Raw genomic sequence first — 57,671 nt, forward strand, 5'->3', positions numbered from 1 at the left:
AGCGACTCAATGTTCGCAGGCGGCGACATCGCCGCAATGAATCAGAAATGCGGCCAGGCCGGAATCGGGCCACCCCAACCCGAGTCAATCTGACGCAGCCCTCGCCACAACTTTTGCCCCTCTTACCAGACCACCTGCTAACGCATTGATTTACAGAAGAAAAATATTTCCATCCGGGTCAACCCACTGTCGTATTGGACCGCGCATTTATCGGATATGTGGCCAATTTCAGGATCAGGCATCGCAACGGCATGCACGAAATGTCTCGACGGATTGAATATGAAGGTCGCGCCCCATCATGGCATCGCGAACGAGTTTCCTATGCGGCGGCCCTCAAGGTCAGCGCAAGTGCTGACACTCCTTTGGCTGCTTTGTGTGCCCAGCCGCTAGTGCGGCCACAGCCATGTTGATGGGCGTACCGACGTTGCCGATCCTCTGGTCGAGCCCCGAAGCCAAGCCAGCAAAGGCGTTGACCGTCTAGATTCTTGTTCGTTTCTGTGGCGTAACTGTGGGGTGGTCGGAAGAGTTCTCCTTCTGTGCCCCGAGCATTCTGATTGTGTTTTTGGGCACGTTTCGCGAACGCGACTTGGAGACGATCGCCCGGGTGGCTTCGGCCTGAAAATCGGGGTGATGGTGACCATAGGTCTCGATCAGCATTTCCACTGTCATGCCGAGAAAGCCAGCGGCCGCCCACCGGTCGGTACCTTGCTGCATCAGCCAGGTCGCGGCTGTGTGGCGAAAGACGTGCGGCGTGATGTCAGTGCGGAACACGCGCCGCATGCTACCGTCAGGTGCTGCAACGTAGTCATACCCGCCAAGCCCGGCCGCCTCGACCACCGAGCGGAAGGCCTTCCTGATCGACTTCACTGGTTTGCCGTTCCACTCTACGACGTAGTCGTGGGCGATCATGCGGCCGATGCTTGCGCTCTTCCCGCGGCCCTTGGTCTTGATCTCCAACGGCGTTACCGCCCAGCGACGCATATGTGCAAGCAGCCGCTCGGGCAACCTGACCGGTGGTTGTCGCTTTTTCGTCTCGCGGCCGCGGGCGGCGCAGCGGTAGAAAATGCCATATTCGAGGTCGATATATCCGGCGCCCTCTGTTGGCCGGATGGCCGCTCCGCAGATCGCGGCCGACCGGGTACCGGTGTATAGTGCAACCAGGATGAATCGCGCGACGTGACGTGCGGTGCGGCGATCGCTTGGTTTACCCTTCCATGACTGGCACATGCGCCATGCAGCGCGAAGTAGGGCGGCTGCTTCGCCGCGTGTCAGCCAACGGTAGCGCGGTACAGGCTTCGCTGGCAGCACGATCGCAGGTGCGGACGTTACATAGCCCTCACGGTGATAGTTGTTCAGCGCCGCGCGCAGATCCTCCAACTGACGTCTGGCAGCGGCGCCATTGCCGTGCACCTTGGCGTAGGCGCGACAGACCTTGCCATTGATGTCGCCGATTTTCGTGTTGCCGAACCACCTTAGCACAACGATCAGCCGTTCGGCGGTTTCCTTTGGCTTGGCGTGTGAGGGCGCGACGTCAGTAAGATAGACGCTAACGGCGTCGGCTACCGGGACGGCGGCCGGATCACGGCCGCACTCGCGGGCCGGCCGGTATTTCTCGACGATGTGTTGGGCGAGCCGTTTCTCAGCGAGTTCGCGGTCGCCAGTGCTACCGCAAGCGCTGATGAAGGTTGTCCCATCGCGGATGAACCAGCCAGCTCCGTTGCGCAGGCTGCCGTCCGCCCTTCTGCTTTCGGCGCGCCAGACCAGGCGCGCCCCTTTCGGCGTCCGCGGCATAGCTCCCTCATCTTAGCGATTGCTGCCAAAGTCACGTATTCCTTGCCTGCGATCAGCTCTGTCTGAAGGCGGCCAGCATCTCGTTCTTTTCGCAAACCTGCCGCGCCCATAGAGCCATCCGGAAAGGCGATCTCGGCAGCAACGTTTAGGCGCAGCGGCATATTGTCATCCAACTGCTCTGGAATGCTCATTGCATGCCTCTCGTTTGACGCCGGATAACAAACTCGGCGTCATCGCTTAGTGTTTGAGCCTCTGAGATGATCCGGCACTGGCCAGACAGTTGCTCGACGTGGCCGAAATTATTCACCCAGTGAGCGCAGGATCCATTGGTATCAAGTATCTAAAGCATATCCGGCATTGTCCCGAAGTCATTGGTATCATCAGCTTGAAAAGTACGCGCCTAAGAGCCGTATGTGAACGGCACTAGACCTCTTATGCGGTGATTAGGACACTCTGGCGCAAAAACGGCGGTGTATAGGTCAGGAAGAACTTATGAAAATTGCGCTGCCGTTCGATTCTGAGACCGTTTGAACCCGTCTGGAACGATGGTGAAACGATCTCCTTGCCTGACGTTGGATTCGGCATCGTTCTGCCTCAGGCTGGCCAACGTTCTGACCAGAGTTGATTTTCAAAAATTGGTCAGTAGCCGGCCAAGATGCGAGGCAGCAAAATACCCGCCTTCGAACGTCGTCATTCCGGGCGGGCCTGCCAGACCGGATAAAGGTCGACCCGGCAGCTTTTGCAGGCCGCGCCCTTGCCAAGAGCGTCCGACGACGGAAAGCCGCGCTTATGAATGCAGGGCTGGTCCCAGGTGGGGTGGCGCCGGATCAAAGCGTTGCGCCCTCTTGAGGAAGCGCGGACCCATAAAAGTGAGAGTGTGGATTGGGTTTTCCACGACGGGTTGAAAGCTGGAGAGAGTCCTCCAGCGCCTGTCGCGGAGAAATCACGATGTCCAATCACCATCACCGACGCGGAGCCGCTGCCGGCCGGGCGAACCTCTATGGCGAGATAACCGACAAGATCATCTCGGAGTTGGAGGCGGGTCGGCTTCCTTGGGTTCAGCCATGGGGGAGCGCGGCAGCCAAGGCGCCGCTTTCGCTCCCCCGCAACGCAAGTACCAGCAAAGCATATAGCGGCATCAATGTGCTTATCCTCTGGGGCGCGGTCGTCGAGCGGGGCTATATGGCCCAAAGCTGGCTGACTTTCCGTCAGGCCCTCGCGCTCGGTGGAAACGTTCGAAAGGGCGAGCACGGCACAACCGTCGTGTACGCAGATCGCTTTGTTCCTGACGATGAGAAGAAACGCGCCCGAGATACTGGCGAAGATGCCAGGGCGGTTCCATTCCTCAAGAGGTTCACTGTGTTCAATGCCGAGCAATGTGAGGGTTTGCCGGCAGACCTCGCAGTGTCCCCGCCACCAGACCCGGCCCTGATCGAGCCACGCGTCGAGGCGCTGATCAAGGCCACAGGCATCGAATTCCGCATCGGCGGCGATCGAGCCTATTACTTGCCAACCCAGGACAGGGTTCAAGTACCGCCGCCTCAAGCCTTCTTCGAGCCTATCAACTGGCACCGCACGGCGCTGCATGAACTTGGCCATGCCACTGGCCATCCCTCACGTCTTGCTCGCGACTTTTCCGGCTCCTTTGGAACGAGAAAGTATGCGTTCGAGGAACTGGTGGCAGAGATCAGCGCCGCCTTCTCGTGCGCTGCTTTGGGTATCGTTCCGACCGTGCGGCATGCCGACTATATCGGATCCTGGCTGGACGTGCTGAGGGAGGACAATCGGGCTGTCGTGCGCGCCGCCAGCCTGGCCGGCAAGGCGGCCGACTGGCTCCTCGGCCATCTGCCAGATGAAATCACGCTGCCCATCAACGTGGATGCCGATCAGAACAGGAGGGCAGCCTGATGTCGCGGCGCGATATATCCGAACTGGCATCCTGTCTCGGCCAAGAGGCCGAGGCAGTGTCCCGACGCTATCTTTCCAATGGTCGTCCCGTGGGTCGGTCTTGGGTGGTTGGCGATGCTCGCAATACCTCGGGGCACTCCATGTTTGTCCGCCTCAAGGGACCGGATTTCGGCAAGGGCGCGGCGGGCAGGTGGACCGAATATGTTGCGGCGAGGGTTATGTTGCGTCCCCGCGATTTCGCGCTGTCCCACAGACGATCGACGGCTTTTACGCGACATAATATCAGCACGCCGCGGGAGGTCTCGTGATGCCCCGCGACGCTTCCGAACTGGCGCGCCGCCTCGCCCGCGATGCCGAGGCGGTCTGCCGCCATTACCTGTCCAACGGGCGGCGCCAGGGCCGCTACTGGATAGTGGGCGACGTTCGCAACACGCCCGGCCGGTCGATGTTCGTCCGGCTCAGCGGGCCGGAATCCGGTCCCGGCGCCGCCGGGCATTGGACCGATGCCGCCTCCGCCGAATATGGCGATCTCCTCGACGTGATCCGTGAGAGCTGCGGTTTCGTTGACTTTCGCGATGTCGCAGAGGAGGCACGACGCTTTCTCAGTCTACCGCGCGCCGTAGCGCGCCGCAGCCCAAGACCGGTTCGCTACCCCTTTCCCGCCGGATCGCCGGAAGCGGCGCGGCGGCTCTTCGCCATGTCGCAGCCGATCCGCCGGACGCTCGTCGAGACCTACCTGTGCAATCGCGGCATCAAGACTGTCCACGATGTGGAAGCGCTGCGCTTCCATCCGCGCTGCTACTATCGCGCTGACAGGCATTCGCCGACTGAGACCTGGCCGGCGATGATCGCCGCCGTCACCGATCTCGACGGCCGCATCACCGGGGCGCATCGGACCTGGCTCGATCCCAACGGCTTCGATGTCGTCCGGCTCGGCAAGGCTCCAATCGACACCCAAAGGAAGGCGATGGGTGGTCTCCTCGGCCATGCCGTTCGCTTCGGTGCGCCGTGCGAGGTTATGGCGGCCGGCGAAGGCATCGAGACGATGCTGTCGCTGCGCTGTGCGCTACCGGCTATGCCGATGGCTGCCGCGCTCTCGGCCAACCACCTTGCCGCCCTTCTGCTCCCGCCGGCGTTGCGTCGGCTCTACATCGCTCGCGACGCCGATGCGGCGGGTGACATGGCGCTCGCGGCATTGACCGAACGTGCTGAAGCAGCGGGCATCGAAACGCTTGCCCTGTCTCCGCAGAGGGGCGACTTCAATGAGGACCTACGTGCATTCGGCCTCGGCGCGCTCCGGGCGGCACTGCGCATGCAGCTCACGCCGCAGGATGTCGTTCGCGTGATGCGCCAGGGAACGGCCAGGATGGTGTGACAGATGGCGGTTTTGGACTATCCTGGTCGATCCGGCGGGGCCCATGCCCGACAGAACAGCGGCGACCTTCTCGGGGTGGAAATCTGACTTTTGGTACCCGCGACGCAACACCGGCTTTGACCCCAGAAGCGGAAGCTCGCTTGTGCCGGGTCAATTCACGGCCATTACCCTTCCGTCCCCTTCCGTCGGATGATTTGAAGGGCAAGCCATGACCCGACTCGGACACTTGTTCCGCTCCGGCCCAATGGCAGCTCGTGACTCCAAAAAGTGCATGCTCCTGGCGAGGCGGCGCCGTCAGATATGTTTGCGGGAACCCCCCATAATAATGGCGCCGGCCTTCTTCGCCCCGCCGACCTGGCGGCCCCTCGAAACCTCTAGCGCGACAGGCACAGGGCTTTCGTCCGCCTATTCGGGTAGCGCCGCCTTGGCGTAGCCCTGCCGGATGCGTTCGGCGTCGGCCGGATTGCCGAAGGGCAGCCGCCCCACGTGCTCTGAAAAGCGATAGCTCGGGTTTATCTCTTTTAGCTCTGCGCTCACGCGCCGTGCTTCATCGACTTCGCCGAGGTGGCCAAGGGCGGCAATCAGGAGCCCCCGCGACAGATCGGTCTTGGGCGACAGGCGGATACGCTCGCGAAATGCCTCGACCGCTTTCTGGTACTGCCCGGCCAGCAGGTAAGCCGAGCCGATAAAGTGCCAGGTCAAATGCCCCTGCAGCGGATCGAGGCGCAGCGCGTGCTCAAGATCCGGAATCGCCCCCAGCGGCGCGCCGTTGTAGATGTTGCCCGCCCCGCGCATGCCGAAGGCCAGTGCGAAGTTGGGATTGAGAGCAAGCGTCTTCTCCACCTCTTCGCGATGTCCGGCCGGATCCTTCTCCCAAAACTTCACCAGCGCGGCCATGTAATGCGCATAGGGGAGGTTGGGGTCCTTCTCGAGCGCGAGCCGACTGTAATGGGCAGAAAGTTCCTTGCTGTCGGTGCGCCCGCTCCAGTGGTTCTGGAAGTCGTGGTTGTAAGCGTGAGCCAGGCCGGCATACGGTTCGGCATAGTCGGGGTCGAGCTCAATTGCCTGGGTGAACAGGGCGACCGCGCGCTCGAATGTCTCCTTTGTCTTTTCAGGGCCGAACAATACCTCGCGCCCGCGCAGGAAAAGATCATGCGCCTGGATGCTTCTCGTTGGTATATGGGCGATGCGCGCCGACTCGGCCGGCGTCAGCGCAACCCTGAGGGCTTCGACTATGTGGTGCGTCACCTCGTCCTGCAGCGCAAAGATATCGGTCATGTCGCGGTCGTAGCGGTCCGCCCATAGGTGGGTCCCGGTCCGTGCATCGATCAGCTGGGCATTGATCCTGACGTGGTTGCCGGCCCGGCGGATCGAGCCCTCCAGCACCGCAGTCACGCCGAGCTCGCGCCCGACCGTCCGGATATCGATGTTCTTGCCTTTGTAGGTGAAGCTGGAGTTGCGGGCGATGACCGAGAGGCCGGCGACCTTCGACAGGTCGGTTATGATGTCTTCGCTGATGCCGTCGGCGAAGTAGTCCTGCTCGGTGTCGCCGCTCATATTGGCGAACGGCAGGACGGCGATCGACTGCTTTGCCGCCGTTGACCCTGCCAGCCGGCTCGTCGAGGGTTCCGACGTCGCGATCGCCTTGGCGCCGGCGGCACCGACCACTAGCGAGTAAACTCGGATCGGCTCGGCTATGTTCTTGAGCTGCGTGCTTCCGAGATCGGCGACCGAGAGGTCGAGCCTTGCTTTGACCTGGCGATAGGCATCTTCGGACAGGCAGATGGCCCCCGGCGCCGCAACCCCCTCCAGACGCGAAGCGATGTTGACACCATCGCCCATCAGGTCGCCGTCGCTTTCCTCGACAACGTCTCCCAGATGGATGCCGATCCGGAACTCGATGCGACGGTCCTGCGACACTCCAGCATTGCGCTCGACCATGCCGTTCTGAACCTCGATAGCGCAGCGCACGGCATCCACCACGCTGCGAAATTCGACCAATGCCCCATCGCCCGTGCGCTTGATCACGCGCCCGTTGTGCACGGCGATCGTCGGATCGATCAAGTCGCTGCGCAGTGCCCGCAACCTCGCCAAGGTGCGATCTTCGTCTTCGCTGGCGAGCCGACTATATCCGACCACGTCTGCGGCTAGGATTGCGGCTAGCTTGCGATTCTCGCCCATAGCGCCCTCCGCGGCTATCGAGATTAGCACAACGAACCGTTCAGCGCCTCCCATTCAATGGGTACGATCCAGGCGAAGGAGAGTAGCTTTCAATCGCCGGCCGAAGATGACCGTCTTGGGCTCAAGACGCTACCTTCGTGGCAACACTGGCAAAGGTCCCGAAGTGGCGCGACTTGCTCATTCTGATGAGCGATCGCATCCACCACTCAGAGCAGGAGCTCTCGGCGGAAGGACGCCAGACACCTCTGACTCACAACGATTTCAGAAAGGCCATGAGATCCTTGTCCTCCTTTCCATGAGCGACCGGGTCGTGGCTGACCGACTTCGCAAATAGCTACGGCGTTGGCTTTCACCGCGAGGTATATTTCGGCATAGATGTTGGTAGTGCTGATCGAGACATGGCCGAGCCACGCGCGGGTGGTATTGAGGTCAACGTCAACGAGAACCAGACCGTCGTATGCCGGATCACATGCGGGGTTATCGCTCTGTCAGCCAGGCCCGGCAGCCCGGCTGCGTAACACCCGATAAGGCGATAGACTCCGAAGCGAGTAAAAGGCGTTCCGAGCCTACTGACAAATACGGCATCATCGGTCGCGCGACCGATGATCTCGTCGGTCAGAACTCGTTCGGTTTCCGACCACAGGCGACACTGGCGCGTCTTGCCGCCCTTCCCATGCAGAGTGGCAAGATCGTGGCCGCCATGCATGCGCCCGATTGCAGATCATGCACCTTAGCTCCGGCGTCATCGACAAATAGACCTTTGTGCCATCCAGATCGGAATGATCGCAGGACGTCGCCCGCTTCATGACCCTCGCGGCCTGACGGGAGCAGAGAGCGACAGGGGCGGCATGCCTCTGTCCTTGCGCTCATGGCGTTTGCTTCGTTTGGAAAGGACCGGCCCACGGCCTTCCAGAGGGCGATCGGGCGACAGCCGGTCCGGACCGGCAATGGCTTTGCCCGGCTATTTTCCGGCGGCCCTTCCCACCCCACGCGACGCGCCGCGTGGGGTCCCCGGCTTCGTGCCTTTCCATCGCGAAGCAAAATAGCCGGGCTTCGCCATCCTCCACTCGCGTTCCAGCCCTGCGCTGATGCTACGGGTGCAGGTCCAGACTGCCCGCCGCCTTCGTCGCCATGAAGGCCGCGATGGGCGCGACCGATCTGCCGAAGGAAGCCGCCATGAGCAACCAGCACGACACCGACTTCGAACCGCAACGGGCCTCATCGCCAATGGATCACGTCCTCCGGGAGCTCCAGCTCTACGGCTACCGTCCGTTCGAAGACGAACCAGATCCGCGACCGCTTCCGGAGGGCCAGGTCATTGCAGCCAGCATCGCCGACATTTTCGACGCCCTGGTAGTGGCGCTGTCCGACACGCGCCTCGAGCCCGACCTCGAGGAGCTGCTTTGGGGCACGGTAAACCTCTTCCATCGCGCAACCGATCGGGTCGAACGCGAACTCGATGACAACGAACTCTCCCAGCGGCGCCTGCAGCGCGAACAGGACGGCTCCGAGGTCAAATCCGTGGAGCTGGAAATCCTTACCGCGCAGGGGCAGACGTTTATCGAACGTCGCAACGCATTCGAGCTGATGCGCGACCAGGCCGCAGAGCACTTCGAGCGCCATATCCACTCGATTTGGCGTCCGCGCACCGGCTCCATGGCCAACCATCGCAACCTGACTGCCGCGATGATCGACAGCCGCGATTTCCTCGCCGCCAAGAAACACGCCGATAGTCAGGCCTTCTTGCCACCTGGCCCGAAGGTGGCCTTCACCGGCGGCCTCGACTTCAACGACTACCCTGTGATCTGGGCCAAGCTTGACCAGGCCCACGCCAAGTATCCGGACATGGTGCTGTTGCACGGCGGCGCGCCGAAGGGCGCTGAGTTGATCGCCGCGAAATGGGCCGACAATCGCAAGGTGCCTCAGATTGCCTTCAAACCCGACTGGACGAAGCACGCCAAGGCCGCACCATTCAAACGCAATGACGCGATGCTCAGTGTAATGCCGATTGGCGTCATTGTCTTTCCCGGCACCGGCATCCAGGACAATCTCGCAGACAAGGCCCGCAGGCTCGGTATCCCGGTTTGTCGATTTGGGTCGAGTGCCCCTTGAGCGCCGGCCCACTTTAGGATGCAGACCGACAGACCAACCTCTGCATATGATGCGGAGGGGGAGACTGCAGCCTGAAGTGATCGCGCACAAGCCGTCGCATCGGCGAGCAGGCCGCAAACGCTTAGCATGAGAATGCAGGCCCCGGAGGCATAGCTCTTTGCCGCAGTCTTTTATCATTTTGCAGCAAATTTGCAATTTTCGAGGAGTAACCTTATGCCTCAGTCCGATAGCTTCTACTCGACCACCGATCTCTCCCGAAAGCCCGGTGACATCATCGCCGAAGCACTCCGGCATCCGGTGACAATTACCCTGGGTAACAAGCCGCGCCTGGTATTGCTCAATATCGAAGATTACGAGCGGCTGCTGAGGCAATCCGATCATCGGATGCCTGGGACAATCGAGACAATGGTAGATGCCCTGTTCAGCGAGTTCGAAAGCGCCGTCGACACATATGCTCAGGATGACGAAGGTAGCCGGTCTTGAATTACGGCTTGATCCAAACCGGACAGAGGCGCTCCACTGACCGACCAGGCCGTGTCCGCACCAGCGACGAAGACGGATATGGTCTACTCTCAACTCCGCAGTGTTCTGAAGCGCCGACCTCCTGGCGCTGCACATGGTGAGCTTCGCAGTCTGCGGACGAACCACTGCGAAGCACAATTTACAGGCTGTCGCCCTCGCCCACTCCGTTCACTTCGGAATCCCCGGCGCGCCCTACCTGTCTTGCGTCGCGAGTGCTTTCCCAAGATGTGACAGAAGCTTTTCTCGCCGGTCTTTCGAAAGTTTGGCCAAGTTGTCGACCTTCCAGCGCACCGCTGGCAACTCTGCGGCTCCAGGCACTCCTAGCAGGTCCCAGTCGGGTTCGCCGGCCTTGAAGGAGAGGAGGAAACGGCGATGCTCGGCAGGCATCTTGCCAACGATCTCGGCAATTAGAGCTTCACGAGCATCGTACAACGCCTCCAGGGTCACAGGCTCTTCCGTCATGCCAGCAAACCCCGCGTCGAATTCCTGGCGCAGGTCTTTGCGCGTCGGCGCCAAAACTTCCGCCATCGGCCTATTGTGGCTCAGCATGTACACAATGAAGGCGCACCGGAGCTCATCAGATACGCCCTCGTTCGCAAGCAGGTCCCTGACATCGAACAAATCTCGCGGGTGTTGCCGATCCAGGGCGGCGACGATCTTGCCGGCATAGAGGTCCGGGAAGGACACGACAGGCACCTCGGCATAGCCGAATAGCTCTTCTACTCGGTCGCAAACCACCCGGGTTTCGGGAGAGTAGACGCAACCACGAATGACAGGCGTCACCTCGATCTTGATCTGCACGCCGTCGGAGGCAACCAGCACCTTTGTAACGGCGCGCCTTCGCTGTGCAGCGGCACGATCTGGGCGCGGCTACGCGGCACATTTTCCCCTATCTGAGCAGCAACCCGTCGCATGGCAGCGTCGATATTGGCGAGAGAAGTCGCACGGTCCTCGACCGGCAGATAGGTCAGATCGATATCGACCGAGAGGCGCGGAAGATCTCTGACGAAGAGATTGATGGCGGTACCACCCTTCAAGGCAAAAACAGCCTCCTCAGCGACGAGAGGCAGAGCTCGAACGAGGAGCGTGACTTGCCCCCGGTAAGCCTCAGACGCCGGCATCGAGTGTCTCCGGCACGGTGATCTGATATTTGCTTTCCAGCCGACCGCCGACGACGATCTGACGCTTGCCGCGACCAAGCTCGATACGCTTGAGATCGAGCTTGCCGAACCAAGGATGGGTATGCCGCTCAGCGAACCAGAGAAACAGCCTCTTCACCTTCACGCTGCGGCACGCTTCCAGTACTGCCTGAACCCGTTTCGGGCTCAGAGTGCGAACCGACTCCATCAGGACGTCCGCTTGTTGGAACGTCTCATGTGACGGGAGAAGGTCAAGCAGTTCGCAAAGGGCTCGTTCCGGCGCGGAGACATCGAGCTCCCATCCCCAATGTCCCCATGCGACACGCGTCCTTCCAGGTGCGTCGGCATCGAAGAGCTTGTCTGCCTTGTGCTCGACGAGCTGAGCGTCGGTCGGTATCCGCTCGACCCAACCAGGCATGCTGCCATAAGCATAGAGGTGGATTTCCGGTTTGCCCGAAAAGCGGAGGTAATGCGTCAGGCCCTGCAGCTCGAGTGCGCTACGACCGCCGACGTGTACGGATTTATTGAGGAGGCGCTGGAGCGAGATGATCACGCGCTGCCACGCTATGGCCTGCTCGACATTGCCGGTCGGACGCTGATAGACACCACGGACCACGCCTTCGAGCCAGCCCTGTGCCGCGTACTTTTCGCGCCATTGGCGACGGTAGCCATGAGCATCCAGCCAAGCGGTGTCGACCACTAGCCCCTCGGGCAGCAAGCGGTGAAGCTGGTTTATCTTTTGGTTTTTTTGACCTATCATCAGTAGGCCAAAATAGCACAATTCCAAACCGAACGGCAAGTTTGAATTATCATGTAGTTTACCTACCAAACGTAGGGAAAAAACGGCATCACGCAAACCAAAGGGATCTTGCGCCACGTGGAGCAAGATATGGGCAAGCTGTAGAGATTCACGCTTTACCCCAAACTTAAGCGCATACCCGGCGCCATGCGCGTCAGACAGCGCAGAAGTCACAAGGACTACCGCTTCAGCAAGCGTTCATCCTGCCGCTGCTGCGTGCTTTCATTGCTCGCCGGAAATCCTTCACCGAAGTTAGCCGCTTCCGGTAGGCCACGCCAATCGGCTGGCAAGTACGTGCCTATTCATCGTCGTTGGGCATCTCGGATAAATCACCAGCGAACACACACCACCTCGTGGTCAAAACGACAAGTAGGCACCTGTCGAACATTGCGTGATGGGCTGGGACCTCCTTAGAACGCGCGTCGGACGTTGACCGAAGGCGCAAGCCTCGAAACCGCAGCCGCCGGACACCTCACCATGAGACTGGAGCCTGTCACAGCTTGGTCCTGGCTTGTTCGGCGATGCGAGCGCGAGGGAAGGACGCAGGAAAGAGCGCGACGATCGGCTGGGAACCCGCTTGCCGGTTGGTGACGGTTACATTGAGCGCGCCATGGCGGATCACCCTGATCCTGGTCCAGTAAGCGCACCGCGGTCTCATCGATGGGTGTATCTGGCCGAAGGACGGCTTCGCCTCAATCGCCTTGGACGCAACGGCGCATCACGACTTTCTTCCCCTGACGGAACCCCACCCCACGCGACAAGCCGCGCGGGGACCCCGAGGCGCCGTCATTCCTCGCGAAGCAACAAAGTCGTTCCCGCGCCATCCTCCGCTGACGCTTCGGCCCAAGGGTGCGCCGGCGATCGCCTCCGGCCTGTCGATCACCATCGAGACCGCAATGGTGCGGGCTCGTAACAGATAGGATCAAGGAGAACTACCATGGCTACCATCGGCACCTTCAAGAAGTCCGGCGACAACGAGTTCACTGGCGAAATCATCACGCTCAGCGTCCAGGCCCGCGGCGTCCGCATCGTCCCCGAATACCGCGCCAACGGTGAAAACGCCCCCAGCCACCGCGTCTTCGTCGGCCGGGCAGAAATCGGCGCAGCCTGGGCCAAGCATTCCAACGAGGGTCGTGCCTATCTGGGCCTCAAGCTTGACGACCCGAGCTTCACCGGCCCGATCTTCGCAAACCTCTTCGATGACGAGGACGGCGAGAGCTACAGCCTCATCTGGTCTCGCTCCAGCCGCCGCAACGCAGAATAGGAGGCAAACAATAGGTTCCGCCCGGCCAACCGGGCGGAACCCCAAGTGACCAACTGGAGTGGTACGGCACCCGGCCGCAACGATGCCAACGTAGCATCGCTTGATGTTCTTTGAGCCCCTCCACCGCTGGGGTGACATCTGTGAGTTTCGTGTTTTACGTCTCGCATCTTGGGAAGTGCAAATCATGATCGAGCCGTTCGACGACACCGCTCCCACGGGGGACGAACTCACAGACTATGATCGCAGCCATGTTAAGCTCTACATGCGCTTGTTCGACGCCGATGCCGGCGGTGCTGATTGGCGCGAGGTGGTCAAAGTTCTCTTCGGGATCGACCCGGTAAAGGAGCCGCACCGCGCTCGACATGTCCACGACACCCACTTGGCGCGGGCGCGCTGGATGACGCGCACTGGCTACCGCCACCTTCTGCGCCAAACTGACACCTAGCCAATATTTGCAGGGTGATGCTGAAAGAGCATCACGCGATGCCTCTTAAGGGCCTTCCGCCAGTCACCAGAGCCGGGAATCGATTCGAGCACAACTTGCAGTTTTCGCGAGGAGCTCACGATGAAGCCGGACACATCGCGTTGGCGAGACCACAACAGCTACGACTTCTTCGACACTCTGCCAATCGAAGGCCTCGCCTGGGAATGCCTGCGCCGTTCAGGCTCTTATCAGCGCCATTATCTGGCACTTGTGCGTGAGGGATCTGAGAGGGATCCCTTCCCAACCGAAGCACAGAAACGCTGGGGGTTGCGATTTCGCGGCCCGACCCGACTTGTCCGCATTGACGCAAGACGTTCTGTGGTCGCCTCTAGCCAACTCAGCGGTGGTGACCCTCATGGCGTCGCCAGATTTCCTGTCACGCGCACCCTCCGCCACGCCGGTTGAGTTTGGCAAACATCACGAGTCTCCGCAGGGATTTCATGCCATCCGCGATAGTGGGATTGCGACACAGCTTCTCCTCCTTCCCGGAAGCGCGGCGAGCCGTTCCCTCACGGCCCTGATCCCGCTCGATTCCCAAACGCTCGGACGGGTCGAGGCCCTGGTCCGGTTCTGGCGCTCCTGTCACAGGCGGCCGGTGCCGCCAGATACCCGAATGACAATTCAGCAGAAGCGTCGCCTGCGACTGATGATGCAGGCCGCCGATGGCCGCAAGAACGGCGCCAGCTACCGTGAAATCGCGACTGCTTTCTATGGCACAGGACGGGTTGCCTCCAACCCGTGGAAAACCTCGTCCCTTCGCGACACCGTGATCGGCCTCGTCAAGGGCGGCGGAGCCATGATTTCAGGCGGTTATCTGCAACTCTTGCGCCACCGCAACCGGGCCTAGCGCCCCGGGGTGGCAATATCAGGCCCCCCAATCTTCCCCATCCCCCACGAAGCCGCCCTTCCGCCACCGTGATCGCCATCCGCCGCTGAGCGCCAGCGGTTCACCAGAGCTCCACCGAGGCACGATAAGATGCGACCTGATCTAGCCGTTTTGCCGCCGCGCTTCCTGCGCACCAAGGAAGCCGCCGAGTTCCTCAGTCTTTCTTGTCGCACGCTCGAAAAACACCGCACTTACGGCACGGGTCCCGCCTACCGCAAACTTGGCGGCCGCGTCGTCTATGCCGTTGACGACCTCCAGGCCTGGGCTCAGCGCGGCGCGGTGACTTCGACGTCTGACCCTCGTGGTGCCGTGCTTCCGGCCAAGCGCCATCCGCCGGCGGCTTTTACGCCGAGCGGACGCTACACGCGCTGAGCCGCGATCGCGTCATGCGAGAGCGCCGCTGATGCTTAGGCAGGCGCACCCACCAATCACGCATCGCGGTTGCTTTCCATAGCTAAGGAGACAGGCCAATGGGCACGGTCGTTGACTTCCGTTCGAGCCGATCGGCGCCAGGCGCTGTTGCCGGCGAAGGCTTAACCGACGTCGAGCTGACCTGGGTCGAGAAAAGGATCGAGTACTGGATCCGCTTCGGTTCGGTCGCTCGAGAGAAGATACTCGATCGGCGCCGGCGCATCGTCTCCTTTCGTCCCGGTGACATCTTCGCCTTCGTCCGATGGGCAGCGAACGGCTCCGACACGATCATCTGCCGCGTCGATATCGTGCGCGCCGTCACCGAGGGCGAAGCCCATCAGACGCTGCCGTTCGTGCGGCCCGGCGGTGACATTTTGCTCACCGCTCAAGGCTGGCCCAAGGTCGAGCGCGTGCTGCAGACGATCGACGGCATCGAACAACGTGGCATCGCTTTGGCGGCGGTCTCGCCGGATCACTGGCGGCACGTCCACAACCGAATGATGGTTGGGCAGGCGCCTCGCACTTATACGCTGGATATCCATCGAGCCTACCTCCTGCGTCGGCGGGTCCAGCCATGATGCGGTCGCCGATTGTCTTCGTGGCGGCAGTGGCGACCATGGGAGCGCTCTGCCCGGTTCTCATTGATGTCCCGCCGAAGTTCGTCTGGAACGCCTCGGCCAGCGCACCGATCGGTCTCTATCGGATCGATGCCGGGAGCCCGTTTGGAGCCGATGACCTCGTCGCCGTCCAGCCGGCTGAAACGCTTAAAACGTTCCTGGCTGACCGCGGCTACCTGCCGAAGGGCGTGCTGCTGCTGAAGCATATTCTTGCAGTCTCCGGTCACACCGTTTGCCGGAACAAGTTCACGATATCGGTCGATAGCAGTGACGTGGGCGTTGCGCTTGAACGCGATCGCGCCGGCCGCGGCCTGCCGACCTGGCAGGGCTGTCTACGCATCCCGGTCGGCGCCGTTTTCCTGATGAACCGCCAGGTCCACGACAGCCTTGATGGCCGCTACTTCGGCCTCATCTCCACCGATCACGTGATTGGCCGCGCGGTCCCGCTTTGGACCGATGAGCAGGGCGACGGCCGCTTCCAATGGCGCGCTTCAGCGCGGTGAGCGCACCACCGGCGGCGCCCTTGGTGCCGTCCAATCGTCACCGCACACATCAAAGACAGGAGAAAGCACATGCCACAGATTGGAGAATTCACCCGCCACCAGACCGGGTATTCGGGGCGAATTCGCACGCTCAGTCTCAACCTTGAGGTCGCAATTGTCGCGACAGAAGCAAGCGATGCGGACAATGCGCCCGACTATCATGTGCATACCGGTGGCGAAGATGGCATCGTGATTGGCGCCGGTTGGAAACACGGCAGCAAGAAGGCCGGCGAGTTCGTATCGCTGTATTTAGATGACCCGACTTTTGCGCAACCGATCCGCGCATATCTGTTCCAGAACGTCGACGGCAAGAAGTCCTGGTCTTTGCACTGGTCGCGTCAGCGCGACCGCGCCGAGAAGGACTAAGCGATGTCGGCGCGCCGTCGGCCGACGAGCCAAGCTGGAACGCACGCATTGCCTCGCGCGGTCTGGCACTCGGCTCTCATTCTGTTTGGCGGACTTTGCATCGCTTGCGTGGTTCTGGCGGCTGCGCCGGCTCAGAGCCCGCCTGCCGTCATGCCTTCGGCGCGCAATCGTTACGAGGCTCACATCGCGGAAGCGGCGAGGCGCTTCCGTCTTCCACCGACCTGGATCCGCGCCGTCCTTGGCGCCGAGAGTGCAGGCGACCAACGCGCCACATCGCGCAAGGGCGCCATGGGGCTGATGCAGATCGTGCCCAACACCTGGTCCGACCTGCGCGTTCGCTACCATCTGGGCGCCGATCCCTACGACCCGCACGACAATATCATAGCGGGCTCAGCCTATATCCGCGAGTTGGTTGATCGCTACGGATCGCCCGGCTGGATTGCCGCCTATAATGCTGGCCCTCGGCGTTACGAAGCGTCGCTGCAAGGCAGGCGACTGCCTCGGGAGACGCTTGCCAACGTCACGATCGTTGCATCCGCCATCGGCAGCGCTGGTGCAGCGAAAGCTACCAGACCGGCAGTCTCCGCCTCACGTGACTGGAAGCGCGCACCGCTGTTCGCCAAACCAAAAAATGGCAAACAGACCGACAGTTTGATGCAGCCCGCGCGCCCGCGCGACGGTACGTCTTTGGCGGGAGTTGCCCACAGCAATCGGACCCCGGCTTCTGGCCTGTTCGCGCATGAAGCGCGCGGCAGGTCTGCGCCATGAGCCGCTTCAGCGTCCTTCGCGTCAATTCGTGCTGCAGCGTGCCGTGGCGAGCGGAGCGGACAGGCGCAGGCGGCATGATCGAGCCGTGGCAGGATAAAAGGGCGCACATTGCGCGCCGGTCGAACAACACGATTTGCCAGGTTTTCAGGCCCGCGCCGCACATTGCGGCGCTTAAGGGCAATGTGCGCCTAACGCTCGAAGTCTTGTGTTTGCGTCCCTTTCTCCACATTGCGGGACAAAGCCATGGCCGATGAGCGCACGTTTCGTATTCGGCCAGGCCGCATCCGCTCGACCCGCGCTCAAGCTGCACGGCCATTCATCGCGCAGGCACTAGCGGCGGCGAAAAAAGCTGGCGGTGGCGTGTCGCGCTCGGGAAAAGTGGTTTTTGGCAATCGCTCCCGGTTTGGTCACGGTCAGCGCGCCAGCATCCAGGCCAATCGCCTTATCACCTCGCGATCGCGCGGTGCGGTCCTAAAGGCTCGCGTTGTCCGTCGTACCGCGAGCGCTGCTTCACTTGCCACGCACCTCAATTATCTGCGCCGGGAGGGCGTGAGCCGGGACGGCGAGAAGGCAGGGTTGTTCGGGCCGCAGACGGGGGATGCCGACGGCGCGGCCTTTGCGGCGCGCGCCAAGGATGATCGGCACCACTTCCGTTTCATTGTCTCTCCCGACGACGCCCTTGAGATGGCGGACCTCAAATCCTTTACCCGCGATCTGGTTGGACGGATGGAAAAGGACCTCGGCACGCGGCTCGACTGGGTCGCGGCCGATCACTGGAACACTGAGCATCCGCACGTTCATCTGATCGTGCGCGGCGTGCGCGACGACGGCCAGGACCTGGTCATCTCGCGCGATTACATCAAGGAAGGAATGCGTGACCGGGCTCGCGACCTGATTACGCAGGAACTGGGTCCGTGCACAGATCTGGACATCCGCCGCTCGCTCGAAAGCCAGATCCAGTCCGAACGCTGGACCCAGCTCGATCGCCAGCTACTTCGCGACAGCCGCGACACCGGGGTCATCGATTTGGCCCAACGCCCTCGTGGCCAGCCCGACGAATATCATGCGCTCAAGATCGGTCGTCTGCGCAAGCTTGAGGCGCTGGGTCTCGCCGACCAGGTCGGCCCGGGCCAATGGGTCCTCGACGACCAGGCCGAAGCGACGTTGCGCGAGTTGGGCGAGCGCGGCGACATCATAAAGCGCATGCATCGCGCACTGACTGAGCGAGGCATCGAGCGGGGTTCGGCCAGTTATGTGTTGGCCGCCGAAAGTCTCGAAACACCTATTGTCGGCCGGCTGGTCGATCGCGGGCTCGATAGTGATCTGAGCGGTGCGGCCTACGCGGTTGTCGACGGCATTGATGGACGCATCCATCACATCAGACTTCCCGCTCTGGATGCCGCCGGCGACGGCCCGCCGGGATCGATCGTCGAGTTGCGCAGATTCGATGATGCGTGCGGCCACCGTCGAGTCGCGCTGGCGGTGTGCTCCGATCTCGCTGTGGATGAACAGGTTACGGCGCCGGGTGCGACCTGGCTCGACCGCCAGGCAATCGCTGGCGAGCCTGCCGCACTGGCGCAGGGAGGCCTCGGCGCTGAGGTCCGCGATGCCTTGGACCGTCGCGCCGAACATCTGGTCAATCAGGGGCTTGCCGAGAGGCAAGGCAATCGCATCATTTTCACCGCAAACCTGCTCGATACGCTGCGCTGCCGCGAACTGGAGATGATTGGCGATAAGCTCGCGGCCGATAGCGGACGGCCCTTCAACCGTACCTCCAGCGGCGACTACGCCGCCGGCGTCTATGGCCAGCGCTTGTGTCTCGCCTCCGGCCGTTTCGCCATGATCGACGACGGCCTTGGCTTCCAACTTGTACCCTGGACGCCCTCTCTCGAAAGGCATCTCGGCCAGCACGTTTACGGTGTCGCTCGTGGTGATGGCGGCATCGACTGGAGCTTTGCTCGCAAGCGCGGGCTCGGTCTTTGACAAACAGAAGAAGGACCCTTTCATGTCTGCCACGAAAATCCTTTGGGGCCAGATCCTCACGGTCTTCCTGGTCGTCCTATTGACGACCTGGACAGCGACGCAATGGACGGCATGGCGGCTCGGGTTCCAGGCGCAACTCGGACCGACCTGGTTCGAAGTCGCCGGCCTGCCTGTCTACTATCCGCCCGCCCTATTCTGGTGGTGGTATTTTTATGATGCCTACGCCCCAACCATTTTCGTGGAAGGCGGACTGATTGCCGTGTCCGGTGGCTTTCTCTCGATCATTGTTGCGATCGGCATGTCTGTGTGGCGGGCGCGCGAGGTCAAGAACGTCCAGACCTATGGTTCGGCGCGATGGGCCGGCAGGAAAGAAGTGGAGGCTGCCGGGCTGCTCGGCGCCGATGGTGTGGTGCTTGGGCGCTATCACGGTCATTACCTTCGCCATGATGGTCCCGAGCATGTGCTGTGCTTCGCGCCGACCCGATCCGGCAAGGGTGTCGGCCTGGTGGTGCCGTCGCTGTTGACCTGGCCGGGCTCAGCGATTGTCCACGACATCAAAGGCGAGAATTGGCAAATCACCGCTGGGTTCCGTGCATTGCACGGGCGCGTCCTGCTTTTCGACCCCACCAATTCAAAATCGTCGGCCTACAATCCTTTGCTGGAGGTCCGCCGTGGTGAATGGGAGGTCCGCGACGTCCAGAACATCGCCGACATTCTGGTCGATCCGGAAGGAAGCCTCGAGAAGCGCAACCATTGGGAAAAGACTTCTCACGCACTGCTGGTCGGCGCGATCCTTCACGTCCTCTACGCCGAGAAGAACAAGACGCTCGCTGGCGTCGCCGCCTTCCTCTCCGATCCTAGGCGACCGATCGAGTCCACCTTGGCGGCAATGATGAAGACCACCCATCTCGGCGACGCTGGTCCGCATCCGGTCATCGCAAGTGCTGCCCGCGAACTGCTCAACAAATCTGACAATGAGCGTTCGGGCGTGCTCTCCACGGCTATGTCCTTCCTCGGCCTCTATCGCGACCCTGTCATCGCCGAGGTGACGAGGCGCTGCGATTGGCGCATCAGCGACATCGTCGGCGCCAGGCAACCAGCTACGCTCTACCTGGTCGTGCCGCCCTCGGACATCAATCGGACCAAGCCGCTCATTCGCCTTATCCTCAACCAGATTGGGCGTCGCCTGACTGAGGACCTTCAGGCGAAATCTCATCGCCACCGGCTTCTCCTCATGCTCGACGAATTCCCAGCGCTTGGCCGTCTCGACTTCTTCGAGAGCGCGCTAGCCTTCATGGCTGGCTATGGGCTGAAGAGCTTCCTGATCGCGCAGTCGCTCAACCAGATCGAGAAGGCCTACGGTCCGAACAACTCCATTCTCGACAATTGTCATGTGCGCGTGAGCTTCGCCACGAATGATGAAAGGACCGCCAAACGTGTATCCGACGCGCTCGGCACAGCGACCGAGATGCGGGCGATGAAGAACTATGCCGGCCACCGGCTTTCGCCCTGGCTCGGACATTTGATGGTGTCGCGGCAAGAGACCGCCCGCCAATTGCTGACGCCTGGCGAGATCATGCAGCTTCCGCCGACCGACGAGATCGTCATGGTGGCGGGCACCCCACCGATCAGGGCGAATAAGGCACGCTATTACGACGATGTCCGCTTGCGGGAACGCGTCCTGTCGCCGCCCGAACTAACGCGATCCGGGAAGGCTCTTCCTTGTGATTGGAGCAGCCTGCCGACCCTGAATCAGCCCAGGGTCGACGAAGGCCCCGGCACGCCGAGCGATGAAGATGCGACCGGGTCCGAACGGCGTCAACAACCCGAACTGAACCGCGTGCCACCGGTCGAGAAAATGGCTCCGATCGAAAATGAGTTCGAACTCGACGCGGTCGACGACGCCGATGACGATGCAGTCCGCAATCGACGCCTGGCGCGGCTCATGCAAAGCGTGGCACGGCAGGTCTCGCTCGACCCCGATGACGGCATGGGGTTATAGCCGCCATGATCCGCCGCAAGAAGAAAGTGCAAATCTCAGTCTATCTCGATGAGGCGATCATGAAGATGCTCGCCGACTATGCGGCCCGGCGCGACCAGCCCCAATCCATGATCGCAGAGGCCGCAATCGCGTCGTTTCTGTCGCCGGATGCCGACGAACGTCGCGAGGCTGCAATCGCCAAACGCCTCGATCAAGTTGATCGCCGCCTCGCACGGCAGGAGCGCGATATCGGTATCGCGATCGAAACCCTGGCGGTGTTCGTGCGGTTCTGGCTCGCGACCACGCCAGCTTTGCCGGAAGTTGCGGCCCAGGCGGCTCGCGCCAAGTCGGCCGAACGCTATCAGGCTTTCGTCACGGCCCTGGGCAGGCGTCTGGCCAAGGGACCGAAACTGCGGCAGGAGATATCGGAGGATATCGATCGAGTTGACGACAAGGCAATGCCGTCCCCAGCCGGAAGTTAGGCTCTTGTTCGCGCAGTTGCTCATCGGCCTGACGGCGAGTTCCACGGGTGCCGGACATTTCCGGCTGCCGTTTGCCCGCCAGTGGCACCTAACCGGCGGGAGCGTAGCGGTTGGTGTCCCAACACAGCTTGATCTGCCACTTGCCCGAGAAAGCGACTGAACGGCACGATGCGATGCGACCAGAAAACTGAGATTTACGTGCTTTGCCGCTCCCGCCCAGCGTCAAGGTCCAGCACCAAATAGCGAGCCTGAACGGCTGCTGCCGGCCATTGTGCTCGACAGGGCGCTCCAACTTTGACCTAATGGCACCCCGCTCCATCTCGACGGAGCCCAGCCGATCTGAGCGGCCAGGTGAGAGAATGAAATTCACGCCGACAGCCATTTTGCCGACAATCACTGTGCTGCTCTTTGCGGGATGCTCGTCGACCACCGCGTCGATCAATCCAGCGAAATACGACAAAATGAGCTGCGCCGAGCTCAACAGCGCGGTTGGCGATACCGCAACCGAGATTTCTCAGATCGCCATCGGCCGCGGCAAGGTTGCCAACACGAGCGTGCCTGGCTGGCTGCTCGGCGGCGAGCGCGTCAAGACCGTAGTGGCCAACCGCGACACGGCAAGGGTCGAACGGCTGCAGCAACAGCAGCAGGCGATTATCACGGCGAGGAAGAGCCGCTGCCGGTCCTCGCAATGATCAGCGCGTCACCCGGCGGCGGCAAGCCTTAAGCCGCATCGCGCCGAAACGTATTCAGGCTGCGCGCTTCAAGTTCCTGTTTTTGTGTATGTCGTTCTCCCAGACCGCTGCTCACTTTTGGGCGACATGCATTAAGCGCTCATCCTGAATCTGGTCGTGTCGATTGCCGCCTTCATCAGCGTCTGCGTGTAGGCCTCGCGCGGATCGTCGAAAATCTCCTCGGTCGGTCCTTCTTCGACGATCTTGCCCTGCTTCATCACGATGATGTAGTCGGCCATAGCGCGCACGACCGCGAGGTCGTGGCTGATGAAGAGATAGGACAGCGCGTGATTGGCCTGCAGCTTGCGCAAGAGCTCGACGATCTGCTTCTGCACCGAGCGGTCGAGCGCCGAGGTCGGCTCGTCCAGCACCACCACTTTCGGCTTCAGGATCATGGCGCGCGCAATGGCAATGCGCTGGCGCTGGCCGCCGGAGAATTCGTGCGGGTAGCGGTTTCGGGCATTGGGATCAAGGCCGACCTCGCGCAGCGCCTCGACGGCGCGGTGGTCGCGCTGCTTGCTGTTCAGCGAGGGCTCGTGCACCAAAAGCCCCTCGGTGATGACCTGGCCCACGGTCATGCGCGGCGAAAGTGAGCCGAACGGATCCTGGAAAACCAACTGCAATTCACGCCGCAGTGGTCGCATCGCCTGGCGGTCGGCCTCAGAAATGTCACGGTCGCCAAAGCGGATGACGCCGTCGCTGGGCAAGAGCCTCAGCAGCGCACGGCCGAGCGTCGACTTGCCGGAACCCGACTCGCCGACGATGCCGATGGTCTGGTTGCGCTTCAGCCGGATCGAGATTTTGTCCACCGCGCGCAGCATCAGCGGCTCACCGCCGAGGAAGCCGCCGCCGATCTTGAAGACGACCTCGACATTGCGACCTTCGAGCAGCACCTGCGCATTGGCCGGCGGCGGGCCCTTGGTGCCGGTCGGCTCGGCCGCGAGCAGCATCTTGGTGTAGGCGTGCTGCGGATTGGCGAAGAGCGCTTCCACCTGGCCCTCCTCCACGACTTCGCCCTGGCGCATGACATAGACGCGGTCGGCGAAGCGTCGCACGATGCCGAGATCGTGGGTGATGAAGACGATCGCCATGCCGAGCTTGCGCTGCAGCTCGGCAAGCAGCATCAGGATCTGCGCCTGGATGGTGACGTCGAGCGCCGTCGTCGGCTCGTCGGCGATCAGGATGTCGGGATCGTTGGCCAAGGCCATGGCGATCATGACGCGCTGGCGCTGGCCGCCCGACATTTCGTGCGGATAAGATTTCATCCGCCGTTCCGGATCGGGGATGTGCACCAGCCTGAGCAGCTTCAGCGCCTCTTCTCGCGCCGCCGGGGCATTCAGCCCGCGATGCCGGCGGATCGGCTCGATCAGCTGATTGCCGATGGTGTAGAGCGGATCGAGCGAGGTCATCGGCTCCTGGAAGATCATGCTGATCTTGCGGCCTCGGACCTTGTTGAGCTCGCTCTTGGTCATCTCCAGGAGATTGCGACCGCGATAGTCGACCCGGCCGGTGGCCTCGCCGTTCGAGGAGAGTAGGCTCATCGCCGCCATCATTGTCTGGCTCTTGCCGGAGCCGGATTCGCCGACGACGGCGACGGTTTCGCCGGCATTGACCTTGATGTTGATGCCCTTCACCGCCTCGACGGTGCCGTCGAGGGTCTGGAACCGGACGCGCAGGTCCTTGACGCTGAGGATCGTTTCGGAAGCGGTCATGTCAGCGATCCCCATCTTTATCGATCTTTTGGGTCTAGCGCGTCGCGCAGGCCATCGCCGACAAAGTTGAGCGCGAACAGCGTCGAGACGAGGAAGAAGGCCGGGAACAGAAGCAGCCAATTGGCATAGCCGATGTTCTTGGCGCCGACCGAGATCAGCACGCCCCAGCTGGTCATCGGCTCCTGCACGCCGAGGCCGAGGAAAGAGAGAAAACTTTCCAGGATGATCACCTGCGGCACCAGCAGCGTCATGTAGATGACGACCGGGCCGAGCAGATTGGGGATCACGTGGCGCACAAGGATGCCGCGGTAGCCGACGCCCATCGCTTCGGCGGCCTGGACATATTCCTGCCTGCGGATCGACAGCGCCTGGCCGCGCACGATGCGGGCCATGTCGAGCCACAGCACCGCGCCGACCGCCAAAAACATCAGCACGAAGTTGCGGCCGAAAAACACCACCAGCATGATGACGAAGAAGATGAAAGGCAGCGAATAGAGCACGTCGACGATGCGCATCATCACCTCGTCGACCCTGCCGCCGGCAAAGCCGGCCGTCGCGCCGTAGATCACCCCGATGACGCCGGCGACGACGCCGGCAAGCAGGCCGATGGCCAAAGAAATGCGCCCGGCCATCAGGGTACGTGAAAGCAAGTCGCGCCCGGTGTTGTCAGTGCCGAAGTAGAAATATTGCTGCTTGATGGCGGAGCTCATCGTCACTTCGAGCCCGTCGGGCGATTTGCTCTCGATCTTTGTGTCGTCGAAGGCGTCCGAGCGGTCGAGATAGCGGATGTTGCGGTCGTCTACCGGCTTCTTGGAGGTGACTGTCACGATCACGCGGCTGCCGTCCTGATGCCATTCCTTGATGTCGACGCGCATACGCTTGATGGCGTCGGTCAATGCGGTCTGGATCATGTCGGGCTTCGGGTAGGCCGAGAGGCTCGGCGGCGTGCGCACATAGTCGCCGTAGATGGTGGTGTATTCATGCGGCACGACCATCGGGCCGAACACGCTAATGACGGCGATGAACGCCAGATAGTAGAGGCTGAACATGGCGGCGCGGTTGCGCTTCAGTCGCGCCCAGGCGTTGCCCCAAAGCGAGCGGCCGACGATCGGCTCTGGAACGGCTACGGCAAGGTCAGTCATAGCGCACCCTCGGATCGACGACCGCGTAGAGAAGATCGACAATCAGGTTGAAGACGATGGTGAAGAGCGCAATCACCACCACGGTGCCCATGACCAGCGTGTAGTCACGGTTGAGGGCCGCATCGACGAAATAACGGCCGACGCCCGGGACGGAGAAGATCGTCTCGACGATGACCGAGCCGGTGAGCAGGGCCGCCGCAGCCGGACCGGTGAAGGAGACGATCGGCAGGACGGCGCCGCGCAGCGCGTGCTTGACCACGACCGACCAGTCGGACAGGCCGAGGGCGCGGGCGGTGCGGATATGATGCGAGCGCAGACTCTCGATCATCGAGCCGCGCATCAGGCGGGCGACGATGGCGATCTGCGGCAAGGCGAGCGTCAGCACCGGCCCGACCTTGTTGATTAAGGCGCCGTCGCCCCAGCCGCCGATCGGCAACAGCTTCCAGGACAGCCCGAAAACTAGCTGTATCACCGGCGCGATGACGAAGGTCGGGATGGTGCTGCCGGCGGTGGCCAAAGCAATGACGGAATAGTCGGCTATCTTGTTCTGGTTGAGCGCCGCGATGGTGCCAAGGATCGAGCCCAACAGCAGCGCCAGCACCAGCGCCGAGGTACCGATCTGCACCGAGATCGGCAGGCCCTTGGCGAAGAGTTCGGTGACGGTGAAATCCGGCAAGTTGTAGCTCGGGCCGAAACTGCCGCGCAAAAGATTGCCGAGATAGTGGAGATATTGCAGCCACAGCGGATCGTTGAGGCCGAACTGGGCTTCGAGATTGGCCCTGATCTCGGGGCTCAAGCCCCGCTCCTGGTTGAACGGGCCGCCTGGTGCGACGCGGATCAGGAAGAACGCCACCGTCACGATGACGAATAGCGTCGGAATGGCGGTCAACAGCCGCCGGAAGACATAACGCAGCATCGGCGCCCCGCTTCAGCCAGGGCGACAGCTCTCCAGACGAGACCGTGGCGCGCTGGCATCTCTGATCTTCGCACTGGGTAGCCTGAAAATCCAATCCGACTTTCGGCCCGGCACGACGACAGACCGTGCCGCCGCTCCCAAAAAGAGAGCGGCGGCACGGCCAAGGTTACTTGTCAGTCCTTGGAGATGAAGCGGGACGGATGGATGTCCATCACATTGTCGTCGAAGCCATGCAGCTTCGAGGAAACGATGTCGTGGAAGCTGTAGTAGAGAAGCGGGATCTGGCCGACGTCGTCGACGAGGACGCGCTCGGCCTCGGCGAGGTCCTTCATGCGCTCCTCAGGCTTGCCGCCGGCGGCGGCCGCCTTGTCCATCGCGGCCTCATAGGCCGGGCTGTTGTAGTTCGAGTAGTTGTTGCCGCTTGCCTTGCGCGAGATGCCAAGGAAGGTCTCCGGATCCTTGTAGTCTGCGATCCAGGCGGCGCGGGCAACGTCGTAATTGCCCTTCTGCTCGAGGAAACCATAGTGGGTCTTGGTGTCGGTGTTGAGCAGCGTCACCTCGATGCCGAGCGGCTTCAGTTGTTCCTGGATGGCGACCGCCGTGTTCTTATGGTTCTCCGAGGTGTTGTAGCGGATCTCCATCTTCAACGGATGCTCGGGTGTATAGCCTAGCTTTTCCAGGATCTTCTTGGCCGCATCCTCGCGGTCGATCTGCGACATGTCGGCGTATTTAGCCAGTGCCGGTGTGTAGCCCTCGATGCCCGGAGGCACCATCGAATAGCCGGGCAGCATCGAGTTCTGCCAGACCTTCTCGGCGAGGAAGTCGCGATCGATCGCCATCGAGATGGCGTTGCGCAGCTCGACATTGTCCCAAGGCGCCTTGTCGGTCTTGATCGCATAATAATAGGTGCCGAGATATGGCCCGACACGAACCTGGTCACCGAATTTGGTTTTGAGATCGGCCAACTGTTCGGTCGGCAGGTCACCATAGCTGTCGAGCTCGCCGGCCTCGAACCGCTTCATCGCCGACGAGCGATCCTCGGTCGGGATGTAGTTGACCACGTCGAGCTTGACGCTCGCGGCGTCCCAGAATTTCGGGTTCTTGACCAATTTCATATGGTCGTTGGGAACCCACTCCGCCAGCGTATAGGCGCCGTTGGAGACCAGCTTGCCCGGCTTGATCCAATCGGCGCCGAGCTTGTCGATGGAGGCCTTATTGACCGGATAGGTCGCCTGGTGGGTCAGCATCTCCAGGAAGTAGGGCGTCGGGGCCTTCAGTGTGACTTGCAGCGTGTTGGCGTCGACCGCCTTGACGCCCATGTCCTCGGCCTTGCCTTTCTTGGTGTTGAAGTCCTCTGCGCCCTTCACCGGATAGAGCATCGAGGCGTATTCTGCAGCGGTGGCCGGATCTTCCAGCCGATGGAACGAATAGACGAAGTCGTCCGCCGTCACCGGGCTGCCATCCGACCAGAGGCCGTCTTTGCGCAGCTTGAAGGTGTAGACAGTGCCGTCGTCGGACACCGTCCAGCTTTCGGCGGCGCCTGGAATGAGGTTCGTCTTCTGGTCATGCATGACGAGACCCTGGAACAGGTCGCGTATGATATCGGCTTCGTAGACCGTCGACGTCTTGTGCGGATCGACCGTCTCCGCCTCGGCGGCGGCTCCGCGGTTGTACACGGTCTCGGCAAAGGCCGGCGTGTAGAAAGCCCCGGTCGCCAAGGCCATGGTGGTGGCGAACACAGTCGCCTTCAATAGATTTTTCAGCATGAAGTATCTCCCTTTCGACGCGGCCCCTCAACCACGCCTTTGAGTGTTGCCGCCCCGGAACCGTTCAACGGGCTCCTTTTGAGCGTGCCGCCGGTCCCTTCCGGCAGCTTGGTGGCGGGAGACTAGACAGAGCGAAATCTTATTTCAACTGCTCGCTGCTTGACGTTGAGTGAGCTGCACCCTGCTAAAACAGCGAAATCTAAAGCTTAAACCCGCCATTCAACTTTATGCACCTTTCGGTTGTTCCAGTCGTTTTCTGTTTTTGCAGGCAGGGTTTGGCATTCTCCGGACCATGCTGAAGAACCGAAAATTCCTTGCTCCTTGGTCTCGTTTCCGGGCTGACGCCGCGGGCACGTCAGCGGTCGAATTCGCCATGTTGGCGCCCATTTTCATCTTGCTTCTGCTCGGCATGGTTGCATACGGAATCTATTTCGGCGCCAGCCATTCAGTCCAGCAGATCGCCGCCGACGCGGCACGAACGGCGATTGCCGGCCTCAACCAGACAGAGCGCCAGGCGCTGGTCACCGATTTCATCAGCCACGACATCACCGGCTATCCCTTTGTCGGTCCGAAGAAGTTGACGGTCGACGCCACGGACAGCACCGTCGACGGCAGCCAATTCGTCGTCTCGGTCAGCTATGACGCGCGCAACCTGCCGATCTGGAATCTGTTCCGGACACTGCCGTTGCCAGGCACCACGATCTAGCGTCTATCGACGATCCGGGTCGGAGGCATATGATGCCTGCGGACGCTCGGTGCTCGTCCGGCGAGCCGTCAGGAAATCCGGCCGAGGAAGCCGCCCAGCGCCGGCAGCATCAGCACCGCCTCTTGGAGAACGCCGGCAGTATCGATCGGCAGGTCGATCGACTCGACGTGACCGAGATCGTCGGGCAAGGTCCACTCCACCGGATCGGCGGTGAAATTGAAGACGCAGAGCAATCTCTCGCCGGCCTGCTGTCGGACGAAGGCCAGCACGTCGCCATCCGTCTCGAGAAAGCGGATCGAGCCGCTGATCAGCGCCGGATGGCGCTTGCGCAGGGCCAGGACCAAGCGATAGGCGGCGAGCACCGAGCCATCTTCGCCGTTCTGCACATCGACCGCGCGGGCGCGATGCGCCTGCGGCACCGGCAGCCAGGGCCTGACGGGCGAGAAGCCGGCGTTTTCGGCGCCTGCTTCCCAGACCATCGGGGTGCGGCCGCCGTCCCTGCCCTTCACGCCCGGCCAGAAGCGGATGCCCAGCGGATCGCGCAGATCCTCATAGGCAAGCTCGGCCTCCTCCAGCCCAAGCTCCTCGCCCTGGTAGAGGCAGATCGAGCCGCGCAGAGAGCAAAGCAGCGCGATCGCGAATTTCGCCACCGTGTCCGGGTTCCCGCCGGGCCGCGTCCAGCGGCTGACATGGCGCACCACGTCGTGGTTGGAGAAGGCCCAGCATACCCAGCCGTCAGCAACAGCAGTCTCGAAGGCCTCGACGCAGCCTCGCACATGCGCCGCCGAGAATTGCGGTCCGAGCAGGTCGAAGGTGTAGCACATCTGCAATTTGTCGCCGCCAGACGTGTAGGCGGCGAGCGTCTGCAGGGAGCGTTCCTCGTCGCCCACCTCGCCGACCGCCGCGCGATCCGGGTACTCGTCAAGCAGCGCGCGGAAACGCTTCAGGAAGTCGAGGTTCTCTGGGCGCGTCTTGTCGAAGAGATGCTCCTGGAAAGCATAGGTGGTGGTGGCGCCATTGGTGCCGGCGACGCTAGAGGCCAAGGGCGGATTGTCGCGCAGCCAGCGGTCATGGACATAGTAGTTGACGGTATCCAGCCGAAAACCGTCGACGCCGCGCTCCAGCCAGAAGCGCACGGTGTCGAGGACCGCGTCCTGCACATCCGGTGTGTGAAAGTTGAGGTCGGGCTGCGCGGCCAGGAAATTGTGCATGTAATACTGACGGCGGGTGGCGTCCCACTCCCAGGCGGGACCGCCGAACAGCGATTGCCAGTTGTTGGGCGCGCTGCCGTCCGGCTTGGCGTCGGCCCAGACATACCAATCGGCCTTGGCATTGTCGCGGCTGGCGCGGCTTTCGACGAACCATTCGTGCCTGTCGGACGAATGCGAGATCACCTGGTCGATGATGAGCTTCAGGCCGAGCCGATGCGCTTCGGCGACCAGCGCGTCGAAATCCTCCAGCGAGCCGAAGATCGGATCGATGTCGCGATAGTCCGACACGTCGTAGCCCATGTCAGCCATCGGCGACTTGAAGATGGGCGAGAGCCACACCGCATCGACGCCGAGCGAAGCGACATGTGCTAGCCGCGTGGTGATGCCCTTGAGGTCACCGCCGCCGTCGCCGGTCGTGTCCTGGAAGGAGCGCGGATAGACCTGGTAGATCACGCAGCCACGCCACCATTCGGTATTGCCATCGGCCATTACGAACCCTTTCCGGCGCCGGCCTTCGTCACTCGGCGCTCGATCATAAAATTCACGCTGCGGCCGGGCAGCGGCCGCGCAAGATCGACCGGCTGCGTTTCGCTCGCTGGGCGCCACTCAAATCCATCTCGCGCGTACAAGGTGAAGACGCATTGGCGGCGGTCGCCATTGACGATGACGGCCAGGCGGCCGCCGCCGCTATCGCCGAGCAGCATGACGAGGCGATGTCGACCGGGATCGTTCCAGTCGGACTCACCGAGCGGCGCGCCCGTCTCCGTCAGCCAGGTAACGTCCGGGATGGCTGAAGCATCGGACGGCTCCCCGGTCAGGAAATGGGTGTCCGACAGCGCCGGGAAGGCGCGGCGCATCGCGGAGAGAGCCAAAGTGTATCGCTCGAGCGCCTCATCTCGGTCGGCCCAATCGAGCCAGGTGATGGCGTTGTCCTGCGCATAGGCGTTGTTGTTGCCCTGCTGCGTTCTGCCGAACTCGTCGCCGGCGGTCAGCATGATGGTGCCGCGCGAGGCAAAGAGCGTCGCAAGCAGCGCGCGCTGGTCGTCGAATCGGGCCTCGCCGATCTGGGCGTCGTCCGTCTCGCCCTCGACGCCATTGTTCCACGATAGATTGTCGTTGTGGCCGTCGCGGTTCTGCTCGCCATTGCCTGCGTTGTGCTTTTTCTCGTAGGCGACGAGATCGGCCAGCGTCATGCCGTCATGCGCGGCGATGAAGTTGACGCTGCGGCTCACCGTCTGGCCTTCCCTGCCGAACACGTCGGACGAGCCGGCCAGCCGCGTGGCCAAAGCGCCGATCACGCCCGCGTCGCCGCGCCAGAAGCGCCGGACATCGTCGCGGTAGCGGTCGTTCCATTCAAGATATGGCGAGCGGAAATTGCCGAGCTGGTAGCCGTTCGGACCGATGTCCCAGGGCTCTGCGATCAGCACCCGGTCGCAGAGCACGGGATCGCCGGCGATGGCTTCGAGCAGCGGCGCATTCGCGTCGAACGTCCCATCGACCCGGCCGAGCACCGGCGCCAGGTCGAAGCGGAAACCGTCGACGCCGGCGAAACGCACGAAATGGCGGAGCGTGTCGAGCACCATTTCGCGCACGACCGGATGGTCGCAGGCGAGCGTGTTGCCGGTGCCGGTGTCGTTGGCAAGCCTGCCGCCCGGCAGATGGCGGTAATAGGCCTGCGCATCGAGACCGCGAAGCGACAGCGTCGGGCCGAGCCGGTCGCTTTCGCCGGTGTGGTTGAAGACGAGGTCGAGGATGGTGCCGATGCCGGCCTTGCGCAGAGCCGCGACGGTGTCGCGCAATTCCACAAGGCCGCCGGGCGCCAGGCGCGGGTCGAGCGCCATGAAGGTGACGGGGTTGTAGCCCCAGGCGTTGGAGAGCCCCAGCGGCGGCAGATGCCGCTCGTCGATCGAGGCTGTGATCGGCATCAACTCGACGGCGGAAACGCCGAGGCGCTTGAGATGCTCGATGATGGCCGGATGGGCGAGCGCCGCGACGGTGCCGCGGTGTGCTTCCGGCACGTCCGGGTGCAGCCTGGTGAAGGAGCGGACGTTGAACTCGTAGATCAGGCCGCCGGGCTGGAACAGTGGTGGCTTCGAAGGCAGCGGCTTGGGCAACGGACGTGCTATCGCCTTCGGCATCAATGGGGCGGTGTCGACACCTTCTTTGCGTTTAGCTGCAAGCCGCCAATGATATCGATACGGCCGGTCGATTTCGATGGCATAGGGATCGGTCAGCAGCTTGTCCGGATCGAACCAGAAGCCATGTTCGGGCGCATAGTCTCCATCGGCGCGAAAACCATAGCGCGTGCCAGCGGCAAAGCCGGGGGCGAACACCGCAAATACTCCCTCGCCTTCCGGCCTCAGTTCCAGCCGTTCGACCTCGCACGCGCCGGTGTCATCGAAGATAGAGACCCACGAGCGTCTCGACGACGATGACCACACCGCAAAGCGAATGCCTTCGCTGGTGACGATGGCGCCGAGTTGGCTCACGGGCACCTCCCATCCTTTCCTTCTCTCCTTGCCGGAGAAGCGGGATTGGCGTGCAGCGCCGAGACGGATGGGGGGTTTTGGAAGGAATGGGGCATCAGCGAGTTGAACGCAGGTCTTCGCAATTCGGTAGCAACCGCCGCCAACGCACTGCGAGGACAACAGAAAACAGGATTACCGGTCCTTCTCAAAGAGCGAGTTGCTGCTCGGCCCATGCGGCGAACTCTTCTAGGCGCTCCAATGCCTTTTCGGCATCATTTCGAGTCTTGGCCCTTGATCCGTACTGGACCTCGTCCTTCTGCTCCAGAAGTGCACGCAGGCTCGCTTCTTGCTTCGCAGGAAGAGCCTTACCCAGAGCCGCCCGCAAGAGCTTGACGACGGCCTGGTGGTCGTCCTGGTTGACTTCGCCGCGGAACCTGGCCGTCAAGGCATCGGAATAGGCTATCGCACAGTTGATGACCGTCGACATGGAAGGGTTTCCGATGTCACCTGGATCAGCAACGAGGTTGCTGTTTCGCGCGTCTTTAAGGAACCCGCGGGCGATCACGAGTCTGCTGGTGACATAAGCAGCGTCTTTCGTTTTGGTGGATCTGACCCTAGCCATGCAGCGCCTCTTGGAACGATGCTGCGTCTTCGGGGCGGCTTCCAGCAAGGACGATCGCGTCCTGCTTGACGTTTTCCCACCATGGATCCTTGTCCCTCGCGAGGCGTCGGACATCATCGAAGTCGAGGCCGACGACGTTGGGGAGGAAGACCAGCCTCTCGGCCGGATCCCTGAGCGCTTCACGGAGGCCTTCCACCGCTTCAGCAAGATCATCCGCTCGGGCAATGAGGCCGATGTCGAGGTCGCTGTCTGGATCGTCATCCCCGCGAGCCGCGCTGCCATAGACGAAAAGACTGAAGACGGGTCTTTGCGCCGCACTTTGGCGCACAGCGTCCAGGATCGCCGCAAAACGGTTGCTTTCGGCTTTGAAGAGGGCCGCCAACGCAGGAGCGAGATAGTGGCTGTCATCAAAGCGGTACAGCCTCGAATGCCCCGATCCCGATGCGGCTACAATCCCCAGGGATTCGAGCGCGAGAAGTCCGAGCCGTACGCTTTCCCGAGATAGCCGGCTCCAGCGAACGATCTCCGAGGCCGCAAGCAGGCCACCATGCTCCACCAGCGTGCGGAGAACCCTAAGGTTCGAGTCGACGCCGAGCATGGCAGTAAGTGGCCTTCGTATCGCGCTTTCCCGTTCCGAACGAGCCAAGAGCCAGCCTCCATATCTGGTCAATCGCCTTGATATCTAGCTAATTTAGCTTGATATCTGGGCATTTTGACGTTGTCAATGATGGCGTGTCCCTTCGAAGTGCATCTGGTGTCGGTTGCTGCTGATTGCGCAGGTCTGTGCCAAGCTGGAGCACCCTTATCCGACCGAACTTCGCTCCGCCTTCTTCTCTCACAAGGGGAAGAAGTGGAGCACCCTGTTGCACTCAAGTAATCACGCTCGGCTTGTTGCGGCCGGTGTGGCTCTTGATGCCGGCGATGTCGTCGGCGGCGGCGATGAGGTCGGCGAGCGCTTCCTGCGTGTCGAGATCGTGCCTGGTCTTATCCGGCTCGTAGCGCTCGATGTAGACGCGCAGCGTTGCGCCGGACGTGCCGGTGCCGGAGAGCCGGAAGACGACGCGCGAGCCGCCTTCGAACAGGATCCGGATGCCCTGGTTCTTGCTCACCGAGCCGTCGACCGGGTCGTGATAGGCGAAGTCGTCGGCGCTGGCGATCTTCATGCCGCGCACGCTGGTGCCGGGCAGCGAGCCGAGCTTGGCGCGCAGTTCATCGACCAGCTTGTTCGCCCGCTCGGTCTCGACCTCCTCGTAGTCGTGACGCGAATAGTAGTTGCGGCCGTAGGTTTCCCAGTGCCTGGTGACGATGTCCTTGCAGCTTTCGCCGCGCACGGCGAGGATGTTGAGCCACAAAAGCACGGCCCACAGCCCGTCCTTCTCGCGCACATGGTTGGAGCCGGTGCCGGCGCTTTCCTCGCCGCAGATCGTCGCCATGCCGGCGTCGAGCAGGTTGCCGAAGAACTTCCAGCCGGTCGGCGTCTCGTAAATGCCGATGCCGAGCTTTTCCGCCACGCGGTCGGCCGCGCCACTGGTCGGCATCGAGCGGGCGATGCCTTTCAGGCCTTCCTTATAGCCCGGCGCCAGATGCGCGTTGGCGGCAAGCATCGCCACCGAATCCGACGGGGTGACGAAGATGCCCTTGCCGATGATCAGGTTGCGGTCGCCGTCGCCATCGGAAGCGGCGCCGAAATCCGGCGCGTCCGGCCCCATCATCTCGTCATAGAGATGCTTGGCATGGACCAGGTTCGGATCGGGGTGATGGCCGCCGAAATCCGGCAGCGGCTTGAAGTTGCGGCAGGTGCCGTTGGGCGCGCCGAGCCGGCGCTCGAGGATTTCCTTGGCATAAGGGCCGGTCACCGCATGCATGGCGTCGAAGAGCATGCGGAAGCCATATTTGAAGTTGGCGCGGATGGCGTCGAAATCGAACAGGCTCTCCATCAGCTCGGCATAGTCTTTGACCGGGTCGAAGACCTCGACAGTCATGCCGCCGGCTTTAACGGTGCCGATCGTGTCGATGTCGACGGCGCCGATGTCGGCGATCTTGAAGCTCGAGATCGTCTTGGTCTTTTCGAAGATCGCGTCGGTGATCTTCTCCGGCGCCGGGCCGCCATTGCCGGCATTGTACTTGATGCCGAAGTCCTCATGCGGGCCGCCCGGATTGTGGCTGGCCGACAGGATGATGCCGCCGAAGGTCTTGTATTTGCGGATGATGTTGGAGGCGGCAGGCGTCGACAGGATGCCGCCCTGCCCGACCATCACCTTGCCGAAGCCGTTGGCGGCGGCCATGGCGATCGCCTTTTGGATGACCTCGCGATTGTAGAAGCGCCCGTCGCCGCCGATCACCAGCGTCTTGCCCTCGAAACCCTCCAGCGCGTCGAAGATCGACTGGATGAAGTTCTCGGCATAGTGCTCCTGCTGGAAGACCGGCACCTTCTTGCGCAGGCCCGACGTGCCGGGTTTCTGGTCGTTATAGGGTTTGGTGGGGACGGTTTTGATCATGCCTCAGGCAGCCCTTTTCGAAAGCAGCAAGCGATAGAGTTCGACATATTTCTCGGCGCTCTTGTCCCACGAGACATCGGCCTTCATGCCCTGGCGCTGGATCGAGGCCCAGGCCTTGGGATTGGCATGAGCCTCGACCAACTGGCGGATGGCATGCAGCAGCGCGCCGCCATTGTTGGGCGCGAACTGGAAGCCGGTGGCAACCCCTGCCGAAAGCGCTGCCTCGTTGGCATCGATGATGGTGTCGGCAAGACCGCCGGTGCGGGCGACGATCGGCACGCAGCCATAGCGCAGGCCGTAAAGCTGCGTCAGCCCGCAAGGCTCGAAGCGCGAGGGGATGACGATGGCGTCGCAGCCGCCTTGCATGACGTGCGAGAGGCCTTCATCATAGCCGATGACGACGCCGACACGGCCGCGGTGCCGCGCGGCGGCGGCGAGCAGCGAGCCTTCGAGGCCGGCATCGCCTGAACCCAGGACCGCCAGCCGTGCCCCGCGCTGAACAACGCCGTCGACAACCGCGGCCAGTATGTCCATGCCCTTCTGCCAGGTCAGCCGGCTGACGACGCAAACGATCGGGCTGTCGTCGCTCTCGAGATTGAAGCGCTCCTCGACGGCTTTGCGGTTTTTGGCGCGCGCCGCAAGCGTGTCGGCCGAATAGTTGGCGACCAGATGCTTGTCGGTCGCCGGATTCCAGATGTCGACATCGATGCCGTTGACGATGCCGTAGAGGTCGGTGGCGCGCATGTTGATCAAGCCGTCGAGGCCCATGCCAAATTCCGGCGAGCGGATTTCCTGCGCATAGGTCGGGCTCACCGTGGTGATCGCCCAGGCGGCCTGCAGGCCCGCCTTGAGATAGCCGACGCCGCCATAATATTCGACGCCGTCGAGCTGCATCGCCACGGCCGGCAGGCCGAGTTCGCCGAAGATACCGGCACCGAACTGGCCCTGGAAGGCAAGATTGTGCACGGTGATCAGCGACGGCACGCCGACCGCCTTGCCGTAGCGCATATAGGCGAGCGTCATCGCCGACTGCCAGTCATGGGCGTGCACGATATCGGGCTGGTAGCCGGAGATCGCCCCTCCGGCGATGTCGCCGCCGACCTGGCTCAGCGCCGCGAAGCGCCGCCAGTTGTCGGGCCAGTCGGAGCCGGAGACGGTACCATAGGGGCCGCCCTGGCGGTCGAAGAGATGCGGCGCGTCGAGCACGAAAAGGTCGAGCTCGCCGATCTTGACGGCATGGATCGAAGCCTTGCCGCCCTGCAGCAGCGGATACTGGTAAACAGCCTTCTTTTTCTTGAAAGCCTCCATCACCACCGGATAGCCGGGAACCAGCGTGCGCATCGCCACGCCCTTGCCGGAAAGCGCGATCGGCAGCGCGCCTGTCACGTCGGCAAGCCCGCCGGTCTTGATCAGCGGGAAGATTTCGGGCGTGACCGACAGAACCTGCATGCGTTCCACATTCCGATGTTAAAATGACAGCCTGGTGATCAAACTGACAACTTGCTGATCAACCCTATCAGGTTGACAGCTTGTTGATCGACCTGGTCAAGTCGACAACTTGTTAATCATGTCCTGCGTGATCAGGCAGATGCCCTTTTCCGAAACGCGGAAGCGCTTGGCGTCGAGCGCTGGGTCCTCGCCCACCACCAGTCCTTCCGGAATGTGCACGCCGTGGTCGATGACGACGCGCTTGAGGCGCGCGTTGCGGCCGACCTGGACGTCGGGCAACATCACCACCTCCTCGAGCTTGGAATAGGAGTTAATGCGCGCCCCGGTGAAGATCAGGCTGCGGCGCAGCGATGCGCCGGAGACGATGCAGTCCCCGGACACCAGAGAGGAGATCGCCTCGCCGCGGCGGCCGTCCTCGTCGTGCACGAATTTTGCCGGCGGCTTCAATTCGGCATAGGTCCAGATCGGCCAGTCGCGGTCGTAGAGGTCGAGCTCGGGCGTGATGTCGGTCAGGTCGATATTGGCTTCCCAATAGGCGTCCACCGTTCCTACATCGCGCCAGTACGGCTCGGCCTCATGCGAAGAGCGCACGCAGGACTTGGCAAAGCGGTGGGCGATCGCCTTACCGTGCTGGACGATATAGGGGATGATATCCTTGCCGAAGTCGCGGCTGGAACCAGGTTCGGCGGCGTCGCGGCGCAGCTGCTCCATCAGGAACTTGGTCTTGAAGACATAGATGCCCATCGATGCCAGGGCGAACTCCGGCTTGTCGGGGATGCCGGGCGGATCGGCGGGTTTTTCGACGAAGGCGATGATGTTGTCCTTGCCATCGACATGCATGACGCCGAAGCCGGTTGCCTCCATGCGCGGCACTTCGAGACAGCCGACGGTGACGTCGGCATTGGCGTCGACGTGCTGGCGTAGCATCAGCTCGTAGTCCATCTTGTAGATGTGGTCGCCGGCGAGGATCACCATGTATTCGGGGCCGTAGGCCTCGATGATGTCGATGTTCTGGTAGACGGCGTCCGCCGTGCCCTCGTACCACTGCGTTTCGGAGACGCGCTGCGAGGCCGGCAGGATGTCGAAGCTCTCGTTTCGCTCAGGCCTGAGGAAGTTCCAGCCGCGTTGCAGGTGGCGGATCAGCGAGTGCGCCTTGTACTGCGTGGCGACGCCAAGGCGGCGGATGCCGGAGTTCAACGCATTGGAGAGCGCAAAATCGATGATACGCGTCTTGCCGCCGAAATAGACCGCAGGCTTGGCGCGCCGGTCGGTCAGCTCCTTGAGGCGGCTGCCGCGGCCGCCGGCAAGCACATAGGCCATGGCATCACGCGCCAGCGGCTGGGTTCTCTTGATATCTGCCATTGTTACCCTCCCAAGTAAGCTGCCCGGACCATTGCCTTGGCCAGATGAGATATCATCTGCTTCAGTCCGCGACGAATTCCAGCATGATCGTCGACAGCGGTGGCAACAGCATCGTCGCCGACGTGCCGCCTCCTTCACTGCTGGCCACGACCATGCCGCCATTGCCCATGCCGGAGCCGCCGTATTCGGCGGCATCAGTGTTGATGATCTCGCGCCATTCTCCCGCCTTCGGCAGCGGCACGCGATAGTTCTCGCGCGGCACAGGCGTGAAATTGGAAATGACGGCGATCGGGTTGCCGTCCGGCGCGCTGCGCAGCCAGGCGAAGACCGAGTTGTCGCGATCGTCGACGATCAGCCAGGAGAAGCCGCCCGGCTCGCAGTCGCGCGCATGCAGCGCCGGACGCGAGCGGTAGAGGTAGTTCAAGTCCCGCACCGTCTGCCAGACGCCGCGGTGCGGGGCGAAGTCGAGCAGGTTCCAGTCGAGCGCGCGCTCCTCACTCCACTCGCGGCGTTGGGCGAATTCCTGCCCCATGAACAGAAGCTTCTTGCCGGGATAGCCCCACATGAAGGCGTAGTAGGCGCGCAGGGTGGCGAATTTCTGCCAGTCGTCGCCGGCCATCTTGTTGAGCAATGTGCCCTTGCCGTGCACGACCTCGTCGTGGGAGAGCGGCAAGACGAAATTCTCGGAGAATGCGTAGATCAGGCCGAAGGTGATGTCGTTGTGGTGGTGCTTGCGATAAATCGGCTCCTTGGAGAAATACTCCAGCGTGTCGTGCATGAAGCCCATGTTCCACTTGAAGCCGAAGCCGAGACCGTCTTCATGCACGGGGCGCGAGACCTTCGGCCATGAAGTCGATTCCTCGGCGATCGTCATAACGCCGGGATGGTGGCCGTAGAGCTCCTTGTTCATTTTCTGCAGGAAGCTGACGGCCTCCAGGTTCTCGCGCCCGCCCTTCTCGTTGGGGATCCACTCGCCGGCCTTGCGCGAATAATCGAGGTAGAGCATCGAGGCGACGGCGTCGACGCGCAGGCCGTCGACATGGTATTTTTCGGCCCAGAACAGCGCATTGTTGACGAGGAACGACACCACCTCGCGGCGGCCGAAATTGTAGATCGCGGTGTTCCAGTCGGGATGAAAGCCCTGGCGCGGATCAGCGTGCTCGTAGAGCGCAGTGCCGTCGAACTTCACCAGCCCATGCTCGTCGACCGGGAAATGTGCCGGCACCCAGTCAAGGATGACGCCGACGCCGGCGCGATGCGCGCCGTCGACGAAGCGCGCGAAGCCGTCGGGATCGCCGAAACGGGCGGTCGGCGCATAGAGGCCGGTCGTCTGGTAACCCCAGGATGGGTCGTAAGGATGCTCGGAAATCGGCAGGAACTCGATATGGGTGAAGCCGGTGTCGACCACGTAAGGGATCAGCTGCGCGGCGAGCTCGTCCCAGGTTAGGAAAGTGCCGTCGTCGCGGCGCTGCCACGAGCCGGCATGGACCTCGTAGATCGAGATCGCCTCGCGTCGAGGATCGGCCTTTTGCCAGAAGCTGCGATGCGCTTCGTCGCCCCATTTATGCGCCATCGGCGGGGCCGTCACCGAAGCTGTCGCCGGACGCAGCTCGGATTCGAAGGCGAAGGGATCGGCCTTGAGCGGCAGCCTGACACCGTCGGGGCCGATGATCTCGAACTTATAGGGCCGGCCGGCGCCAAGCTCGGGTATGAACAGTTCCCAGATGCCGGTGTCCTTGCGGTCGCGCATCGTGTGCCGGCGGCCGTCCCAGTCGTTGAACGCGCCCACCACCGAAACGCGCCTCGCATTCGGCGCCCAGACGGCGAAGTGCACACCGGTGGCGCCCTCATGCTCAATGATATGGGCGCCGAGCTTGTCGAAGAGCCTTAGGTGCGAGCCTTCGGCCATGTAGTAGTCGTCCATCGGTCCCAGCACCGGGCCGAAGGAATAGGGATCAGTCAGCCACCAGTCGCCCCCGGCGTTTTTCGCGTGGTAGCGCAGCGGCTGATGTTTGCGGATCGAAAGCTTGCCCTCGAAGAAGCCGGCATCATGGCTGCGGTCGAGTTCGCCGACCTCCTTACCGGTCAGCGTATAGGCCGTGACGGACTCAGCGTTGGGCACGAAGCAGCGGGCGACAAAGCCTTTGCCGGCTTCATGCACGCCGAGAACCGCAAAGGGATCGCCATGCGTTCCGGCGACAATCGCCGCGACATCGCCGGCTGGCGCCAGTCCGTCCGGCCCGCTTGTCGCAGCGGTCGCGCGCGGCTTCCTCATCAGGCAGCGTCCCTCCCTGGGAACTATTTTTTGGTTTGTCCATATCCTTGCCCAAAACCGCTACGCACTTTTGGGCGACATGCACGACCACGGTGTTCGTGGCCTCATGCAATCACATCAGACAGGTACGTTCCAGATTTCTTTCGCGTATTGGCGGATGGTGCGATCGGACGAGAACCAGCCGACGCGGGCGACATTGCGGATGGCGCGCGCGTACCAGTCGGGACTGTTGCGCCACACGTCGTCGACCTCGCGCTGGCAGGCCGCATAGGAATCGAAATCGGCCGCCACCATGAACCAGTCACTCTGATAGAGACCATTCATGAGGTCGCGGTAGCGGTTGGGATCGTCGGGCGAGAAGACGCCGGACGAGATCGCTGAAACCGCCTGCGACAGTTCCGGCGAGGACTCGATCACGCCGCGCGGATTGTAGCCGTTGGCGCGCCGGTCGGCGACCTCGGCAGTGGTGAGGCCGAAGATGAAGATGTTGTCGTCGCCGACGTGCTCCTTGATCTCGACATTGGCGCCGTCGAGCGTACCGATGGTCAAGGCGCCGTTCAGCGCGAACTTCATGTTGCCGGTGCCGGAGGCCTCCATGCCGGCGGTCGAGATCTGCTCGGAAAGATCGGCGGCCGGCATCATCAGCTCGGCCAGGCTGACATTGTAGTTCGGCACGAACACCACCTTCAGCAGGCCGCGCACCGCCGGATCGCGGTTGATGACCTTGGCGACGTCGTTGGCCAGCTTGATGATGAGCTTGGCGTTGTGGTAGCTGGGCGCCGCCTTGCCGGCGAAGAATTTCACCCGCGGCATCCAGTCCCGCTCCGGATGCGAGCGGATCTGGTCGTAAAGCGCGATCGCCTCGAGGATGTTGAGCAGCTGGCGCTTGTATTCATGGATGCGCTTGACCTGGATGTCGAACAGCGCCGACGGATCGAGCTTGATGCCGAGCCGGTCGGCGACAAGGTTCGAGAGCCTCACCTTGTTCTGCCGCTTCACCGCGGCAAACTTTTCGCGGAAGGCGGCATCGTCGGCAAGAGGATCAAGATCCTTGATCGCCTCGATATTGTCCATGAAGCGGTCGCCGATCGCCTCGCGGGCAAGCGCGGTGAGGCCTGGATTGCACTGGATCAGCCAACGCCTGGGCGTGATGCCGTTGGTCTTGTTGTTGATGCGGCCGGGATAGAGCTTGTGGAGATCAGCGAACACTGTCTCCTTCATCAGCTCGGTGTGGAGCGCCGAAACGCCGTTGATCGAATGCGAGCCGACGAAGGCGAGATTGCCCATCCGCACGCGGCGGTCGCCATTTTCCTGGATCAGCGAAATGCGGGCTATCTGGTCGACCGAGAATTTTCGGGTCGCCCGCGCCTCCAGCAGCACCTCAGCGTTGATGGCATAGACGATCTGCATATGGCGCGGCAGCAGACGCTCAAACAGCGGCACCGGCCAGCTTTCCAGCGCTTCGGGAAGAAGTGTGTGGTTGGTATAGGCGAAGGTGCGCTTGGTGAGGTCCCAGGCAAGGTCGAAATCCATGCCGTGGACGTCCATCAGAAGCCGCATCAGCTCCGGCACGGCGACCGCCGGATGGGTGTCATTGAGATGGATCGCGGCCTTGTCGGGCAGCGACTTCAGGTCGCCATATTGGCTGAGATGGCGCTGGAGGATGTCCTGCAGAGAGGCGGTGGAGAAGAAATATTCCTGCCTCAGCCTGAGCTCCTGCCCGGCCATGTGGGAATCGGCCGGATAGAGCACACGCGACAGCGCGTCAGCCTTGTTGCTTTCGGCAAGCGCACCGATGTGGTCGCCGGCGTTGAACTTGTCGAGCAGGATCGGGTCGATCGGCATGCCGGACCACAGCCGCAGCGTGTTGACTCGCTTCGCCCGCCAACCCGCGACCGGCGTATCATAGGCGACGGCCAAAACATGCTCTGTCGGCTTCCAGACATGGCGCTCCAGCCGGCCGTCCTTGGAGGTGATCGATTCCACCGAGCCGCCGAAGCCGACCTCGAAGGAACGTTCGCGCCGTTCGAACTCCCAAGGGTTGCCGTGGTCGAGCCATGTTTCCGGCAATTCGACCTGCCAGCCGTCATGGATTTCCTGGCGGAACATGCCGTTGGCATAGCGGATACCGTAGCCATGCGCGGGGATGTCGACCGTCGCCATGCTCTCCATGAAGCAGGCGGCGAGCCGGCCGAGGCCGCCGTTGCCGAGAGCTGCGTCCGGCTCGAGGCCGGCGATGAGGTCGAGATCGACGCCGAGCGAGGCAAGCGCCTCGCGCATATTCTCCATCAGGTCGAGATTTGAGAAGGCGTCGCGCATCAGGCGCCCGATCAGGAATTCGAGCGAGAGGTAATAGACGCGCTTTTCCTGCTGGTCGTAGGCTTCCTTGGTCGCCTGGATCCAGTTGTCGACGATGCGGTCACGCACGACTTTGATCGAGGCGGTCAGCCAGTCATGGGGCGTGGCGACGGTGGTGTCCTTGCCGAGCCGGTATTTCAGCGACATCAAGACTTCTTCGGCGAGCGTCTTGGGGTCGGGATGGTCGAGAGCGGGGGCTTCGATCGTCATGTCGGATGTCATATCGCCTCTCGTTCGGTTGGCCTGATCATACCGGCTTTCGCCGTTTCTCCTACCCTGCTTTGCCGCGCTGCAGCATATACCAAATCGATTTAGGCAACGATGTCCATCTGGTGCCCCCGCGGCTATTTAGTGTGGTGGATGGGGATTAGGCCGCCAGCGCGTCCTCAGGCGGCTTCTTGGCGCCGGTCATCAGCGCGACGGCATCCGACATCGAAATCTGCTTCGGATCGACGACGCAAAGACGCCGTCCAAGCCTGTGGATGTGGATGCGATCGGCAACCTCGAAGACATGCGGCATGTTGTGCGAGATGAGCACGATGGGCAGGCCGCGCTTCTTGACGTCGAGGATCAGTTCCAGCACGCGGCGGCTTTCCTTGACGCCGAGCGCGGCTGTCGGCTCGTCCATGATCACCACCTTGGAGCCAAAGGCTGCGGCGCGCGCCACCGCGACGCCCTGGCGCTGGCCGCCCGAGAGCGTCTCCACGGCCTGACTGATGTTCTGGATGGTCATCAGCCCGAGCTCGGTCAGCTTGTCGCGGGCGCGTTTTTCCATCGCCGGGCGATCGAGCATTCGGAACCAGCTTCCCAGCGGCCCGGGCTTACGGATTTCGCGGCCGAGGAACATGTTGTCGGCGATCGACAGCGCCGGCGACAAAGCGAGGTTCTGGTAGACGGTCTCGATGCCTGCCTCGCGGGCTTCGATGGGCGATTTGAAATGGACCTGCCTGCCGTCCAGCTCGATCACCCCCTCGTCGGGATGCACGGCGCCGGAGATCGCCTTGATCAGGGTCGACTTGCCGGCGCCGTTGTCGCCGATCACCGCCAGGATTTCGCCTGGGTAGAGATCGAAGTCGCAGGCGTTGAGCGCGGTGACGCGGCCATAGCGCTTGGTGAGACCGCGCGCGGTGAGCACAGGTTGCTGGGTCATGGTTACACCGAAACCTTTCTGATCCACTGGTCGATCGCCACGGCGCCGATGATCAGGACGCCGGTGAGCAGCACTTTCCATTGCGGGTCGGCGCCCAGCATGTTGAGGCCCATCGAGACGACGCCGACGATCATGGCGCCGAACAGCGTGCCGAGGATCGAGCCGCGGCCGCCAAAGAGCGAGATGCCACCGATCACCGTCGCAGTGATCGCCTGCAGATTATAGTCAGTGACGGCTGCGGACGGCGAAATCGAACCGTTGCGGCCGATCGAGACCCAGGCCGCGAAGGCGGCGATCAGGCCGGCAAGCGTGTAGACAGCCATCAGCACTGTCTTGGTCTGGATGCCGGAGAGCTTCGCCGCTTCCGGATCGTCGCCGACGGCATAGACATGGCGGCCCCAGGCGGTGTGGTTGAGCACGTACCAGAGCAGCATCACCAGCAGGACCATGGCAATCACGCCGGCGGTCAGCACCGCGGATCCGACCCTGAAGCTCAGTGCGAAGAGGTGTAGCAGCGGCGCCTGGGCGTCGACGTCGGCATCGCGGATCGTCTCATTGGCCGAATATATGAAATTCGTGGCCATGACGATGTTCCAAGTGCCGAGCGTGACGATGAACGGCGGCAGCTTCATGTAGGCGACCAGCAGACCGTTGAGCAGGCCGCAGGCGCCGCCTGCGGCAAGCCCTATTACCACTGCCAGAATGGTCGGCATGCCGTAGGTGATTGCGCAGTTGCCCATGATCACGGCCGAAATCACCATGATCACGCCGATCGACAGATCGATGCCGGCGGTCAGGATGACCAGCGTCTGGGCAGCGCCGAGAATACCGACGATGGCGATCTGCTGCAGGATCAGCGTCAGCGTGTATGACGAAAAGAAACGGCCGCCGAGGGCGATACCGAAAATGATGATCGACAGCACCAGCACGATCAACGGCACCGCCGCGGGCGTGGAATGCAGAAAATGCTGGGCGCGCTTGACGAACGACTTGCCGTGCTCGTCGAAGGCGGCGACGCTGGTGTCGCTGCCCGTGAGCACCTTCTCGAATTCCTGCATCTGAGACATGTATCCTCCCGTCTGCGCGGAGCTTGCTCATTGCCCCACGCGCCGTTCACGCATTCCGGTCTGTTGCCGGGATTTATCAGCGCTTACGCAAGCGCATCGTCCACCCGATGCGGCCGGGGATCAAGCCCCCAGCCGCAAGGTTTATGCGCCGTCAGGCCGGCATCAGCCCCAGCACTTGGCGAGGCCTTCCTTGGTGTCGATGGACTTCACACCGTTCGCGGGCTTGTCGGTGACGAGGTTGACGCCGGTGTCGAAGAAGTTCTTGCCTTCGGTCGGCTTCGGCTTGGTGCCGTCCTTGGCGTATTTGGCGATTGCCTCGATGCCGAGCGCCGCCATCTGCAGCGGGTATTGCTGCGAGGTGGCGCCGATCACGCCTTCGGTCACCGACTTCACACCGGGGCAACCGCCGTCGACCGAGACGATCAGCACCTGCTTTTCGAGACCGACGGCCTTGAGGGCCTGGTAGGCGCCGACGGCGGCGGGCTCGTTGATGGTGTGGATGACGTTGATGGTGTTGTCCTTCTGCAGGAGGTTCTCCATCGCCTTGCGGCCGCCTTCCTCGTTGCCGTTGGTGACGTCATGACCAACGATGCGCGGATCGTCCTCGTCGCCGATCTTGTTCGGGTCCTTCACGTCGATGCCGTAGCCCATCATGAAGCCCTGGTCGCGCAGCACGTCGACGGTCGGCTGCGAGGGGGTCAGATCAAGGAAGCCGATCTTGGCGTCCTTGGCCTTGTCGCCGAGCGTGGCGGCAGCCCAGGCGCCGATCAGCTTGCCGGCCTCCAGATTGTCGGTGGCGAAGGTCGCATCGGCGGCGTCGATCGGATCGAGCGGCGTGTCGAGCGCGATCACCAGCAGGCCGGCATCGCGCGCCTTCTTCACCGTCGGCACGATGCCCTTGGTGTCGGAGGCCGTGATCAGGATGCCCTTAGCGCCGTCGGCGATGCAGCTTTCGATCGCCGCGACCTGGCTCTCGCTGTCGCCGTCGATCTTGCCGGCATAGGTCTTGAGGTCGACGCCGAGTTCCTTGGCCTTGGCGGTCGCGCCCTCCTTCATCTTGACGAAGAAGGGGTTGGTGTCGGTCTTGGTGATCAGGCAGGCGCCGACGCCCGCGGCGGATGCGGACGAGGCGAACGCCATCAAACCCAGCCCGGCAGCTGCGAACACGGTGGATTTCAGCAGCGATTTCTTGGTCACGATTTTTCCTCCCAATGGAACCATTCCGGACGCCAGCCTACCCGGCGTCTCAAGCGCATCCAACCATTTTTCCCAGCGTGGACGCTACCTCAAAAGACACCAGTCCGGGGCGTCTGTCAATAATTAAATCACTCTTATTTATTATTGACAGACTTGCGCCGTTCACTCATTCTGAACGAAAAGCAGTGTGGGGAAACCGACGGAGGAACAGGGTGGAGACCGGCATTGCGAGGCACGGTACGCCCGAGGCTTTGGAGCGCCGCCTGCATCGCGGCACGAACCAGAGCGGCATGCGCGACCACAATGAACGGCTGGTGCTGTCACTGGTGCGCCAGCATGGCAGCCTCGCCAAATCCGACATTGCGCGCATGACCGGACTGTCCGCGCAGACGGTATCGGTCATCATGCGCGAGCTCGAGGACGACAAGCTGCTTGTCCGCCAGGCGCCGCTGCGCGGTAAGATCGGTCAACCGTCGATCCCGATGGCGCTCAACCCGGAAGGCGCCTTCTTCATTGGCCTCAAGATCGGCCGCCGCAGCGCCGAACTGGTGCTGATCGACTTCCTCGGCAATGTGCGCTCGATGCTGCACAATTCCTATCGCTATCCGGCGCCGCGCGAGACGGTCGAGTTCGTCACCGCCGGCATCAAGAAGATGCGCGGCGAACTGACGCCGGCACAGGACAAGCGCATTGCCGGGCTCGGCATCGCCATGCCTTTCGAGCTCTGGAGCTGGGCCGATACGGCCGGCGCGCCGCGCGAGATCATGGACGAATGGCGCCATCGCGATATCCGCGCCGACATCCAGATGCAGTGCGAGTTTCCGGTCTACCTGCAGAACGACGCCACGTCGGCCTGCGGTGCGGAACTCGTCTTCGGCCAGGCCGGAGCCGCGCGCGACTTCGTCTATTTCTACATCGGCGCCTTTGCCGGCGGCGGCATCGTGCTCAACGGCCGCCTGTTCGGCGGGCCGACCGGCAATGCCGGCGCGCTGGGTTCGATGCCGGTGCCGGGGCCGGACGGCAAGCCGACGCAGCTGATCGACGTCGCATCGATCGCCATGCTGGAAAAAGCGCTCAGCGCCAAGGGCGTCGACGGCTCGTATCTCTGGACATCGCCGCAGGATTGGGGCGACATTGGCGCAGACCTCGACGACTGGATCGCCAGCGCCTCGCAGGCGCTCGCCTATGCGATCGTCGCGGCCTCCTCGGTCATCGATTTCGAAGCGGCTGTTATCGACGGCTGGATGCCCCTCACGGTGCGGCGGCGACTCGTCGATGCGGTCACGGACGCCATCGCAGGCATCGATGCCGAGGGACTGAAACTGCCCATCGTGCGCGAAGGAACCGTAGGCATCCACGCGCGGGCGCTAGGTGGTGCCAGCCTGCCGTTGTCGGAACGCTTCCTGATCGGATCGACCACGATTTCCAGGAGCGCCTGACCATGCTGATCGGCATCCCGTCGCTGCTTGGCCCGCAACTTCTGGCGACGCTCAGGGCCATGGGCCATGGCGACGAGATCGCCATCGTCGACGGCAATTATCCCGCCGAGGAACAGGCGCGCAGGCTGATCCGCGCCGACGGCCATCACGTCATTCCGGTGCTCGACGCCGTCTTGAGCGTGCTGCCGGTGGACGAGGCGGTGCCGCAGGCTTTGTTCCGCGCCTCGGTCAAAGGCGATCCGGCGCTTGCCGATCCCGTGCATCGCGAGATGGAAGCGGTCTGCGCGAAACGTGCGCCGGGCCACAAGGTGATTGCGCTGGCCGGCGCCGACTTCTATGCACGAGTCAAGGCCGCGCATGCGATCGTGGCGACCAGCGAACCCAGGCTCTACGCCAACATCATCATCCGCAAGGGCGTGATCCATCCGCCGGAGACCGACAAGACATGATCCTTTGTTGTGGCGAAGCCCTGATCGACATGCTGCCGCGCACGACGAGCGAAGGCGAAGCGGCCTTCGCGCCCTATGTCGGCGGGGCCGTGTTCAACACCGCAATCGCGCTTGGGCGGCTGGGCGCCCCGGCGGGCTTCTTCTCCGGCCTTTCCTCCGACCTTTTCGGCAGCCAGCTCCGCGAGGCGCTAGGGGCGAGCAAGGTGAGCTCGACCTATGCGCACACCTCGCCGAGGCCCACGACGCTCGCCTTCGTGCGGCTCGACAACGGCCAGGCGACCTACACATTCTACGACGAAAACACCGCCGGCCGCATGCTCACCATCGAGGACCTGCCGAAGCTTGGCGCCGAGATCGAGGCGATGCTGTTCGGCGCTATCAGCCTTATCTCGGAGCCCGCAGGATCCGCCTATGAAGAGTTCATGCGGCGCGAGCACGGGAGCCGGGTGATGATGCTCGACCCCAACATCCGGCCGAACTTCATCCCGGACAAGGCCAAGCATCTGAGGCGTGTCCGCGAGATGATGGCGATGGCCGACATCGTCAAACTGTCGGACGAGGACCTCAACTGGTTCGACGAAGCGGGCTCGCATGAGGATGTCGTGCGCAACTGGCTGGATCGCGGACCCAAGCTGATTGTCGTCACGCACGGCAGCGAAGGCGCGGTAGGTTACAGCAAGGAGCATAAGGTCACCGTCGTGCCGCAGAAGGTGAAGGTGGTCGACACGGTCGGCGCAGGCGACACCTTCAATGCCGGCATCCTCGCCTCGCTGCACGAGCAGGGCCTGCTCACCAAGGCCGCGATCGGCGACCTTTCCGAGGACGCGATCCGCAACGCGTTGGAACTGGGCGCAAAGGCGGCTGCGGTGACAGTGTCGCGAGCCGGCGCCAACCCACCCTGGCAGCACGAAATCGCCTAATCAGCTGTCCGAGGGCCCCTGCCCGGCCGATCACTTTATGTTTCCGAAGGCCGGAACAGCGAGATAAAAGGCTCCGGGAACGGGCCCGGAAGCCCGGTTTTCCGGCTTCTTCTGGCAATACGCCGGCAAAAGACGGTAACGGGCTGCGACACTTGCGCAATTCGCCTCGGTCGTGGCCGGCTTTTTCAGCCATGCCAAGTCTGGTACCAGCGGGCCGGTTTACTGGCAGCATTTGAGGCCGACATGCAATTCATCGATCTTGGCGCGCAGCGCGAACGCATCCGCGACCGGCTGAAGGCCGCAATCGACCGTGTGGTCGAAGACGGCCGTTATATCCTCGGCCCGCAGGTCACCGAATTCGAGAACAAGCTCGCGGCTTACGTCGGCGTCAAGCATGTGGTGGCCTGCGCCAACGGCACCGATGCGCTGCTTCTGCCGCTGTTTGCCGCCGGCATCGGTCCGGGCGACGCGGTGTTCGTGCCGAGCTTCACCTTCGCCGCGACCGCCGAAGTGGTGGCGCTCGCCAAGGCCGAGCCTGTCTTCGTCGACGTCGATCCCGACACCTACAATATCGACATCGCAAGCCTCGAGGCGGCGATCGAGATGATCAAGAAGGAAGGCCGGCTGAAGCCGAAGGCGGTCATCCCGGTCGACCTGTTCGGCCTTGCCGCGGACTACGATGCGATCATGGCGATCGCCAAGCGCGAGAACCTGCTGGTGATCGAAGATGCCGCCCAGTCGATGGGCGGCTCCGCCGAGGGCACGATGTGCGGCGCCTTCGGCCATGTCGGCTCGACCAGCTTCTATCCGGCGAAGCCCCTTGGCTGCTACGGTGACGGCGGCGCGATGTTCACCAATGACGGCGCGCTGGCCGACAAGCTGCGTTCCTTCGCCTTCCACGGCAAGGGCGAGACGCAGTACGACAACGTCCGCGTCGGCATCAATTCGCGCCTCGACACGCTGCAGGCGGCGATCCTGATCGAGAAGCTTGCCATCCTCGACGAAGAGATGGCGGCGCGGCAGGCCGTCGCCGACCGCTATGCCAAGGGGCTTGGCGACATCGTCAAGGCATCACGCAATCTGGGCCATGGCCGCTCGGCCTGGGCGCAATACGCGATCGAGACCCCGAAGCGCGATGGGCTGAAGGCGCATCTGAGCGATAAGGGCATCCCGTCGGTCATCTACTATGTGAAGCCGCTGCACGAGCAAATCGCCTATCGCGACTATCCGCGCACGCCGACCGGCCTCGCCGTCTCGGAAAAGCTGCCGAAGCAGATCCTTTGCCTGCCCATGCACGCCTATCTCGGTGAAGCCGACCAGGACAAGATCATCGAGGCGATCCGCAACTACGTCGGCTCGAATTCGGCGCACGTCGCGGCGGCTTAAAGAGCCCATGGGCGAGATCACGGTCTCGGCGGGCTCCAGCAGTAGGCCGATGACGGCCCCAGCGCCATGATGCCTCAGGCTGTCCCGGTCGTTGTGACGTATTCCGACTGACCGGTACGCGCGTTGAAGTTCGTCAGCGTGGCCGCGAGAAGGTATTCATTCCGGGCAAAAAGCCCCAGTCAGGATCAACGTGACCGCGCGGCCGGGGCTCGCAAGTTGGCCGCTGCGCGCCTTGGCCAGCGCAAGAAGATAGGTATCGGAGACTGGGCTGAGGTCAGGATTTTCGCCGCATCGATATCGCCGGAGCCAACCAGACTCGCATCGTCAAGCGTGAAAGGAGGTGCATCCGGCCGAGGCGACACTAGAGCAATCCCGTTGCGCTGGCCGCCGGCGCAGAGAGCGCCGGGCGAGATCGGTGATGATCTCGCCGACGCTGCGATTCTGCTGCCGGGCCATCGCCTTGGTCGCGATCAAGACGTCGTCATCGATTGCCAGTGTGGTTCTCACATCGCCCTCCTCGGTACGCATCAACTAACACGCATCAAATTGAAGCGGCGACGACCGATACTCAAGTGATACGCGGGGCCGCAACCTGATGAAACACCTTCGTTTGGGTATTTATGGGTCATTTAATGGGTAAAACCATTTCTTGATTTTTTGGGTATTTTTGGGTACATATTTGGGTATGGCTCTGAAGATCGACTCCCTGCAGATAACCCCCGAAATCCTTGCCCTCGTTTCAGAGATTGATGAGTTCAAAGGGGCTTGGCGGGCGCTGGGCACGCTCGCGCCAGAACGCCTATCGGCTCTGCGCCGCGTTGCGACCATCGAAAGCATTGGCTCTTCTACCCGTATCGAAGGCAGTAAGCTTACGGACGCCGAAGTGAAGCGGCTCCTTGCCAACCTCGACATCAAATCCTTCGAAACCCGCGACGAGCAGGAAGTCGCCGGATATGCGCAAGTGATGGAGACGATCTTCTCACATTTCGATGCGATTGATCTGACCGAAAATCACGTCATGCAGCTGCACCGTGACCTGCTAGCGTTCAGCAACAAAGATGAGCGTCATCGCGGCGCGTACAAGACACTGGCAAACAATGTCAGTGCGTTCGATGCCGACGGTAAAGAGATCGGCGTCATCTTCGAAACAGCGACGCCTTTCGACACGCCAAAGCGGATGAAAGAACTTATCGAGTGGACGCGCCGTACGCTCAACGAGCAAAGCCTGCATCCTCTACTCATCATCGCCATCTTCACCGTGGTGTTTTTGGAAATCCACCCATTCCAGGATGGCAATGGGAGGCTCTCGCGCATTCTGACGACGCTCCTGCTGATACGTAGCGGGTATGCGTATGTGGCTTACTCTTCACTTGAAAGCGTGATTGAGAACAGCAAGGAGGGCTACTATCTGGCACTGCGCCAAACCCAGAAAACGATCCGCAGTCCCAAGCCCAACTGGCAGCCTTGGGCCGTTTATTTTCTGCGCGCTCTTCAGCAGCAAAAACGCCGCCTTGAAAAAAAAATCGAGCGCGAACGCCTCGTGCTCGGCGCGCTATCGGAGCTCTCCCTTCAAATCGTTGAAGCGATCAAGGAGCGCGGGCGCATGACCATTGGCGAGATCGTCAATCTGACAGGCGCAAACCGCAACACCGTCAAAAAACATCTGGCCATGTTGGTCGAGGCAAAGCACCTGGCGCAGCATGGAACCAAGAAGGGCACATGGTATAGCAATGGCGAGACCAGCTGACCTTAGCCCTTCTTACGCACGGCGGTGGGGTTCGAGCAGACGGCGGACGCATGACATCGGATGGCGGCGTCCTGCTTCTGGCGGCCGCCGAGCGGCCTTTGCGACTGGCCGCGCGCTTGCGGCTGCGATCCACGTTCAACGAGCGCGGCGGGTGAGGCATGCGATCGCCGACGCGCCCGCATCTTGCGATCGCCTGCGGCTACGAGGATGCCAACGATCCGATCGGCTGCGCACTACCCAGCCTTCAAGCTCGCCTGCCATGATCCTGCGCCCGGCAAGGCCACGACAGGCAAGGAGATCTCCGGCCATCTGCGTCGCCTCGTGCTCCGCATCCGCGCCCGCTGGCCGACCACCCGTATCCTGGTGCCCGGCGACGGCCACTACGGCTGCGCGCAGACGAGAGCGCGACGACATTCGCACTCGACGCGCGCTCAAGCGCAAGCCTGTGCTGCGCGGCTATGCCGAGACCCGCCACAAGGCGAAGTCCTGGAGGGCAGGACGCCGCACCTGCGCGGATCGAGGCGATCGCCACGGGCTTCGACGCACGCTCGTCGTCACCAATCTCGGCGATGTGGTCTGCTCCGTGGTTGAACGGGCCAGCGACGCTATCATGATCAGCTTGGCATGGCGACTTTGCCGCTGGCAATGAAATGCGGGTTGGCGAAATCGCTGTCGCTCACCTGGTTGCGCTTGCCGTAGACGAGTGGCTGGCCGTCTAGCGTGCGGGTCATGCCGCCGGCGGCGCGCAGCACGGCATCGCCGGCCGCCGTGTCCCATTCCATGGTGCGGCCGAAGCGCGGGTAGACGTCGGCCTCGGCGGCGGCGAGCAGGCAGAATTTCAGCGACGAGCCGATCGAGACGATTTCGGCGGCGCCAAGATCGCGGATGAAGGCGTCGGTTTCCGGCGTGTTGTGCGAGCGGCTGGCGACGACGGCCAGCGGCGCGCCCCCTTCGCGCACGGCAATCGGCCGGCGGCCGACAATGCGATAGTCGCTATCGACGTCAATCGATTCAGCCTTGCCCGGCCGTCCGGAGAAAAAGCGTCCCGTGCAAGGCGCGAAGACGACGCCCACTTCCGGCACGCCGTGGCGCACCAGCGCTATGTTGACGGTGAAATCGGTGCGGCGATTGACGAATTCCTTGGTGCCGTCGAGCGGATCGATAAGGAAGAAGGAGCCGTCGAGATCGGGCGTCGCGACGCCCGCCGCAACCTCCTCCTCGGCCACGCAAGGGATGTCGGGATAAGCGGCGCGCAGGCCGGCCAGGATGATCTTCTCGCTTTCGCGGTCAGCCTCCGTCACCGGCGAAGAATCGGACTTTTCATCGACGGCGCAGCCTTCGTGGAAGACGCGCATCACCTCGCGCCCGGCGTCTAGCGCCAGACGCTCGAAGACGCCGAGCATCGCCTCGTCGTCAGATACCGCCGCCATTGTCATACTGCTCTTGGGCAATGTCGCGCTCAGTCAACCAGTGTTCCAGGGCTTCCGCCATCTCCTGCGGGCTCCTGCCGAGCGTCTTGAGATGGATTTCGGGTTTCTCCGGCGCTTCATAAGGAGAATCGACGCCGGTGAAATTCTTGATCTCGCCGCTCAAGGCGCGGGCGTAAAGGCCCTTCGGGTCGCGGCGGGCGCATTCCTCGAACGGCGTGTCGACGAACACCTCGACGAATTCGCCCTCGGCCATCAGCTCGCGCGCCATGCGCCGCTCGGCGGCGAAGGGCGAGATGAAGGAGACGATGACGATCAGGCCGGCATCGGCCATCAGCTTGGCCACTTCGGCGACGCGGCGGATGTTTTCGACGCGATCGGCGTCGGTGAAGCCGAGATCTCGGTTGAGGCCGTGGCGGACATTGTCGCCGTCGAGGATGTAGGTGTGGCGGCCGGACGCAAACAGCTTCTTCTCGAAGAGGTTGGCGATGGTCGACTTGCCCGAGCCCGACAGGCCGGTGAACCAGAACACGGCCGGGCGCTGATTCTTCAGATCGGAGCGGCCGCGCTTGCCGACATCGAGCGACTGCCAGTGGATGTTCTCGGCGCGGCGCAGCGAATGCAGAATCATGCCGGCGCCGACCGTGGCATTGGTGATGCGATCGATCAGGATGAAGGCGCCGGTCGTGCGGTTCTCGGCGAAGTGGTCGAAGGCGATCGGCGCCCGCGTCGAAAGATTGCAGACGCCGACCTCGTTGAGGTCGAGGGACTTCGCCGCCTCATGCGCGAAATCGTTGACGTTGACGCGGTATTTGAGCTCGGTGACAGTGGCGCTGACCTGGTCGGTCTCGGTGCGCAAAATGTAGGAGCGGCCGGGCAGCAGCGCCTGCTCGTCGAACCAGACGATGCTGGCGGCGAACTGGTCGGCGACCTGCGGACGCGCGGTCGGCGAGACCAGCATGTTGCCGCGCGACACCTCGACCTCGTCTTCGAGAACGAGCGTGATGGCCTGGCCGGCCACCGCCTGCTCAAGGTCGCCGCCATGCGCGACGATGCGCTTGACGCGCGAGACCCTGCCCGACTTGGCGACCACGACCTCGTCGCCTTGCGAAACCGTGCCCGAAGCGATGGTGCCGGCAAAACCGCGGAAGTCGAGGTTCGGGCGATTTACATACTGGACGGGGAAGCGGAACGGCAGTTCGACGGCAGCCTCATCGACAGACACGGTTTCCAGATGCTCGATCAGCGACGGTCCGGAATACCAGGGCGTACGCTCCGAGCGGCTGGTGACATTGTCGCCGAAGCGCGCCGACATCGGGATCGACACGACGCTGACGAAGCCCAGGCTTTGCGCGAACGCGCTGTAGTCGGCCACGATGCCGTCGAAGACCGTCTTGTCGAAGCCGACGAGGTCGATCTTGTTGACGGCAAGCACGATGTGGCGGATGCCGAGCAGCGAGGCGATGATCGAGTGGCGCCGGGTCTGGCGCAGCACGCCCTGGCGCGCGTCGATCAGCACGATGGCGAGATCGGCGGTCGAGGCGCCGGTCGCCATGTTGCGCGTGTATTGCTCGTGGCCGGGCGTATCGGCGACGATGAACTTGCGCTTCGGCGTGGCGAAGAAACGGTAGGCGACGTCGATGGTGATGCCCTGCTCGCGCTCGGCCTCCAGCCCGTCGACCAGAAGCGCGAAATCGACGTCGTCGCCTGTGGTGCCGTGCTTGCGCGAATCGCGCTCGAGCGCGGCGAGCTGGTCCTCGAAAATCTGCTTGGTGTCGGAAAGCAGCCGGCCGATCAGCGTCGACTTGCCGTCGTCGACCGAGCCGCAAGTCAGGAAGCGCAGCAGCGACTTCTTTTCCTGCGCGGCCATGTAGTCGCGGATCGAGTCTGTGGGAGCGAGGCTCTTGGCCATGATGTGGCGCATTGTCAGAAATACCCCTCGCGCTTCTTCTTTTCCATGGAGCCCGCCTCGTCGCGATCGATGAGGCGGCCCTGGCGCTCGGACGTGCGGGCGGTCAGCATCTCGCCGACGATGGCCTCCAGCGTATCGGCATCGGATTCGATAGCCCCCGTCAGCGGATAGCAGCCCAACGTGCGAAAGCGCACGAGACGGTTCTCGACCGTTTCGCCGGGGCGCAGTTGCATGCGGTCATCGTCCTTCATGATGAGCATGCCGTCGCGTTCGACAACCGGCCGCTCCTTGGCGAAATAGAGCGGTACGATCGGGATATTCTCCTGCAAGATATACTGCCAGATGTCGAGCTCGGTCCAGTTGGACAGCGGGAAGACGCGGATCGACTCGCCCGCCGCGATGCGGGTGTTGAAGATCTTCCACATTTCCGGCCGCTGGTTCTTCGGATCCCAGGCATGCTGCGCATTGCGGAAGGAAAAGATACGCTCCTTGGCGCGCGACTTCTCCTCATCGCGGCGGGCGCCGCCGAAGGCGGCGTCGAAGCCGTATTTGTCGAGCGCCTGGCGCAGAGCCACCGTCTTCATCACATTGGTGTGGGTGTTGGAGCCGTGATCGAAGGGGTTGATGTTGTCGCGCACGCCGTCCTCGTTGACATGGACGAGCAGGTCGAAGCCGAGCTTCTGCGCCATCTGGTCGCGAAAGGTGATCATCTCGCGGAACTTCCAGGTCGTGTCGACATGCAGGAAGGGAAAAGGCGGCTTGGCGGGATAAAAGGCCTTCATGGCCAGATGCATCAGCACGGAAGAATCCTTCCCGACCGAATAGAGCATCACCGGCTTGGAGAAAGAGGCCGCAACCTCACGGAAGATGTGGATGGATTCGGCCTCGAGCCGCTGCAGATGGGTGAGCGTGATGTTCATGGACTATCGAGCGTTCTTTCGTGCCGGCCAGAACCTTGCAGCAGGCGATAGGCGCGGTTTCCTGAAAACAGCCCGTCAAGCCCTGGACACTTCTCGCGGGCGTTCTAGCAGATCACCATCGCCCATAACAATGCAAGACGCGCGCCGGTCACGGCGCTTCGGGAATGAATTTTCCACGTGGACCCGACAAAGCGGAAAATCCTCCCAGACAGGCTGGGCAATTGAAAGGCGCCGAACAAACCTATTGCATCGATCGGTGAGATTGACTTCCAGCGGCCTTTGACCATGCGCCGATTTTTGACCGAACATCCTTCTGCCGCCCTATCGGAGAGCAGAGCCAGCCGCTATACCGGCGCGGGAAACGGGGCGACGCGCGGTGGAACGCCGTGGAGGGCAGCTGATCGCTGCCTCCGCAGGTCTGCGCACAACCTGGAAGATTGCGAAGCAAGGCATTGAACCCGTTCACATCGCTCCGGCGCCACCTTTCGCCGACACAGATCAACATCTACTTCTCGATCGTCTGCTTCTTCTCGCCGCCTGTGCTGGGATCGCTGGTCAGCTTCGTCTTCAATGGCGGCGCGCTGTGGTCGGTGTTTCTGCTTGCCTTCGGGCGGCGGCAGCTCAACATCGACCGGCCCATGCTCGCCATGACGGTGGCGATCTACGCCTATTGCGCGGCCATTGTGCTGGCTTCAATCGTCAACGGCACGCTGGCGGCAGATCTGCGGTTGTTCCTTCCGCTGCTCACCTTCCTGTTCTTTCCGATCTCCTATTCGACGTGGAGCATCACGGAAAAGACCATGCTTGTGCGCATCGTGGTGCTGGCGAGTGCCGCGGCGTGTTTCGGCGCGCTGCTGCTCGCCGTCATTCAGTATTACTGGGTCGGGGCCAGAGCCGAAGGCGGCGCCGGAAACGCAATCGTATTTGCGACGGTGACCTGCCTTGCCGTGACTATGAGCCTCGCGGGCGCGCTGTCGGGCATCGAGAAGCGCTGGAAGCTGCTGAGCCTTGCAGCACTTGCGGGGACTTTGGCCGTGCTTTATTCGGGCTCCCGCATCATCTGGCTGGCGCTGCTGCTTTCGGGCCTGGTGGTGCTCTTGATCAACCGGCGCGGACTGAGCGGGCTGAAACTTACGCGCCTCGCGCTGATAACCGGCGGGGCCTGCCTGCTGCTCGCCGCGATCGCGTTTCCCGTCATTGCCGATCGCGCTGACTTCCTTTTCAGCGACC

The 57,671-nt window shown here is 62.5% G+C and carries 48 protein-coding genes and 4 pseudogenes (1 of these 52 running past the window's edge); 26 read left to right on the forward strand and 26 right to left on the reverse strand.

What is annotated here, in order from left to right:
• Positions 1-477 precede the first annotated feature (477 nt).
• Entirely contained in the window at positions 478-1,791 is a 1,314-nt protein-coding gene (locus EN853_RS24835; RefSeq protein ID WP_127861886.1) for a tyrosine-type recombinase/integrase, read from the reverse strand.
• Positions 1,792-2,739: 948 nt separating this feature from the next.
• On the opposite strand from EN853_RS24835, the gene EN853_RS24840 reads away from it, so the two are divergent.
• The 3 genes and pseudogenes from EN853_RS24840 to EN853_RS24850 all read left to right on the forward strand — a co-directional run bounded on the left by EN853_RS24840 (position 2,740) and on the right by EN853_RS24850 (position 5,074).
• Positions 2,740-3,699 carry a zincin-like metallopeptidase domain-containing protein gene (locus EN853_RS24840; protein ID WP_127861885.1) on the forward strand — a complete coding sequence of 320 codons (960 nt, stop codon included), beginning with the start codon at positions 2,740-2,742 and terminating at the stop codon, positions 3,697-3,699.
• Positions 3,699-3,899 (forward strand): annotated as a pseudogene (locus EN853_RS34765) (DNA primase); the annotation flags it as partial. The gene EN853_RS24840 and the pseudogene EN853_RS34765, both read left to right, overlap by 1 nt.
• A gap of 107 nt (positions 3,900-4,006) precedes the next feature.
• Positions 4,007-5,074, forward strand: a complete 1,068-nt coding sequence (locus EN853_RS24850) for a toprim domain-containing protein (protein WP_127861883.1) — start codon at positions 4,007-4,009, stop codon at positions 5,072-5,074.
• 405 nt (positions 5,075-5,479) lie between these two features.
• On the opposite strand, the gene EN853_RS24855 is transcribed toward EN853_RS24850, so the two are convergent.
• Positions 5,480-7,255 carry an adenylate/guanylate cyclase domain-containing protein gene (locus EN853_RS24855; RefSeq protein ID WP_127861882.1) on the reverse strand — a complete coding sequence of 592 codons (1,776 nt, stop codon included), beginning with the start codon at positions 7,253-7,255 and terminating at the stop codon, positions 5,480-5,482.
• A gap of 1,176 nt (positions 7,256-8,431) precedes the next feature.
• Between EN853_RS24855 and EN853_RS24865 the strand changes: the two genes are divergently transcribed.
• The gene (locus tag EN853_RS24865) at positions 8,432-9,367 is read left to right on the forward strand and encodes a DUF2493 domain-containing protein (RefSeq protein ID WP_127861896.1); all 936 of its coding nucleotides are present in this window, start codon (positions 8,432-8,434) and stop codon (positions 9,365-9,367) included.
• A 213-nt stretch (positions 9,368-9,580) separates the two neighbouring features.
• On the forward strand, positions 9,581-9,850 hold the full coding sequence (locus EN853_RS24870; protein ID WP_127861881.1) for a type II toxin-antitoxin system prevent-host-death family antitoxin: 270 nt from the start codon (positions 9,581-9,583) through the stop codon (positions 9,848-9,850).
• Positions 9,851-10,081: 231 nt separating this feature from the next.
• Here EN853_RS24870 and EN853_RS24875 read toward each other — a convergent pair whose 3' ends face one another.
• Genes EN853_RS24875 through EN853_RS24880 form a run of 3 tightly spaced genes read right to left on the reverse strand, consistent with a single transcriptional unit; the run spans position 10,082 to position 12,001 of the window.
• Positions 10,082-10,690: a nucleotidyl transferase AbiEii/AbiGii toxin family protein gene (locus tag EN853_RS24875; RefSeq protein ID WP_281061509.1), complete on the reverse strand. Its 609-nt coding sequence runs from the start codon at positions 10,688-10,690 to the stop codon at positions 10,082-10,084.
• Positions 10,669-11,010 carry a nucleotidyl transferase AbiEii/AbiGii toxin family protein gene (locus tag EN853_RS35135; RefSeq protein WP_281061510.1) on the reverse strand — a complete coding sequence of 114 codons (342 nt, stop codon included), beginning with the start codon at positions 11,008-11,010 and terminating at the stop codon, positions 10,669-10,671. The genes EN853_RS24875 and EN853_RS35135 overlap by 22 nt, the downstream gene beginning before the upstream one ends.
• Positions 10,997-12,001 carry a type IV toxin-antitoxin system AbiEi family antitoxin gene (locus EN853_RS24880; protein WP_245517172.1) on the reverse strand — a complete coding sequence of 335 codons (1,005 nt, stop codon included), beginning with the start codon at positions 11,999-12,001 and terminating at the stop codon, positions 10,997-10,999. Before EN853_RS24880 ends, EN853_RS35135 begins: the two co-directional genes overlap by 14 nt.
• A 763-nt stretch (positions 12,002-12,764) precedes the next feature.
• On the opposite strand from EN853_RS24880, the gene EN853_RS24890 reads away from it, so the two are divergent.
• The 13 genes from EN853_RS24890 to EN853_RS24950 all read left to right on the forward strand — a co-directional run bounded on the left by EN853_RS24890 (position 12,765) and on the right by EN853_RS24950 (position 22,303).
• Positions 12,765-13,091: a DUF736 domain-containing protein gene (locus EN853_RS24890; RefSeq protein ID WP_127861880.1), complete on the forward strand. Its 327-nt coding sequence runs from the start codon at positions 12,765-12,767 to the stop codon at positions 13,089-13,091.
• Positions 13,092-13,275: 184 nt separating this feature from the next.
• Positions 13,276-13,536, forward strand: coding sequence for a DUF2285 domain-containing protein (locus EN853_RS24895; protein ID WP_127861879.1), 261 nt, complete (start codon positions 13,276-13,278; stop codon positions 13,534-13,536).
• A 120-nt stretch (positions 13,537-13,656) separates the two neighbouring features.
• Positions 13,657-13,980 (forward strand): DUF6499 domain-containing protein, encoded by a 324-nt coding sequence (locus EN853_RS34770; protein ID WP_245517173.1) that lies wholly within the window; start codon positions 13,657-13,659, stop codon positions 13,978-13,980.
• Complete coding sequence (locus EN853_RS24905; RefSeq protein WP_127861878.1) at positions 13,931-14,422, forward strand: DUF2285 domain-containing protein; 492 nt, start codon at positions 13,931-13,933, stop codon at positions 14,420-14,422. Before EN853_RS34770 ends, EN853_RS24905 begins: the two co-directional genes overlap by 50 nt.
• Before the next feature lie 129 nt (positions 14,423-14,551).
• Positions 14,552-14,833: a helix-turn-helix domain-containing protein gene (locus EN853_RS24910; RefSeq protein ID WP_127861877.1), complete on the forward strand. Its 282-nt coding sequence runs from the start codon at positions 14,552-14,554 to the stop codon at positions 14,831-14,833.
• A 98-nt stretch (positions 14,834-14,931) separates the two neighbouring features.
• Positions 14,932-15,450, forward strand: coding sequence for a DUF2840 domain-containing protein (locus EN853_RS24915; protein WP_127861876.1), 519 nt, complete (start codon positions 14,932-14,934; stop codon positions 15,448-15,450).
• Positions 15,447-15,992, forward strand: a complete 546-nt coding sequence (locus EN853_RS24920) for a S26 family signal peptidase (RefSeq protein WP_127861875.1) — start codon at positions 15,447-15,449, stop codon at positions 15,990-15,992. Before EN853_RS24915 ends, EN853_RS24920 begins: the two co-directional genes overlap by 4 nt.
• 69 nt (positions 15,993-16,061) lie before the next feature.
• Positions 16,062-16,397 carry a DUF736 domain-containing protein gene (locus tag EN853_RS24925; RefSeq protein WP_127861874.1) on the forward strand — a complete coding sequence of 112 codons (336 nt, stop codon included), beginning with the start codon at positions 16,062-16,064 and terminating at the stop codon, positions 16,395-16,397.
• 150 nt (positions 16,398-16,547) lie between these two features.
• The gene (locus tag EN853_RS24930) at positions 16,548-17,165 is read left to right on the forward strand and encodes a lytic transglycosylase domain-containing protein (RefSeq protein WP_245517174.1); all 618 of its coding nucleotides are present in this window, start codon (positions 16,548-16,550) and stop codon (positions 17,163-17,165) included.
• A gap of 243 nt (positions 17,166-17,408) precedes the next feature.
• Entirely contained in the window at positions 17,409-19,148 is a 1,740-nt protein-coding gene (locus tag EN853_RS24935) for a VirD2 family relaxase/mobilization nuclease (RefSeq protein WP_127861872.1), read from the forward strand.
• 22 nt (positions 19,149-19,170) lie between these two features.
• Positions 19,171-21,150, forward strand: coding sequence for a conjugal transfer protein TraG (locus tag EN853_RS24940; protein WP_127861871.1), 1,980 nt, complete (start codon positions 19,171-19,173; stop codon positions 21,148-21,150).
• 5 nt (positions 21,151-21,155) lie between these two features.
• A complete protein-coding gene (locus EN853_RS24945; RefSeq protein ID WP_127861870.1) occupies positions 21,156-21,611 on the forward strand; it encodes a CopG family transcriptional regulator in 456 nt (151 codons plus the stop codon).
• Between the two features lie 359 nt (positions 21,612-21,970).
• Entirely contained in the window at positions 21,971-22,303 is a 333-nt protein-coding gene (locus EN853_RS24950) for a hypothetical protein (RefSeq protein WP_127861869.1), read from the forward strand.
• Between the two features lie 131 nt (positions 22,304-22,434).
• Here EN853_RS24950 and EN853_RS24955 read toward each other — a convergent pair whose 3' ends face one another.
• The 4 genes from EN853_RS24955 to EN853_RS24970 all read right to left on the reverse strand — a co-directional run bounded on the left by EN853_RS24955 (position 22,435) and on the right by EN853_RS24970 (position 27,878).
• Positions 22,435-24,054, reverse strand: a complete 1,620-nt coding sequence (locus EN853_RS24955) for an ABC transporter ATP-binding protein (RefSeq protein ID WP_127861868.1) — start codon at positions 24,052-24,054, stop codon at positions 22,435-22,437.
• 17 nt (positions 24,055-24,071) lie between these two features.
• Entirely contained in the window at positions 24,072-25,196 is a 1,125-nt protein-coding gene (locus EN853_RS24960) for an ABC transporter permease subunit (protein WP_127861867.1), read from the reverse strand.
• Complete coding sequence (locus EN853_RS24965) at positions 25,189-26,112, reverse strand: ABC transporter permease subunit (protein ID WP_127861866.1); 924 nt, start codon at positions 26,110-26,112, stop codon at positions 25,189-25,191. The genes EN853_RS24960 and EN853_RS24965 overlap by 8 nt, the downstream gene beginning before the upstream one ends.
• Positions 26,113-26,285: 173 nt before the next feature.
• Positions 26,286-27,878, reverse strand: a complete 1,593-nt coding sequence (locus EN853_RS24970) for a peptide ABC transporter substrate-binding protein (protein WP_127861865.1) — start codon at positions 27,876-27,878, stop codon at positions 26,286-26,288.
• A gap of 373 nt (positions 27,879-28,251) precedes the next feature.
• Here EN853_RS24970 and EN853_RS24975 point away from each other — a divergent pair, with 373 nt between their 5' ends.
• A complete protein-coding gene (locus EN853_RS24975) occupies positions 28,252-28,584 on the forward strand; it encodes a TadE/TadG family type IV pilus assembly protein (protein WP_245517175.1) in 333 nt (110 codons plus the stop codon).
• A gap of 68 nt (positions 28,585-28,652) precedes the next feature.
• Here the strand turns inward: EN853_RS24975 and EN853_RS24980 are convergent, their stop codons facing one another.
• From EN853_RS24980 to EN853_RS25035, 12 genes are all read right to left on the reverse strand, one after another.
• Positions 28,653-30,284 carry an alpha-glucosidase family protein gene (locus EN853_RS24980; protein ID WP_127861864.1) on the reverse strand — a complete coding sequence of 544 codons (1,632 nt, stop codon included), beginning with the start codon at positions 30,282-30,284 and terminating at the stop codon, positions 28,653-28,655.
• Positions 30,284-32,284 (reverse strand): glycogen debranching protein GlgX, encoded by a 2,001-nt coding sequence (glgX, locus tag EN853_RS24985; protein ID WP_127861863.1) that lies wholly within the window; start codon positions 32,282-32,284, stop codon positions 30,284-30,286. Before glgX ends, EN853_RS24980 begins: the two co-directional genes overlap by 1 nt.
• 184 nt (positions 32,285-32,468) lie before the next feature.
• Entirely contained in the window at positions 32,469-32,885 is a 417-nt protein-coding gene (locus EN853_RS24990) for a hypothetical protein (RefSeq protein WP_127861862.1), read from the reverse strand.
• The gene (locus EN853_RS24995; RefSeq protein WP_245517178.1) at positions 32,878-33,483 is read right to left on the reverse strand and encodes a nucleotidyltransferase domain-containing protein; all 606 of its coding nucleotides are present in this window, start codon (positions 33,481-33,483) and stop codon (positions 32,878-32,880) included. The genes EN853_RS24990 and EN853_RS24995 overlap by 8 nt, the downstream gene beginning before the upstream one ends.
• A gap of 271 nt (positions 33,484-33,754) precedes the next feature.
• Positions 33,755-35,383 carry an alpha-D-glucose phosphate-specific phosphoglucomutase gene (locus tag EN853_RS25000; RefSeq protein ID WP_127861860.1) on the reverse strand — a complete coding sequence of 543 codons (1,629 nt, stop codon included), beginning with the start codon at positions 35,381-35,383 and terminating at the stop codon, positions 33,755-33,757.
• Between the two features lie 3 nt (positions 35,384-35,386).
• Positions 35,387-36,832 (reverse strand): glycogen synthase GlgA, encoded by a 1,446-nt coding sequence (glgA, locus tag EN853_RS25005; protein WP_127861859.1) that lies wholly within the window; start codon positions 36,830-36,832, stop codon positions 35,387-35,389.
• Positions 36,833-36,928: 96 nt separating this feature from the next.
• Entirely contained in the window at positions 36,929-38,194 is a 1,266-nt protein-coding gene (gene glgC / locus EN853_RS25010; RefSeq protein ID WP_127861858.1) for a glucose-1-phosphate adenylyltransferase, read from the reverse strand.
• A gap of 61 nt (positions 38,195-38,255) precedes the next feature.
• Positions 38,256-40,469, reverse strand: coding sequence for a 1,4-alpha-glucan branching protein GlgB (gene glgB / locus EN853_RS25015; protein WP_127861857.1), 2,214 nt, complete (start codon positions 40,467-40,469; stop codon positions 38,256-38,258).
• 117 nt (positions 40,470-40,586) lie between these two features.
• Positions 40,587-43,049, reverse strand: coding sequence for a glycogen/starch/alpha-glucan phosphorylase (locus tag EN853_RS25020; protein WP_127861856.1), 2,463 nt, complete (start codon positions 43,047-43,049; stop codon positions 40,587-40,589).
• 145 nt (positions 43,050-43,194) lie between these two features.
• Positions 43,195-43,977, reverse strand: a complete 783-nt coding sequence (locus tag EN853_RS25025) for an ATP-binding cassette domain-containing protein (RefSeq protein WP_127861855.1) — start codon at positions 43,975-43,977, stop codon at positions 43,195-43,197.
• Between the two features lie 2 nt (positions 43,978-43,979).
• Entirely contained in the window at positions 43,980-45,044 is a 1,065-nt protein-coding gene (locus EN853_RS25030; protein WP_127861854.1) for an ABC transporter permease, read from the reverse strand.
• A gap of 162 nt (positions 45,045-45,206) precedes the next feature.
• Positions 45,207-46,184 carry a sugar ABC transporter substrate-binding protein gene (locus tag EN853_RS25035; RefSeq protein WP_189401805.1) on the reverse strand — a complete coding sequence of 326 codons (978 nt, stop codon included), beginning with the start codon at positions 46,182-46,184 and terminating at the stop codon, positions 45,207-45,209.
• 269 nt (positions 46,185-46,453) lie between these two features.
• On the opposite strand from EN853_RS25035, the gene EN853_RS25040 reads away from it, so the two are divergent.
• The 4 genes from EN853_RS25040 (at position 46,454) to EN853_RS25055 (ending at position 50,435) form a co-directional block, all read left to right on the forward strand.
• Positions 46,454-47,680 carry an ROK family transcriptional regulator gene (locus tag EN853_RS25040; RefSeq protein WP_127861852.1) on the forward strand — a complete coding sequence of 409 codons (1,227 nt, stop codon included), beginning with the start codon at positions 46,454-46,456 and terminating at the stop codon, positions 47,678-47,680.
• A gap of 2 nt (positions 47,681-47,682) precedes the next feature.
• The gene (locus EN853_RS25045) at positions 47,683-48,129 is read left to right on the forward strand and encodes an RbsD/FucU domain-containing protein (protein ID WP_127861851.1); all 447 of its coding nucleotides are present in this window, start codon (positions 47,683-47,685) and stop codon (positions 48,127-48,129) included.
• Positions 48,126-49,049, forward strand: coding sequence for a carbohydrate kinase (locus tag EN853_RS25050; RefSeq protein ID WP_127861850.1), 924 nt, complete (start codon positions 48,126-48,128; stop codon positions 49,047-49,049). Before EN853_RS25045 ends, EN853_RS25050 begins: the two co-directional genes overlap by 4 nt.
• A gap of 243 nt (positions 49,050-49,292) precedes the next feature.
• Positions 49,293-50,435 carry a DegT/DnrJ/EryC1/StrS aminotransferase family protein gene (locus EN853_RS25055; protein ID WP_127861849.1) on the forward strand — a complete coding sequence of 381 codons (1,143 nt, stop codon included), beginning with the start codon at positions 49,293-49,295 and terminating at the stop codon, positions 50,433-50,435.
• 77 nt (positions 50,436-50,512) lie between these two features.
• Here EN853_RS25055 and EN853_RS25060 read toward each other — a convergent pair.
• Positions 50,513-50,651, reverse strand: a pseudogene (locus EN853_RS25060) (carbohydrate ABC transporter permease); the annotation flags it as partial.
• A 107-nt stretch (positions 50,652-50,758) separates the two neighbouring features.
• Positions 50,759-50,942 (reverse strand): annotated as a pseudogene (locus EN853_RS25065) (CopG family transcriptional regulator); the annotation flags it as partial.
• 178 nt (positions 50,943-51,120) lie between these two features.
• Here EN853_RS25065 and EN853_RS25070 point away from each other — a divergent pair.
• A complete protein-coding gene (locus tag EN853_RS25070) occupies positions 51,121-52,182 on the forward strand; it encodes a DUF977 family protein (RefSeq protein ID WP_127861848.1) in 1,062 nt (353 codons plus the stop codon).
• A gap of 38 nt (positions 52,183-52,220) precedes the next feature.
• A pseudogene (locus EN853_RS34775) lies at positions 52,221-52,706 on the forward strand (hypothetical protein); the annotation flags it as partial.
• 90 nt (positions 52,707-52,796) lie between these two features.
• On the opposite strand, the gene cysQ reads toward EN853_RS34775, so the two are convergent.
• From cysQ to cysD, 3 genes are read right to left on the reverse strand one after another with little or no spacing between them, the layout of a single operon-like run.
• Positions 52,797-53,585: a 3'(2'),5'-bisphosphate nucleotidase CysQ gene (gene cysQ, locus EN853_RS25075; protein ID WP_167524593.1), complete on the reverse strand. Its 789-nt coding sequence runs from the start codon at positions 53,583-53,585 to the stop codon at positions 52,797-52,799.
• A 10-nt stretch (positions 53,586-53,595) separates the two neighbouring features.
• Positions 53,596-55,533 (reverse strand): sulfate adenylyltransferase subunit CysN, encoded by a 1,938-nt coding sequence (cysN, locus tag EN853_RS25080; protein WP_145971657.1) that lies wholly within the window; start codon positions 55,531-55,533, stop codon positions 53,596-53,598.
• 2 nt (positions 55,534-55,535) lie between these two features.
• The gene (gene cysD, locus EN853_RS25085; RefSeq protein WP_127861845.1) at positions 55,536-56,441 is read right to left on the reverse strand and encodes a sulfate adenylyltransferase subunit CysD; all 906 of its coding nucleotides are present in this window, start codon (positions 56,439-56,441) and stop codon (positions 55,536-55,538) included.
• A gap of 452 nt (positions 56,442-56,893) precedes the next feature.
• Between cysD and EN853_RS25090 the strand changes: the two genes are divergently transcribed.
• Positions 56,894-57,671: the 5' portion of an O-antigen ligase family protein gene (locus tag EN853_RS25090; protein ID WP_127861844.1), read on the forward strand. The gene runs 515 nt beyond the window's last position; the window shows 778 of its 1,293 coding nt (coding positions 1-778); the start codon lies at positions 56,894-56,896; its stop codon lies off the right edge, out of view.

It is taken from the genome of Mesorhizobium sp. M1C.F.Ca.ET.210.01.1.1, from assembly GCF_004791585.1.
In the GTDB taxonomy this organism is placed as follows: domain Bacteria; phylum Pseudomonadota; class Alphaproteobacteria; order Rhizobiales; family Rhizobiaceae; genus Mesorhizobium.

Bases quoted from the DNA above. Each gene is read 5' to 3' on its own strand.
- EN853_RS24835 (WP_127861886.1), bottom strand. From the start codon at position 1,791: ATGCCGCGGACGCCGAAAGGGGCGCGCCTGGTCTGGCGCGCCGAAAGC.
- EN853_RS24840 (WP_127861885.1), top strand. From the start codon at position 2,740: ATGTCCAATCACCATCACCGACGCGGAGCCGCTGCCGGCCGGGCGAAC.
- EN853_RS24850 (WP_127861883.1), top strand. From the start codon at position 4,007: ATGCCCCGCGACGCTTCCGAACTGGCGCGCCGCCTCGCCCGCGATGCC.
- EN853_RS24855 (WP_127861882.1), bottom strand. From the start codon at position 7,255: ATGGGCGAGAATCGCAAGCTAGCCGCAATCCTAGCCGCAGACGTGGTC.
- EN853_RS24865 (WP_127861896.1), top strand. From the start codon at position 8,432: ATGAGCAACCAGCACGACACCGACTTCGAACCGCAACGGGCCTCATCG.
- EN853_RS24870 (WP_127861881.1), top strand. From the start codon at position 9,581: ATGCCTCAGTCCGATAGCTTCTACTCGACCACCGATCTCTCCCGAAAG.
- EN853_RS35135 (WP_281061510.1), bottom strand. From the start codon at position 11,010: ATGCCGGCGTCTGAGGCTTACCGGGGGCAAGTCACGCTCCTCGTTCGA.
- EN853_RS24890 (WP_127861880.1), top strand. From the start codon at position 12,765: ATGGCTACCATCGGCACCTTCAAGAAGTCCGGCGACAACGAGTTCACT.
- EN853_RS24895 (WP_127861879.1), top strand. From the start codon at position 13,276: ATGATCGAGCCGTTCGACGACACCGCTCCCACGGGGGACGAACTCACA.
- EN853_RS34770 (WP_245517173.1), top strand. From the start codon at position 13,657: ATGAAGCCGGACACATCGCGTTGGCGAGACCACAACAGCTACGACTTC.
- EN853_RS24905 (WP_127861878.1), top strand. From the start codon at position 13,931: ATGGCGTCGCCAGATTTCCTGTCACGCGCACCCTCCGCCACGCCGGTT.
- EN853_RS24910 (WP_127861877.1), top strand. From the start codon at position 14,552: ATGCGACCTGATCTAGCCGTTTTGCCGCCGCGCTTCCTGCGCACCAAG.
- EN853_RS24915 (WP_127861876.1), top strand. From the start codon at position 14,932: ATGGGCACGGTCGTTGACTTCCGTTCGAGCCGATCGGCGCCAGGCGCT.
- EN853_RS24920 (WP_127861875.1), top strand. From the start codon at position 15,447: ATGATGCGGTCGCCGATTGTCTTCGTGGCGGCAGTGGCGACCATGGGA.
- EN853_RS24925 (WP_127861874.1), top strand. From the start codon at position 16,062: ATGCCACAGATTGGAGAATTCACCCGCCACCAGACCGGGTATTCGGGG.
- EN853_RS24930 (WP_245517174.1), top strand. From the start codon at position 16,548: ATGCCTTCGGCGCGCAATCGTTACGAGGCTCACATCGCGGAAGCGGCG.
- EN853_RS24935 (WP_127861872.1), top strand. From the start codon at position 17,409: ATGGCCGATGAGCGCACGTTTCGTATTCGGCCAGGCCGCATCCGCTCG.
- EN853_RS24940 (WP_127861871.1), top strand. From the start codon at position 19,171: ATGTCTGCCACGAAAATCCTTTGGGGCCAGATCCTCACGGTCTTCCTG.
- EN853_RS24945 (WP_127861870.1), top strand. From the start codon at position 21,156: ATGATCCGCCGCAAGAAGAAAGTGCAAATCTCAGTCTATCTCGATGAG.
- EN853_RS24950 (WP_127861869.1), top strand. From the start codon at position 21,971: ATGAAATTCACGCCGACAGCCATTTTGCCGACAATCACTGTGCTGCTC.
- EN853_RS24955 (WP_127861868.1), bottom strand. From the start codon at position 24,054: ATGACCGCTTCCGAAACGATCCTCAGCGTCAAGGACCTGCGCGTCCGG.
- EN853_RS24960 (WP_127861867.1), bottom strand. From the start codon at position 25,196: ATGACTGACCTTGCCGTAGCCGTTCCAGAGCCGATCGTCGGCCGCTCG.
- EN853_RS24965 (WP_127861866.1), bottom strand. From the start codon at position 26,112: ATGCTGCGTTATGTCTTCCGGCGGCTGTTGACCGCCATTCCGACGCTA.
- EN853_RS24970 (WP_127861865.1), bottom strand. From the start codon at position 27,878: ATGCTGAAAAATCTATTGAAGGCGACTGTGTTCGCCACCACCATGGCC.
- EN853_RS24975 (WP_245517175.1), top strand. From the start codon at position 28,252: ATGTTGGCGCCCATTTTCATCTTGCTTCTGCTCGGCATGGTTGCATAC.
- EN853_RS24980 (WP_127861864.1), bottom strand. From the start codon at position 30,284: ATGGCCGATGGCAATACCGAATGGTGGCGTGGCTGCGTGATCTACCAG.
- EN853_RS24990 (WP_127861862.1), bottom strand. From the start codon at position 32,885: ATGGCTAGGGTCAGATCCACCAAAACGAAAGACGCTGCTTATGTCACC.
- EN853_RS24995 (WP_245517178.1), bottom strand. From the start codon at position 33,483: ATGCTCGGCGTCGACTCGAACCTTAGGGTTCTCCGCACGCTGGTGGAG.
- EN853_RS25000 (WP_127861860.1), bottom strand. From the start codon at position 35,383: ATGATCAAAACCGTCCCCACCAAACCCTATAACGACCAGAAACCCGGC.
- glgA (WP_127861859.1), bottom strand. From the start codon at position 36,832: ATGCAGGTTCTGTCGGTCACGCCCGAAATCTTCCCGCTGATCAAGACC.
- glgC (WP_127861858.1), bottom strand. From the start codon at position 38,194: ATGGCAGATATCAAGAGAACCCAGCCGCTGGCGCGTGATGCCATGGCC.
- glgB (WP_127861857.1), bottom strand. From the start codon at position 40,469: ATGAGGAAGCCGCGCGCGACCGCTGCGACAAGCGGGCCGGACGGACTG.
- EN853_RS25020 (WP_127861856.1), bottom strand. From the start codon at position 43,049: ATGACATCCGACATGACGATCGAAGCCCCCGCTCTCGACCATCCCGAC.
- EN853_RS25025 (WP_127861855.1), bottom strand. From the start codon at position 43,977: ATGACCCAGCAACCTGTGCTCACCGCGCGCGGTCTCACCAAGCGCTAT.
- EN853_RS25030 (WP_127861854.1), bottom strand. From the start codon at position 45,044: ATGTCTCAGATGCAGGAATTCGAGAAGGTGCTCACGGGCAGCGACACC.
- EN853_RS25035 (WP_189401805.1), bottom strand. From the start codon at position 46,184: ATGGCGTTCGCCTCGTCCGCATCCGCCGCGGGCGTCGGCGCCTGCCTG.
- EN853_RS25045 (WP_127861851.1), top strand. From the start codon at position 47,683: ATGCTGATCGGCATCCCGTCGCTGCTTGGCCCGCAACTTCTGGCGACG.
- EN853_RS25050 (WP_127861850.1), top strand. From the start codon at position 48,126: ATGATCCTTTGTTGTGGCGAAGCCCTGATCGACATGCTGCCGCGCACG.
- EN853_RS25055 (WP_127861849.1), top strand. From the start codon at position 49,293: ATGCAATTCATCGATCTTGGCGCGCAGCGCGAACGCATCCGCGACCGG.
- EN853_RS25070 (WP_127861848.1), top strand. From the start codon at position 51,121: ATGGCTCTGAAGATCGACTCCCTGCAGATAACCCCCGAAATCCTTGCC.
- cysQ (WP_167524593.1), bottom strand. From the start codon at position 53,585: ATGCTCGGCGTCTTCGAGCGTCTGGCGCTAGACGCCGGGCGCGAGGTG.
- cysN (WP_145971657.1), bottom strand. From the start codon at position 55,533: ATGCGCCACATCATGGCCAAGAGCCTCGCTCCCACAGACTCGATCCGC.
- cysD (WP_127861845.1), bottom strand. From the start codon at position 56,441: ATGAACATCACGCTCACCCATCTGCAGCGGCTCGAGGCCGAATCCATC.